Source organism: Sulfitobacter undariae, assembly GCF_014196805.1.
Lineage (GTDB): Bacteria > Pseudomonadota > Alphaproteobacteria > Rhodobacterales > Rhodobacteraceae > Sulfitobacter > Sulfitobacter undariae.
The window spans coordinates 1-57671 of sequence record NZ_JACIEI010000012.1 but is presented as its reverse complement, the minus strand read 5'-3'; the positions used below and the strand labels follow the sequence as shown (position 1 = coordinate 57671).

General features: G+C 53.7%; 59 protein-coding genes and 2 tRNA genes (1 of these 61 running past the window's edge). 16 read left to right on the top strand and 45 right to left on the bottom strand.

All coding sequences use genetic code 11. The features are described from left to right. The 4 genes in view from GGR95_RS14240 to GGR95_RS14225 are tightly spaced (at most 10 nt apart) and all read left to right on the top strand, a layout consistent with a single transcriptional unit that may run on beyond the window. A protein-coding gene (locus GGR95_RS14240; RefSeq protein WP_184566993.1) for an amino acid ABC transporter ATP-binding protein crosses the window boundary here: on the top strand, positions 1-697 show its 3' portion. It extends 62 nt beyond the left edge of the window; 697 of the gene's 759 nt are visible here — the last part of the coding sequence; the start codon falls outside the window, past its left edge; the stop codon is at positions 695-697. Positions 698-705: 8 nt separating this feature from the next. Further along, entirely contained in the window at positions 706-1464 is a 759-nt protein-coding gene (locus tag GGR95_RS14235) for an amino acid ABC transporter permease (protein ID WP_184566991.1), read from the top strand. A 10-nt stretch (positions 1465-1474) separates the two neighbouring features. Continuing rightward, positions 1475-1813 carry a carboxymuconolactone decarboxylase family protein gene (locus GGR95_RS14230; protein WP_184566989.1) on the top strand — a complete coding sequence of 113 codons (339 nt, stop codon included), beginning with the start codon at positions 1475-1477 and terminating at the stop codon, positions 1811-1813. Continuing rightward, a complete protein-coding gene (locus GGR95_RS14225; protein WP_184566987.1) occupies positions 1810-2481 on the top strand; it encodes a DUF1045 domain-containing protein in 672 nt (223 codons plus the stop codon). Before GGR95_RS14230 ends, GGR95_RS14225 begins: the two co-directional genes overlap by 4 nt. Positions 2482-2489: 8 nt before the next feature. Here the strand turns inward: GGR95_RS14225 and GGR95_RS14220 are convergent, their stop codons facing one another. After that, the gene (locus GGR95_RS14220) at positions 2490-3305 is read right to left on the bottom strand and encodes an IclR family transcriptional regulator (RefSeq protein WP_184566985.1); all 816 of its coding nucleotides are present in this window, start codon (positions 3303-3305) and stop codon (positions 2490-2492) included. A gap of 227 nt (positions 3306-3532) precedes the next feature. On the opposite strand from GGR95_RS14220, the gene GGR95_RS14215 reads away from it, so the two are divergent. After that, complete coding sequence (locus GGR95_RS14215; protein WP_246423397.1) at positions 3533-4549, top strand: Fe(3+) ABC transporter substrate-binding protein; 1017 nt, start codon at positions 3533-3535, stop codon at positions 4547-4549. An 80-nt stretch (positions 4550-4629) separates the two neighbouring features. Beyond that, positions 4630-4941, top strand: coding sequence for a heme-degrading protein HmuQ (gene hmuQ, locus GGR95_RS14210; RefSeq protein WP_184566981.1), 312 nt, complete (start codon positions 4630-4632; stop codon positions 4939-4941). Here hmuQ and gph read toward each other — a convergent pair. The 7 genes from gph to GGR95_RS14175 form a co-directional block, all read right to left on the bottom strand. After that, a complete protein-coding gene (gene gph, locus GGR95_RS14205; RefSeq protein ID WP_184566979.1) occupies positions 4916-5569 on the bottom strand; it encodes a phosphoglycolate phosphatase in 654 nt (217 codons plus the stop codon). The genes hmuQ and gph overlap by 26 nt on opposite strands. A 115-nt stretch (positions 5570-5684) precedes the next feature. After that, entirely contained in the window at positions 5685-6605 is a 921-nt protein-coding gene (locus tag GGR95_RS14200) for a nickel/cobalt transporter (protein WP_184566977.1), read from the bottom strand. Further along, complete coding sequence (locus GGR95_RS14195; protein ID WP_246423396.1) at positions 6590-7237, bottom strand: DUF1007 family protein; 648 nt, start codon at positions 7235-7237, stop codon at positions 6590-6592. Before GGR95_RS14195 ends, GGR95_RS14200 begins: the two co-directional genes overlap by 16 nt. Positions 7238-7284: 47 nt before the next feature. Continuing rightward, entirely contained in the window at positions 7285-8490 is a 1206-nt protein-coding gene (locus GGR95_RS14190; RefSeq protein ID WP_184566975.1) for an aminotransferase-like domain-containing protein, read from the bottom strand. Positions 8491-8587: 97 nt separating this feature from the next. Beyond that, entirely contained in the window at positions 8588-9373 is a 786-nt protein-coding gene (locus tag GGR95_RS14185) for an ABC transporter permease (RefSeq protein ID WP_184566973.1), read from the bottom strand. After that, positions 9366-10127 carry an ABC transporter ATP-binding protein gene (locus tag GGR95_RS14180; protein WP_184566971.1) on the bottom strand — a complete coding sequence of 254 codons (762 nt, stop codon included), beginning with the start codon at positions 10125-10127 and terminating at the stop codon, positions 9366-9368. Before GGR95_RS14180 ends, GGR95_RS14185 begins: the two co-directional genes overlap by 8 nt. Positions 10128-10190: 63 nt before the next feature. Further along, on the bottom strand, positions 10191-11213 hold the full coding sequence (locus GGR95_RS14175) for an ABC transporter substrate-binding protein (protein ID WP_184566968.1): 1023 nt from the start codon (positions 11211-11213) through the stop codon (positions 10191-10193). A 160-nt stretch (positions 11214-11373) separates the two neighbouring features. Between GGR95_RS14175 and rpe the strand changes: the two genes are divergently transcribed. Then, a complete protein-coding gene (rpe, locus tag GGR95_RS14170) occupies positions 11374-12063 on the top strand; it encodes a ribulose-phosphate 3-epimerase (protein ID WP_184566966.1) in 690 nt (229 codons plus the stop codon). Positions 12064-12102: 39 nt separating this feature from the next. Here rpe and GGR95_RS14165 read toward each other — a convergent pair whose 3' ends face one another. From GGR95_RS14165 to lepA, 11 genes are all read right to left on the bottom strand, one after another. After that, a complete protein-coding gene (locus GGR95_RS14165) occupies positions 12103-13596 on the bottom strand; it encodes a class I adenylate-forming enzyme family protein (protein WP_184566964.1) in 1494 nt (497 codons plus the stop codon). A gap of 15 nt (positions 13597-13611) precedes the next feature. Further along, entirely contained in the window at positions 13612-14382 is a 771-nt protein-coding gene (locus GGR95_RS14160; RefSeq protein ID WP_184566962.1) for an oxepin-CoA hydrolase, alternative type, read from the bottom strand. A 15-nt stretch (positions 14383-14397) separates the two neighbouring features. Continuing rightward, complete coding sequence (locus GGR95_RS14155) at positions 14398-14829, bottom strand: PaaI family thioesterase (protein ID WP_246423395.1); 432 nt, start codon at positions 14827-14829, stop codon at positions 14398-14400. Further along, positions 14810-15943 carry an acyl-CoA dehydrogenase family protein gene (locus tag GGR95_RS14150; protein ID WP_184566960.1) on the bottom strand — a complete coding sequence of 378 codons (1134 nt, stop codon included), beginning with the start codon at positions 15941-15943 and terminating at the stop codon, positions 14810-14812. Before GGR95_RS14150 ends, GGR95_RS14155 begins: the two co-directional genes overlap by 20 nt. A 5-nt stretch (positions 15944-15948) precedes the next feature. Beyond that, positions 15949-17148 carry an acyl-CoA dehydrogenase family protein gene (locus GGR95_RS14145; protein ID WP_184566958.1) on the bottom strand — a complete coding sequence of 400 codons (1200 nt, stop codon included), beginning with the start codon at positions 17146-17148 and terminating at the stop codon, positions 15949-15951. A gap of 41 nt (positions 17149-17189) precedes the next feature. Beyond that, positions 17190-19286 carry a 3-hydroxyacyl-CoA dehydrogenase NAD-binding domain-containing protein gene (locus GGR95_RS14140; protein ID WP_184566956.1) on the bottom strand — a complete coding sequence of 699 codons (2097 nt, stop codon included), beginning with the start codon at positions 19284-19286 and terminating at the stop codon, positions 17190-17192. 17 nt (positions 19287-19303) lie between these two features. Continuing rightward, positions 19304-20077, bottom strand: coding sequence for an IclR family transcriptional regulator (locus GGR95_RS14135; RefSeq protein ID WP_184566954.1), 774 nt, complete (start codon positions 20075-20077; stop codon positions 19304-19306). A 352-nt stretch (positions 20078-20429) separates the two neighbouring features. Beyond that, entirely contained in the window at positions 20430-21215 is a 786-nt protein-coding gene (locus tag GGR95_RS14130; protein ID WP_184566952.1) for an MBL fold metallo-hydrolase, read from the bottom strand. 174 nt (positions 21216-21389) lie between these two features. After that, the gene (locus tag GGR95_RS14125) at positions 21390-21887 is read right to left on the bottom strand and encodes an alkylphosphonate utilization protein (RefSeq protein WP_184566950.1); all 498 of its coding nucleotides are present in this window, start codon (positions 21885-21887) and stop codon (positions 21390-21392) included. A 193-nt stretch (positions 21888-22080) separates the two neighbouring features. Then, on the bottom strand, positions 22081-22617 hold the full coding sequence (locus GGR95_RS14120) for a hypothetical protein (RefSeq protein ID WP_184566947.1): 537 nt from the start codon (positions 22615-22617) through the stop codon (positions 22081-22083). A 201-nt stretch (positions 22618-22818) separates the two neighbouring features. After that, on the bottom strand, positions 22819-24618 hold the full coding sequence (lepA, locus tag GGR95_RS14115; protein ID WP_184566945.1) for a translation elongation factor 4: 1800 nt from the start codon (positions 24616-24618) through the stop codon (positions 22819-22821). Positions 24619-24869: 251 nt separating this feature from the next. On the opposite strand from lepA, the gene GGR95_RS14110 reads away from it, so the two are divergent. From GGR95_RS14110 to GGR95_RS14100, 3 genes are all read left to right on the top strand, one after another. Further along, complete coding sequence (locus GGR95_RS14110; RefSeq protein ID WP_184566943.1) at positions 24870-25952, top strand: porin; 1083 nt, start codon at positions 24870-24872, stop codon at positions 25950-25952. Positions 25953-26120: 168 nt separating this feature from the next. Continuing rightward, positions 26121-26483: a hypothetical protein gene (locus tag GGR95_RS14105; RefSeq protein ID WP_184566941.1), complete on the top strand. Its 363-nt coding sequence runs from the start codon at positions 26121-26123 to the stop codon at positions 26481-26483. A 225-nt stretch (positions 26484-26708) separates the two neighbouring features. Then, positions 26709-27251 carry an NUDIX domain-containing protein gene (locus GGR95_RS14100; protein WP_184566939.1) on the top strand — a complete coding sequence of 181 codons (543 nt, stop codon included), beginning with the start codon at positions 26709-26711 and terminating at the stop codon, positions 27249-27251. 11 nt (positions 27252-27262) lie between these two features. Here the strand turns inward: GGR95_RS14100 and GGR95_RS14095 are convergent, their stop codons facing one another. From GGR95_RS14095 to GGR95_RS14060, 8 genes are all read right to left on the bottom strand, one after another. Further along, on the bottom strand, positions 27263-27463 hold the full coding sequence (locus tag GGR95_RS14095; RefSeq protein ID WP_184566937.1) for a hypothetical protein: 201 nt from the start codon (positions 27461-27463) through the stop codon (positions 27263-27265). A gap of 222 nt (positions 27464-27685) precedes the next feature. After that, complete coding sequence (locus GGR95_RS14090; RefSeq protein WP_184566935.1) at positions 27686-28231, bottom strand: hypothetical protein; 546 nt, start codon at positions 28229-28231, stop codon at positions 27686-27688. A gap of 238 nt (positions 28232-28469) precedes the next feature. Next, positions 28470-28934 carry an arsenate reductase/protein-tyrosine-phosphatase family protein gene (locus tag GGR95_RS14085; RefSeq protein ID WP_184566933.1) on the bottom strand — a complete coding sequence of 155 codons (465 nt, stop codon included), beginning with the start codon at positions 28932-28934 and terminating at the stop codon, positions 28470-28472. 1 nt (position 28935) lies between these two features. Further along, a complete protein-coding gene (locus GGR95_RS14080) occupies positions 28936-29415 on the bottom strand; it encodes a UPF0262 family protein (RefSeq protein WP_184566932.1) in 480 nt (159 codons plus the stop codon). A 92-nt stretch (positions 29416-29507) separates the two neighbouring features. After that, a complete protein-coding gene (gene hisD / locus GGR95_RS14075; protein WP_184566930.1) occupies positions 29508-30809 on the bottom strand; it encodes a histidinol dehydrogenase in 1302 nt (433 codons plus the stop codon). 144 nt (positions 30810-30953) lie between these two features. Continuing rightward, positions 30954-31424, bottom strand: coding sequence for a DUF2948 family protein (locus GGR95_RS14070; protein WP_184566928.1), 471 nt, complete (start codon positions 31422-31424; stop codon positions 30954-30956). Next, positions 31421-32692 carry a UDP-N-acetylglucosamine 1-carboxyvinyltransferase gene (gene murA / locus GGR95_RS14065; RefSeq protein ID WP_184566926.1) on the bottom strand — a complete coding sequence of 424 codons (1272 nt, stop codon included), beginning with the start codon at positions 32690-32692 and terminating at the stop codon, positions 31421-31423. Before murA ends, GGR95_RS14070 begins: the two co-directional genes overlap by 4 nt. A 3-nt stretch (positions 32693-32695) precedes the next feature. Then, positions 32696-32893: a hypothetical protein gene (locus GGR95_RS14060; RefSeq protein ID WP_184566923.1), complete on the bottom strand. Its 198-nt coding sequence runs from the start codon at positions 32891-32893 to the stop codon at positions 32696-32698. 97 nt (positions 32894-32990) lie between these two features. Here GGR95_RS14060 and GGR95_RS14055 point away from each other — a divergent pair. After that, positions 32991-33065: transfer RNA gene (locus GGR95_RS14055), tRNA-Thr, on the top strand. Positions 33066-33120: 55 nt separating this feature from the next. Here GGR95_RS14055 and GGR95_RS14050 read toward each other — a convergent pair. Together GGR95_RS14050 and GGR95_RS14045 are read right to left on the bottom strand one after the other, a co-directional pair. Beyond that, positions 33121-33825 carry a hypothetical protein gene (locus GGR95_RS14050; RefSeq protein ID WP_184566922.1) on the bottom strand — a complete coding sequence of 235 codons (705 nt, stop codon included), beginning with the start codon at positions 33823-33825 and terminating at the stop codon, positions 33121-33123. A gap of 289 nt (positions 33826-34114) precedes the next feature. Next, positions 34115-35260, bottom strand: coding sequence for a lytic murein transglycosylase (locus GGR95_RS14045; RefSeq protein WP_184566920.1), 1146 nt, complete (start codon positions 35258-35260; stop codon positions 34115-34117). Positions 35261-35520: 260 nt separating this feature from the next. Here GGR95_RS14045 and GGR95_RS14040 point away from each other — a divergent pair. Beyond that, positions 35521-35597, top strand: a tRNA-Met gene (locus tag GGR95_RS14040). Here GGR95_RS14040 and GGR95_RS19175 read toward each other — a convergent pair. From GGR95_RS19175 to GGR95_RS13995, 8 genes are all read right to left on the bottom strand, one after another. Further along, positions 35554-37137, bottom strand: a complete 1584-nt coding sequence (locus GGR95_RS19175) for a recombinase family protein (protein ID WP_425506408.1) — start codon at positions 37135-37137, stop codon at positions 35554-35556. The two genes, GGR95_RS14040 and GGR95_RS19175, sit on opposite strands and share 44 nt — an antisense overlap. 445 nt (positions 37138-37582) lie before the next feature. Next, positions 37583-38314: a M48 family metallopeptidase gene (locus GGR95_RS14025; RefSeq protein WP_184566918.1), complete on the bottom strand. Its 732-nt coding sequence runs from the start codon at positions 38312-38314 to the stop codon at positions 37583-37585. After that, complete coding sequence (locus GGR95_RS14020) at positions 38311-41592, bottom strand: type I restriction endonuclease subunit R (RefSeq protein ID WP_184566916.1); 3282 nt, start codon at positions 41590-41592, stop codon at positions 38311-38313. Before GGR95_RS14020 ends, GGR95_RS14025 begins: the two co-directional genes overlap by 4 nt. A 2-nt stretch (positions 41593-41594) precedes the next feature. Beyond that, positions 41595-42464: a hypothetical protein gene (locus GGR95_RS14015; protein ID WP_184566914.1), complete on the bottom strand. Its 870-nt coding sequence runs from the start codon at positions 42462-42464 to the stop codon at positions 41595-41597. A 3-nt stretch (positions 42465-42467) separates the two neighbouring features. After that, complete coding sequence (locus GGR95_RS14010) at positions 42468-42989, bottom strand: hypothetical protein (protein ID WP_221384924.1); 522 nt, start codon at positions 42987-42989, stop codon at positions 42468-42470. Continuing rightward, positions 42982-44166: a restriction endonuclease subunit S gene (locus GGR95_RS14005; protein ID WP_184566912.1), complete on the bottom strand. Its 1185-nt coding sequence runs from the start codon at positions 44164-44166 to the stop codon at positions 42982-42984. Before GGR95_RS14005 ends, GGR95_RS14010 begins: the two co-directional genes overlap by 8 nt. Next, entirely contained in the window at positions 44156-45664 is a 1509-nt protein-coding gene (locus GGR95_RS14000; protein WP_184566910.1) for a type I restriction-modification system subunit M, read from the bottom strand. Before GGR95_RS14000 ends, GGR95_RS14005 begins: the two co-directional genes overlap by 11 nt. A 4-nt stretch (positions 45665-45668) precedes the next feature. Beyond that, entirely contained in the window at positions 45669-46064 is a 396-nt protein-coding gene (locus GGR95_RS13995) for a helix-turn-helix domain-containing protein (protein ID WP_184566908.1), read from the bottom strand. A 463-nt stretch (positions 46065-46527) separates the two neighbouring features. Between GGR95_RS13995 and GGR95_RS13990 the strand changes: the two genes are divergently transcribed. Next, positions 46528-46854, top strand: coding sequence for a hypothetical protein (locus GGR95_RS13990; protein ID WP_184566906.1), 327 nt, complete (start codon positions 46528-46530; stop codon positions 46852-46854). Positions 46855-47524: 670 nt separating this feature from the next. On the opposite strand, the gene GGR95_RS13985 is transcribed toward GGR95_RS13990, so the two are convergent. After that, on the bottom strand, positions 47525-47704 hold the full coding sequence (locus GGR95_RS13985; protein ID WP_184566904.1) for a hypothetical protein: 180 nt from the start codon (positions 47702-47704) through the stop codon (positions 47525-47527). Positions 47705-47831: 127 nt separating this feature from the next. On the opposite strand from GGR95_RS13985, the gene GGR95_RS13980 reads away from it, so the two are divergent. Further along, positions 47832-50810, top strand: coding sequence for a hypothetical protein (locus GGR95_RS13980; RefSeq protein ID WP_184566903.1), 2979 nt, complete (start codon positions 47832-47834; stop codon positions 50808-50810). A gap of 409 nt (positions 50811-51219) precedes the next feature. Here GGR95_RS13980 and GGR95_RS13975 read toward each other — a convergent pair whose 3' ends face one another. The 6 genes from GGR95_RS13975 to GGR95_RS13950 form a co-directional block, all read right to left on the bottom strand. Continuing rightward, positions 51220-51378 (bottom strand): hypothetical protein, encoded by a 159-nt coding sequence (locus GGR95_RS13975; protein WP_184566901.1) that lies wholly within the window; start codon positions 51376-51378, stop codon positions 51220-51222. Between the two features lie 364 nt (positions 51379-51742). Continuing rightward, entirely contained in the window at positions 51743-52480 is a 738-nt protein-coding gene (locus GGR95_RS13970; protein WP_184566899.1) for an ABC transporter permease, read from the bottom strand. Positions 52481-52551: 71 nt separating this feature from the next. Then, a complete protein-coding gene (locus GGR95_RS13965; protein WP_184566897.1) occupies positions 52552-52965 on the bottom strand; it encodes a thermonuclease family protein in 414 nt (137 codons plus the stop codon). Positions 52966-53000: 35 nt separating this feature from the next. Beyond that, positions 53001-53840, bottom strand: a complete 840-nt coding sequence (locus tag GGR95_RS13960) for a hypothetical protein (RefSeq protein WP_184566895.1) — start codon at positions 53838-53840, stop codon at positions 53001-53003. A gap of 1 nt (position 53841) precedes the next feature. Continuing rightward, positions 53842-54114 carry a hypothetical protein gene (locus tag GGR95_RS13955; RefSeq protein ID WP_184566893.1) on the bottom strand — a complete coding sequence of 91 codons (273 nt, stop codon included), beginning with the start codon at positions 54112-54114 and terminating at the stop codon, positions 53842-53844. Further along, positions 54114-54527, bottom strand: a complete 414-nt coding sequence (locus tag GGR95_RS13950; RefSeq protein WP_184566891.1) for a hypothetical protein — start codon at positions 54525-54527, stop codon at positions 54114-54116. Before GGR95_RS13950 ends, GGR95_RS13955 begins: the two co-directional genes overlap by 1 nt. Positions 54528-54732: 205 nt before the next feature. Between GGR95_RS13950 and GGR95_RS13945 the strand changes: the two genes are divergently transcribed. Further along, positions 54733-55104 carry a hypothetical protein gene (locus GGR95_RS13945; protein ID WP_184566889.1) on the top strand — a complete coding sequence of 124 codons (372 nt, stop codon included), beginning with the start codon at positions 54733-54735 and terminating at the stop codon, positions 55102-55104. A gap of 92 nt (positions 55105-55196) precedes the next feature. Here GGR95_RS13945 and GGR95_RS13940 read toward each other — a convergent pair whose 3' ends face one another. Further along, entirely contained in the window at positions 55197-55757 is a 561-nt protein-coding gene (locus GGR95_RS13940) for a recombinase family protein (RefSeq protein ID WP_184566887.1), read from the bottom strand. Between the two features lie 295 nt (positions 55758-56052). Here GGR95_RS13940 and GGR95_RS13935 point away from each other — a divergent pair, with 295 nt between their 5' ends. Beyond that, a complete protein-coding gene (locus GGR95_RS13935) occupies positions 56053-57435 on the top strand; it encodes a PIN-like domain-containing protein (RefSeq protein WP_184566885.1) in 1383 nt (460 codons plus the stop codon). Positions 57436-57671: the final 236 nt, after the last annotated feature.

The following is a 57671-nucleotide window of genomic DNA, read 5'->3' as shown; positions in this document are numbered from 1 at the left end:
GTATGACACGTACCACGCTCTCAAAGACGTGAACCTTACCGTCGCACATGGAGAGCGGATTGTGGTCTGTGGCCCGTCTGGTTCTGGCAAATCCACCTTGATCCGCTGTGTGAACTCGCTTGAGGCGCATGACAGCGGCACAATCACTGTGGACGGAACACGCATGGGCGATGCCGCTTCTATCGAGGCCATCCGCGCCGAAGTGGGGATGGTATTTCAACAGTTCAATCTGTTCCCGCACCTGACCATTTTGCAAAATCTGACGCTTGGCCCGATGAAAGCACGTGGACTATCACGTGCAGATGCCGAAGACCGCGCGATGAAATATCTGGAACGTGTGCAAATCCCCGAACAGGCAAACAAGAAACCGGGCGCATTGTCGGGCGGCCAGCAACAGCGTGTGGCGATTGCGCGTTCCTTGTGTATGGAACCCAAAATCATGCTCTTTGACGAACCCACATCGGCGCTGGACCCCGAAATGATCGCGGAGGTTTTAGATGTGATTGTCGATTTGGCCGAAAGCGGCATGACGATGATTGTTGTCACCCATGAAATGGGATTTGCCCGCCGCGCTGCAGATCGGATGGTCTTTATGGATCACGGGGCCATCGTTGAGACAGGCACACCGCAAGAGTTCTTTGAGAACCCCAAGTCCGAGCGCTGCCGCACTTTCCTTAACCAGATCCTGAAACATTGAGCGCCCGCATGAAAAATATCGCCGCCCTCGCCAGTATCGCATTTCTGGCAGGTTGTGGCGGTTCGGGCAATTGGGGCTGGTATGTCATTGACCCGACAACGCACCAAGGTATGTCGCACATCAAATTCTTGATGAACGGCTTTGGCGCGACGATTTTACTGTCAGTTTTCGCAGCCGTCATGTCGATGCTGATCGGTCTGTTGGTCGCCCTGCCCGGCATGTCCTCAAACCGCTGGGTCAGATTACCCAGCCGCATCTACGTCGAATTTGTCCGCGCCATTCCGCTGCTGCCCATGCTGTTTTGGGTGTTCTATGGCTTGCCAGTGGTTCTGAAATCCATGGGCATATCCCTCAGCATTGATGCGTTTTGGGGGGCTGTGATCACACTGGCGATCTCGGATTCCGCCTTTACCGCAGAAATCTACCGCTCGGGCATCCAAAGTATCGCACGCGGCCAGACAGAGGCCGCCAAGACCATCGGTCTGACATACACCCAGACCATGCGGTATGTGATCCTCCCCCAAGCGATCCGCCGCATCCTGCCGCCACTCGCAAATCAGTTTATCTATATTGTGAAAATGAGCGCCTTTGCCTCGGTCATCGGGATGCAGGAACTCACCCGCCGCGCAAATGAACTGGTGGTGACGGAATATCGCCCACTGGAAATATACACCCTGCTCATCCTTGAATACCTCGTGCTGGTGCTGGTTATCAGTTTCTTTGTGCGCTGGTTGGAGCGTAAGATGGGCGCAGATGAAAGCCGCTAAAGGAGAGATCATGAACTGGACCGAATTTCTGGATGATACGATGGGCCGCATCGGCACCTTACAAAAGCAAACACCAGACATGTTTGCGGGATTTAACGCCATGGGCAAAGCGGCCAAGAAATTCGGCGCATTGGACGAAAAAACCAAAGAGTTCATCGCTCTGGGCATCGGTATCTCAACCCGTTGTGACAGCTGCATCGGCTTTCATGTGAAGTCACTGGTTCGTCTTGGCACCACCCGCGATGAGCTCTGCGAGGCGCTGGAAATGGTGGGTTATATGGGCGGCGGGCCGTCAATTGCTTATGGCGCAAAGGCGCTGGAAGCTTATGATGAGTTTTCGGCAAAATGATCTTTCAACGCTATGCCCTCTATTTCACGCCCGAAGCTGATCTGGCAGAGCGCGGTGCCGCTTGGTTGGGGTGGGATATGGCCGCAGGGGCAGTCGTACCGCATCCGAAGATTGACGGGATCGACGTTGCCGCCCTCACTAAAACGCCACGCAAATACGGGCTGCATGCAACCATCAAGCCACCGATGGTCTTGGCTAAAGGCACCACCCGCGACGCGCTAGAGGCCGCAACTAGTGCACTCGCCAAGAGCACTGCGGCGGTCACGCTTGACGGTCTGCACCTCTCACGTATCGGGCGCTTCCTTGCTCTAACGCCCCTTGGCGACACCAACGAATTAAACGCGCTTGCCGCGCATGTTGTGAAAACCCTTGATCCGTTTCGCGCGCCAGCGTCCGATCAGGAACTGGCCCGCCGCCGCGCCCGCCCGCTGAGTGCGTCGCAAGAGCAAAACCTGATCCAATGGGGTTATCCCCATGTCATGCAGGATTTTCACTTCCACATTACTCTCACGGGGTCGCTGAATAACGCCGAGGCAATAGCACCTGTCGTTGCTGCGCATTTCAACCCCGTCTTGCCGACACCTTTCACCCTCAACAGCCTGACTCTTGCAGGCGAAGATTCAGAGGGCATGTTCCACGCCATAACGCGGTTTGCGTTGGAGGGTTGAACAGCGGCTCAAATGTCGAGGTAATGAATGCTGTTCTGACCCGCCTCGCGGGAGATCGCCTGCGCAGTATCGCGCAGGTCACTGGCCATCGCGCTGTCAGGGTCATCATCCACTGCCGATAGCGGCGCCATCAGCGTCACCCCTGCAACGATCTTGCCGCGATAATCAAACACAGGGGCCGACAGGCTGGTGTGGTCGGACAACATCCCGCCACGGCAGCGGCTGATCCCTTGCTCCAGAATGGCCGCATTGCGCGCTGCTATTTCCGCATCACTCTGCGGCACGTCATCCAAACGCGGCATGTTGACCCCCGCTTTCAGTTCTTGGATGATATGATCCTTTGTAATCCGCTCTGGCAAATGCGCCAGAAATAACTGCCCCAAGGCCGAACGCAAGACAGGCAAAACCGCGCCCAGTCGTAACTCCATAAGGCTGCCACCTTGTTGACCACGGGCGCGATAAATTACCGTTGGCCCCTCATTGCCCCACACCCCCAAGAACATACTATGTCCGTGACGCGCGGCAAAAGCATCCAAATGGGTGCGTGTGGCTTCAAAAATATCAAATTGCTGCAGCCCTGCGATGCCCAGTTGCAGCGTATAGGACCCCAACCCGTAGAACCCAGTTGCCGGGTCTTGGTGAACCACGCGCACCTCAACCAGACTGACCAGATAAAATTGCAGCTTGCTGGGGGACAGGCCCGTCCCTGTGGCAATTTCACGCAGCGGCACAGGGCGGCCCGCACGGACCAGAAAATCAATCACCTCGAAACCAGTCACAAGTGACTGAATACCTTTACGTGCGGGTTTGGTGGTTTGCGTCATGCGTTGCGGCCTTTTATGGGTATCTACGAAGACATATCACGCAAAACCGCACATCGGAACAACCACCTCACTATACCCGTGCCATGTCCGAACGGCGCATCGTGTGGCAACCACACGCCTCTCCTACTAAAACAGTAAAGATTATTGCTTTTTGCCAAAAAGCAGGTATTCAGTTGGCCGAGTAAAACACTCAAGAATTAGTATCTGAAGGATTCGTTATGTCTCGCATGTCACTTTCACCATTCGTTATTGCCGCCGTTGCAGTTGTCGCAGGCACAAGCATGGCCTCCGCTGACGGCGAGGTGAACCTATACTCCTCACGTCACTATGACACAGATGAACGCCTCTATTCCGACTTCACCGAAGCCACAGGCATCAAGGTGAACCGCATTGAAGGCAAAGGCGACGAATTGATCGCACGGATGCAAGCCGAAGGCGCGAACTCTCCTGCTGACGTATTGATCACCGTTGATACATCCCGCCTTGCACGCGCCAAAGCCGCAGGCGTCCTTCAAAGCATCGACAGCGATGTTCTGGAAACTCGTATTCCTGCAAACCTGCAAGACAGCGACAACCAGTGGTTTGGTTTCTCCCAGCGCGCGCGTATCTTCTTTTACGACAAGAAGGACGTGACAGAACCGCCAATGGACTACATGTCGCTTGCAGATCCAAAGTACAAAGGCATGGTTTGCCACCGCTCGTCCTCCAACGCTTATACACAAACGCTGGTTGCTTCGGTCATTGAGAACCACGGCGAAGAAGCTGCAACCGCTTGGGCACAAGGCGTTGTTGATAACTTTGCCCGTGATCCACAAGGTGGCGACACGGACCAAATTCGCGGCGTTGTATCCGGCGAATGTGATATTGCAATTGCCAACACGTATTACTTTGCTCGCGCCATGCGCATTGACGTGTCTGGCGTCACAGAAAGCCTTGATCAGATCGGTTGGTTGTTCCCTGCGCAAGATGCAGAAGGTGCACATATGAACCTGTCCGGTGCTGGTGTGGCTGCAAATGCGCCGAACCGCGAGAACGCGATTGCCTTCCTTGAGTACCTGTCTTCCGACCAAGCACAGCAGTATTTCTCAGCGGGCAACGATGAATTCCCCACCGTAGAAAGCGCAGAGCTGAGCGAAAGCGTTGCAAAGCTGGGCGAATTCAAAGCAGATAAAGTTGATCTGTCCGCAGTTGCAGAAAACATCCCGACAGCACAAAAAATCCTGAACGCTGTCGGCTGGAAGTAATCCCCTTTACCCCGCCGCCTTGAATATCTGGTGGCGGGGTATCCCTCTTACAAACACGTCCCATCCTAGAAAGAACTCCCATGTATCTGGCAATGAACCGCTTTACCGTCACAACCCAGAATGCACAGGCGTTTGAAGATCTCTGGCTGAACCGCGAAAGCAACCTGAAAAACATGGACGGCTTTGTCGCGTTTCACATGCTCAAAGGCCCAGAGGTGGATGGCAAGATTGTCTATGCGTCCCATACCGAGTGGGCCTCGGAAGACGCCTTTCGCAGTTGGACCACAAGCGATGCTTTCCGCAACTCGCACAAAGGCGCGAAACAGACGGCCAAGCTACATGAAGGCACGCCTGTGTTCGAAGGCTTTACCGCAATCCAGCATATTTCTTGACCAAGGCAGGTAGCTGCGCGAAATCATTGAACGCGGCGGTATGCGGAATTTGGCTAACATCAATGTTCCGATACCCTTCGGTATAAAGTAGAAACGCCACGCCCGCCCGTTGGGCCGTTTCTGCGTCGACCTCGCTATCGCCGACAAAAATGCACGGGCCATCACCAAGCGCATCAAAGGCTGCATGCAACGGCGCGGGATCGGGCTTGTGCACAGGCAACGTGTCACCGCCCCAGATCGTATCAAAATAATGCGTCAGCCCAAGGTGATCCAGCACCGCCATTGTCGGCGCTATCGGCTTGTTGGTGCAGACACCCAACAGATACCCCGCCTCTTTCAAAGCGTCCAACGTATCGCGCACCCCATCATAAGGGTGGGTTTTGTGAACCGCCGTGAGGTATGCCTCTTTGAACGCGGGTAACATTTGTGCGTGTAACGTATCGGGCAAGTTCACCGCAGCAAGCATGCGTGTGATCAGCACAGATACCCCGTTGCCGATTAAATCACGTGTTTGTTCCAGCGTAATCTGCGCGCCATGCGGCGCAAGCTGGCTATTAGCAACGCCGTGAATATCAGGCGCGGCATCAATCAGTGTACCATCCAGATCAAAGACAACCCGTACACTCATGCCAGCACCTCTACCGCGTGATTAAAACAGCAATCCATTGTCATCCCGAACCTTTTGTGCTGCGATTTACCCTGACCATCCTCTGCCCTGCCGTGCAGGTCAATCGGATTTGCGATCACAGCGCCCGCAACAGCAAGGTCAGCGACAGCGCGACCACAACCAGCCCCGCTGCGATTTCTATCACAGGCATCATCCACACCAGCGCCCCCGCCTGTGCCACAAACCGCATCAACCCACCCCGAAAACCCGAGGCAGCAATGCCGACCGCAATCGTGACCGAAGCCGTGCCCAGCGCCATAACAAACGCCCCTGCAATTCCCGCCATGGGGATGCCCATCTGCCACGTGATCAACAGCACAAACAGCGCGCCCGTACAGGGGCGGATCGCAATGCCGCCAATCAGGATCAGTGCATCGCGCAACCCCGACACTTGTTCCGTTTCCGCCAGCGACGGGCCGTGTTTATGACCGCAACTGCCACATACTTCCTCATCGCCGTGATGTGCGTGGTCATGATCGTGGTCCCCTCCCAGCGGGGCTGCTTGTGCTTGGGTCAAATGCCGCAGGCCGCGTGTGACCAACCACAGACCAATTAACACGATCAACCCATAGCTCAGGGGCGCCAGCCAGCTTTCAGCCGTATCTACCATCCGTTCGCGGGTGAGGCCCAGCAGCCAAACACCGCTATACGCCAGCACCACCGCCATCACGGCCTGCCCCAAGCTTGAGATCAGCGCAATCAGCGACAGGCGTAGCATCGGCACCTTACGCGCGACACCATAGCCGCCAACCAGCAGCTTGCCATGACCGGGCCCAATTGCGTGAAAGAACCCGTAAGCAAAGCAACTGCCCAGCAGCAATGCATAAGCGCCTGAATCGCCCCGGCGCAGAGCGCGTAGAGTGCGCGCAATACCGTTTTGAAACTCGCGTTGTTCGCCCGCCGCCCAAGCGGTGATCTGACTGCCACCGCCACTCATCCAGAGCCAAACCAAAACAGCCGAGGCCAAGAGAAGTGCAAAAGCTAAAGCGCGCTGCATGTAACCTGAATCTCACTTGCAAAACGTTCGCCAATATCGCCCAGACCAGCCGCTTCCATATCCATATCAACGGGCATTTGTGACAGCTCGGCCTTGGTCATCGCCAGTGCAGCATCCAGATCAGGAGTATCAACGGTGACACCACAGCCGCTCCCCCCTTCTAGGGTGACGGGCAGTGTTACGTCATAGGCGGTATAATAAGTGCCGTCATAGGGTTTGAAAATCACTGGCTCCGTGATCTGCGGCGTGCCGATAACGCTGCGCATATGGGTTGTGATGATCTTGCCATCCACCAGCTCTGCGGTGGGTGCTGTCGGGCCCGAAAGCTCTAATGCCGCATCGCCCAACGTCCCCACCAGATCGCCGTTATACCCGTCAATCCAATGCGCATCAAAACCGGTCAGCTTCGCGACATCCTCGGGGGTGGACATGCCATCATAGTCGCTGTCCACCTCCATGTCTTCGGTCACCAGCAAGGAATACAGTTCGTCATACTCCCAAGTGACTTTCACATGGGTCAGGCGGTTCTGTTCATCGACAAGAATGCTTAGCCCCGTATTGATAAAGATATGCGGATGCGCCTGCAAAGGCGCAGCAAACAACATCAGGGACAAGGCGGGGAATATCTTCATTTGGCCAACCTATGCATCCCGATGCGCCTAATCAATCACCAACACCCTCAAAAGGCAGCTGAAATCAGCCGACCCAAGCGTTTGATGCCCTCTTCAATGCCGTCCTCATTTGCATTGCTGAAACTCAACCGCATTGTGTTGGTTCCAGAGCCATCTGCAAAAAACGCATGACCAGGCACAAACGCGACCCGTTCGGTTTTCAGCGATTGTGCCAACAACGCAGCGCAATCAATGCCTTTCGGCAGTTCCAGCCAGACAAACATCCCGCCTTCAGGGCGTGTCCATGTCACACCAGCGGGCATATGCGTCTCTAGCGCCTGTAACATCCAATCGCGCCGCTCAAGATAGGCTGCTTTGATCTTGGAGACATGGCTGTCAAATTGCGCTGTGGCCACTGTGGCAATCGCCATTTGGTTGATCGTTGAGCTGTGCAAATCCGCTGCTTGCTTGAGCAGAACCATCTGGTTGATCACATCTTGCGCGCCACAGACCCAGCCCACCCGCAAACCGGGGGCCAGCGTTTTAGAGAAACTACCGCAATAGAGCGTGCGACACGCGTTGATATCGCCTTTGCGCTCGATCTCACGCGCCAGAACAGGCGACAACGCCTCACCTTCATAACGCAGCGATTGATAGGCCGCGTCTTCGATCACAGCAATGTCCAGCGCGTCAGCCAGATCAATAACCCGTTCCCGCATGGCAGCATCCAGCGTGCGGCCTGTAGGGTTTGCGAAATCAACAGACATATAGGCAAACTTTACACGGCCCTCGCCTGCCGCTTCGGCGTAATCCTCGGCGCTACGGTTTGTTTCGGGGTCCAAACGATCATAGCGGGGTTCATAAGCGTTGAACGCGCCCAATGCGCCCAGATATGTTGGCCACCCCACCAGCGCCGTATCACCGGGGCTGAGCAACAGCTTGCCGAGATAATCCAACGCTTGCTGCGAGCCAGAGGTAATCAGGATGTTGTCGCGGCTACAGGGAATGCCCAGACGCGCCATTTCGCCAACGATCCAGTCGCGCAGCGGCGCATAGCCTTCTGATACGGAGTATTGCAGCGCGGTTGCCTGTGTCTCAGGCCCAAGCGCATCTGAGAACGCCTCTTTGAACGCCTCGGCGGGAAAAAGATTGGGGTCAGGTATACCTCCCGCGAAGGAGATAATATCAGGCTGGTCCAGCAACTTGAGAAGCTCGCGAATTTCGCTGGCTTTCATGCGGTCATTACGTGTTGCGAATATTTGGTGCCAGTCCATTTCGGCCTCCCTGAACTTTGAGTCTGCACACAAAGCATGAAATCTTAATTTAGGTCAATGGATATGCCCTACGGGTCCGAAACGGTCCTATTGCCAATCACACACGCCAACGCAGCAATCGCCGCTCTACCATGCCGATCACCGATGACACGGCCACCCCCAGCACAGACAGGATCACCACCCCTGCAAACAGACGCTCAAGATCATAGAGGCTACCTGCTTCCAAGATATAAGCCCCCACACCATATTGCGCACCCAGCATTTCGGCGGCCACCAGTAAGATGATCGCGATATTCAAAGATATCCGCAGCCCCGACAATATGCCGGGCATCGCCCCTGGCAGCACAATTTTACGCACGATAGACCACCACGTCAGGCCAAAGCTCTGCCCCATACGAATGAGCGTTCGGTCCACGTTATCGACGGCGGCATAGGTGGCCACAACTGTGGGTGTGAACGTCCCGAAAGCGATCAGCGCGTATTTGGATGCCTCGTCAATCCCGAACCAGATCACAAATAGCGGTAGCAAAGCAATTTTAGGGATCGGGAATATCGCCGCCACCAGCGGCACCAGCCCTGCCCGCGCATAAGCAAACAGGCCTATCATCACCCCTACAGAGACACCTGCAATCACCCCTAGCGTGGCCCCCACCGCCAACCGGCTGAGCGAAGGAAGTAGGTGTTTAAACAAGCCACCACTTTGCCAGAGTTCAACAAAAGTGCCCAAAACATCCGAGGGTCTGGGCAACGTCAACGCCGAAATCATGCCACTGCGGGTGCCCCATTCAGCAAAGGCGATCAGCAGCACAAAAACCAAAACCCCAAGGCCGCGTACGCGTTTGGGGGCGAAACCGCCCCCGCGAAAAGTCACTTGATCAGACATTCATCAACTCCGCATCTGCTGCTGCCGCTTCTTCCCGCATCAACCCCCAGAGGTATTGCTGCTGCGCCTCCAAGCCCGCATCACCGTGGGCGCGTTCATCAAGGGCGGTGTCAATCTCAACGATCTCACGCACCTCGCCGGGACGGCGCGAGAGCACCACAATTCGGTGGCCCAACCGCACGGCCTCAGCCAAATTATGGGTCACATAAACGGCAGTGAACGGTTGCTTCGTCCACAGACCCACCAGATCGTCCATCAACAATTCGCGTGTCTGGCTGTCCAACGCACTGAGCGGTTCATCCATCAACATCACCGCAGGGTTCACGGCCAGCGCGCGTGCAATCGCAACACGTTGCTTCATGCCACCAGACAGCTGTTTGGGCAGCGCCCCTGCAAAATCAGTCAGGCGGGTGCGCGCCAGTACATCCGCAATGATCGCGGCCTGATCCGGCAGCTTATGATCCTCTAGCACCAATGCCACATTGCCCTCCACCGTGCGCCACGGCAGCAGAGCGAAATCTTGGAACACATAGGTCAGCGCGTTCAGGCAGCCTTCTGGCGGGCTTCCCACTTGGCGAACAGCGCCTTCGGTGGGTTTTTCTAGCCCCCCTAGCAAACGCAGCAGCGTGGATTTCCCGCACCCTGACGGACCCACAATGCAGGTGATCTTTCCAGACGGGATATCCAGTGAAATATCGCGTAAAACATCCACATCGCTATAGCGATGTGTCACCGCATCCAGTTTCAGGTCCATCAACTTCTCCCAAATAAAAAGGCCGGACGCAGACGCCCGACCCTTCGTATTCATGTGCCTTTATCAGGCACCGCTGGTCTCTACAAAAGAGGTGTCAATCAGCGCATCCAGCGGGATGTCTTTGCCCACCAGATCCTCGGACTGGAACCACTCCAACTGGTCACGCACAGAGGCGACGTTCATCTTTGCCCCTTCATTAAGGCGCATAGTGCCGTTGATGATCGAGGGCGCAGCTTTTTCCAGCGGACGATCAGTGTAGACGTATTTATGCAGCAATTCGACCATCGCCGCTTCGCCTGCATCGCCGCCTGTGCGCTCAATCATGGCGGCGTTATAATCCGCGGCACCTTTGGAATAGGCGGCCAAATAATCCTGTGTCATCTGCTTTTCATCGCTTGCGTTTTTGGCCGAGGTGAAAAGAGTTGTGACTTGGTAATCAGGCAAATAGGTCGACACGTCACCGATAATATGAACCGCGCCAGACCCTGCCAAAGGCTTGGCGATATGCGGTACGATGGACCATGCATCAATCTGGCCTGTCTTCAGCGCACCAATGATCGCGCCTACCTTTTGCAGCGGTTTGAATTGCAGCGTGATGCCTTCGGCGGCAGCCATTTTCGCGCCCATATAGTGGAAGGACGATCCCGCCGTGCTGATGCCGTAGGATTTACCGTCCAGCATGCTTGGTGCCGTGATACCCGCCTTAAACGCGGCGTCCGAGGCAAGGAACTTTTGCCCGTCAATACCCGGCTCTTCTTGCAATGCGCCGCCGATAACCTTAATCGCGCCCTTGTCGGCCAGCGACACAAGCCCACCGGAAATCGAGGTAACCGCGTAATCCACATCACCCGAAGCAATGGCAACCGCCATAGGCTGGGCAGCTTGGAAGAAACGCAGTTCAACGTCCATACCTGCCTGTTTGAAATAATCGTTTTCAACAGCAACAAAGGTGCCTGCGTGGCTGGTAAAGCTAAGCGCGCCCAATACAATCTTGCGCCCCTGCGCGATTGCTGGTGCCGCCAACCCCAAAGCCGCAGCTGATGCGGCCAATCCGCCAAGTGTCTGGCGACGTGTCAAAATTGTCATGATAAATCCTCCCAAAAATCTGGCGCAAGAGTGCGCTTAGCCGCTTTGAAGAGTCAAGCGAGCAGCACCGCTGCCCCGATATATTTACACACCACCGATTGCCTCATCTGCACGCAGTGGTTATCTGGGACACAACCCCACTTATCAAAGGCTGCTGCCCATGTCCTTCGACCGTTCGCTCAAAATCGCCCCGTCTATCCTTGCCGCCGACTTTGCCAATTTTGGCGCAGAATGTGCCGCCGTTGAGGCCCAAGGCGCAGATTGGATTCACGTGGATGTCATGGACGGGCATTTTGTGCCTAACATCACCTTCGGTGCCGCCACCTGTGCTGCGATCCGCCCGCATATCAAAGGCGTGATGGACGTGCATTTGATGATCGCACCTGTGGATGCCTATATTGAGGACTTCGCCAATGCGGGTGCCGATTTCATCACCGCCCACGTCGAAGCCACGCCGCATATCCACCGCACGCTGCAAGCGATCCGCGCCACAGGTGCCAAAGCAGGTGTTGCCCTGAACCCCGGCACCCCAGCCGAAGCGGTAGCGCATTTACTGGACCTCACCGATCTTGTCTGTGTAATGACAGTGAACCCCGGTTTTGGCGGGCAAAAATTCATCGACATGAGCGCCAAGGTCAAAACATTGCGCGACATGATCGGTGACCGCCCCATTCACATCGAAATAGACGGCGGCGTTGATCCGAAAACCGCGCCCATCGTTGCCGGCGCAGGCGCGGATGTGCTGGTGGCAGGTTCTGCCGTATTCAAAGGTGGTTCGGTCAGCAATCCTGCGCCTTATGGCGAAAACATCCGCGCCATTCGCCAAGCCGTTTCGGGCGTCTACGTCTAAACCGACGCGCGCCCGAAAGGAAATTAAGATCGCGCGGCCTTAGGGGAGTTCATCCGCAAAGGTCGCAATCATCTTATGCTTGAGCAACTTGCCCGTTGGTGCGGCGGGCAAGGCCGTGGTCAGGACGATGTGCTTGGGCCGTTTGTACCCTGTCAGGCGTTCTTTGATAAACGCACGCAATTCCTCAACTGTTGGCCTGTCGTTGTCAGAGACTTGCACAAAAGCCAGCACTTCCTCATCGCCCTCCTTGGTGCGCCCGACCACGGCGGATTGGATCACCTGTGGATGGTCATTCAGCGCCGCCTCGACTTCAGGCGGATAGACGTTGAAACCGCCATGAATGATCAACTCTTTCGAGCGGCCCAGAATATACAGACGCCCTTCATCATCGATCTTGCCCAGATCACCTGTATGCAGCCAACCATCCGCATCGAGCGCTTTGGCCGTCTCGGCCTCGTTGCGGTAATAGCCCTTCATCACATGCGGACCACGCACCAGCACTTCGCCTTCGTCCACGCCGTTACCGCCCGTTGCATCAACGTCAATCCGCGCTTCTGTATCGGGGGTGAGCGGACCTACGGAAACATCGGGGGACCCGATAGTGTTCATCGTCCCTGACGCGCCCGAACTGGTTTCGGTCATGCCAAACCCGTTTTGCAGCGGCAATTCATAAAACGCCTCCGCCTTACGTTTCCACGCAGGGTCCAGAGGCGCACCGCCCGAAGAGACATAGCGCAAGGTCGGTGAATTCAGTTTCTCCATGCCTTGCTCTTTGGTGTATTGCATCACCAGCGCATGCATTTGAGGCACAGCGGGAATAATCGTCACGCCGTTCATCGCCGCATCATACAGCTTTTGTGCAGTAAACCGTGGCTCAATGAGAACATGTGTGCCCGCGTGGCAAGCCGCTGTAAGCACCGAAATAAGGCCGAAAACATGGCTGATCGGCAGCGCACCGTAAACGATATCTTCGGGGCTCATTTTGCGAATGTCGCTGGAGGCAGCAGCCCCAAAGCGAATGCCACTATGTGTCAGCATCACGCCTTTTGGATCGCCCGTGGTGCCCGTGGTATAGAGCAGCACCGCAACATCATGCAAAATCGGGTCTGGATCAGATGTGCCTTTGGCCAGCAAAAGCGAGCCGAAAGCGCCAGTGATCTCTTTTGCGCCCATCCGCGTTCCGTGGGCCGCCGCATCAGCCGAGACATGCGCCGTCATCAAAACAACGGCAGGGGTTGCATGTTTCACCACACGCGCAACTTCCGCTTCGGTCTGGCGGGCGTTGAACGGAATAACCACCGCGCCGACCTTCCAGCTTGCATGCAATGCCGCGACAGCAGCGGCGCAGTTTTCAACCAACAGCAACACGCGGTCATTGGGCTGCACACCCGCATCCCGCAGGCAGTCCGCCAGATCGTCGCTGGCGCTGTCCAGCTCGGCAAAGCTCCAACGCGCACCGCTGGAGTCGCTGACAGCCGTACTGTCAGGCGCTGCGGCAACGCGGTCTTTCAATAAATCTTCGACCCGTTTCATATGATGTATTCCTTCTTACCCGTAGTTCGGGCTGCGTTTTTCTAAAAATGCGGCGATGCCTTCGGCCGCTTCGGGTGCGCCTGTGGCATAGCCCATTGCATCGCGTTCATGGTCCAACTGCTCGGCCTCGCTCGCGTCATACGCTGCGGCAACCATCTTGCGAATTGCGGCCTGCGCATCGCGTGGACCTGCAGCAAAGCGATCCGCATAGGCGCGGGCAACATCCATTGCACCGCCCACTTCCGTCAGGGTATTGACCACACCCAAAGCGTGCATCCGGTCAGCCAGAACAGGCTGCGCCAACATGCACATTTCCATCGACAACTGGCGCGGCAAAGCACGCGACAGATGCGCTGTCAGACCGCCATCAGGCACCAGACCCGCTTTGACATAAGCTGCGACAAACTTTGCGCCTTTTGCAGCCACGATGATATCACAGACCAGCGCAAAGCTCAGGCCTGCACCAGCAGCGCCCCCTTCAACGGCGGCGATAAACGGCACAGGGCAAGCGCGAATGGCGCGAATGACATCGTGCAGCCCCTCAATACCAGCGCGGCGCTGATCCTCAGGCATTCCCTGACGTGAGATGAGGACAGTTAGATCGCCCCCCGCACAAAAAAACGGCCCCTCTGATGTAAGGATGATTGACCGGATACGGCGCTCCTGCGCCATTTCGCAGGCCTGCATAATGCAGTCATAAAGCTCAGGCGAAAGTGCGCCGCGCTTTTCTGTGTTTCCGTTCCAAATAATCAGGCGATCGCCTGCATCCTCAAGCCGTGCGCTCATCTCGGTCTTCTCCCGTTAAGTCAGTTTTTCCACTGGGACGCGTTTGAACACGCCCGATGTTGTGGCAATCAATGTGCCGTCCTCATGGCGCAATTCAGCTTCGATAAACAACAAACTGCGCCCTCCTCCCTTAATCGTTCCCGTGGCAGTGACCCGCCCCGGACGTCCCGCACCCAGAAAATTGGTATTCATAGAAACGGTCAAAAACGGTGCCTTGCCCGTTGGATCAACGCTCAGCGACCCTGTAGTGCCACAGGAATTATCCAACAGGGTCACCGCAATCCCGCCATGCAATACGCCGTGGCGGTTCAAGTGATCTTCAGTGACATCCAGATAGCAGCGGGCATGCGCAGGGTCGCGCACATCCACCACATATCCGACAAGACGTTGTGTGCCGGTCTCATTACGAATGAGACCGGCTTCTTCTTCAGGCTGCTGCGAGGGCAATGAAACGCTCCAGATGGAAATCAACATCACCAAAGCGGTGATCGGCCATGATGATACGCTTGGCGATATGGGCCAGTTCGTATTCTTGCGTCATGGCGATACCACCGTGCAACTGGATCGCTTCTTCACCCACCAAACGGCCTACGCGGCCAATCAGGTTTTTGGTGGCTGAAACGTAACGCTCACGCGTGCCACGGTCGGCTTCCAGATTGCCCGCAATCAGGATCACGGCAGAGCGCGCCTGCTCCATCTCGATCAGCAGATCGGAATAGCGATGCGCCAAAGCTTGGAACGTGCCAATCGGGCGGCCAAACTGCTTGCGTGTACCAAGGTATTCTTTGGTCAATGCGCAGGCCGTTTCCATCGCGCCCAATGTCTCGGCGGTTTGGGCCACATTTGCGGCCGCAACACGTGCCTCAATGGCAGGTGATGCTTTGCCAGCTTCGCCCAGACGCGCAGAGGCAGGAACCGCCACATCGTCCAACGTGACTTCGGCGGCACGGCCACCAGCCAGCAAGGCATAGCCTTGAACTGTAAGACCTTTGGCGTCTTTGGGTACCAGGAACAGCGAAATACCATCCGCGTCCCCTTCTCCACCGCTTTCGCGGGCAGAAACAACCAGCATGTCAGCGGCTTCAGCATTCACAACCACAGCTTTGCGGCCATTGAGGATGATATCGCCACCCTTTTCGGTTGCAGTTGTGCCAACACGGGTCAGGTCATAGCGGCTGGTCGGCTCACCGTGCGCAAAGGCCAATTGCAGGCTGCCACCGATGATTTCTTCCACATGCGCTTGCTGGTCGTCGTTGCCCAGATCAGCGATCAAACCGCCAGCAAGGACAGCCGTATCGAGGAAGGGCTCAACAACGCCTGCGCGGCCCAGTTCTTCAAACACAACTGAGATGTCAAAGCCCTTGCCGCCAAAGCCGCCCTGCTCTTCTGTGAACAACGCGCCGATCACACCCAGTTCGGCCAATTCGGCCCAAATCTCGGTGGACAGGCCTGTGTCGCTTTCCAAAATCTTGTTGCGGGTTGCGGTGTCATAACGCTCGCGTAGAAAACGGCGGAGCGTGTCTTGCAGCATTTGCCGCTCTTCTGTCAGATCAAAGTTCATGTGCCTTAGCTCCCCATCGTTACTTTTGCGATAATCCCGCGCTGGATCTCGTTTGATCCGCCGAAGATCGACAATTTTCTGTTGTTGAAATATTTAGCTGCGACTGGCCCAGCGCCCAACGGATCAGGCAGTGCTTCATTCGCGCCTTCAACTGCTTCAGATGCAAACGGCATCGCGTAGACGCCCGCGGCCCGGCGTGCCAGATCGTTGATTTCCTGACGGATGATCGTGCCTTTGACCTTGAGCATGGACGATTCAACGCCCGGTGCTTGGCCTGCTGCCGCTTTGGAAACGATACGCATGTTGGTGGTCGCCATGGCCATCAGGTCAATCTCAACTTGTGCGATACGTGCCAAAAAGTGCGGGTTTTCGATCAGCGGCTTGCCATTCGACATCTCGGAACGCGCAAGACGTTTTACCGAAGCCAGACCAGCCTGAGATGCGCCAACGCCTGCAATGTTTGTGCGCTCATGAGTCAGCAGATACTTGGCGTAGGTCCAGCCTTTGTTCTCTTCCCCGACAAGGTTTTCAACAGGGACTTCAACATCTGTGAACCAGACTTCGTTCACCTCTGGTGTGCCATCCAGCAGGATGATCGGGCGCACTTCGATGCCCGGTGTGGCCATGTCGATCAGCAAGAAGGAAATGCCCTCTTGTTGCTTCACGTCTTTGTCTGTCCGCACCAGACAGAAGATCATGTTGGCGTGCTGACCCAGTGTCGTCCACGTTTTTTGACCGTTGACGATGTAATGCGTGCCCGCTTCGTTTTTGACAGCGCTTGTTTTCAAAGACGCCAGATCGGAGCCAGCACCCGGTTCGGAATACCCCTGACACCACCAGTCTTCGCCCTTGAGCAAACGTGGCAGCCAGTAATCATTCTGCTCTTGGCTGCCGAATTTCTGCAACACAGGAGCCAACATGCTCAGGCCAAATGGCACAATGCGCGGGGCAGAGGCGGCTTCGGCTTCTTCATCAAAAATGTGCTTTTGAACGGCGTTCCATTCGGCACCGCCAAATTTCTTGGGCCAGTTCGGGGCCAGCCAGCCGCGTGCGTTCAACGTCGCGTGCCAGCCTTCCATGTCGTCTTTTGTCAGCTCACCCATGCCGCGCACTTTGTCGCGCAGTTCAGGAGTGACTTTTTCTTGCATAAACGCGCGGACTTCGTCGCGAAATGTCTTGTCTTCATCAGAATAACTCAGGTCCATATTGTGTTCCTCCTCAATATTCGGTCGGTTGCGCAGCAGCGTTATTTACCTGCGGCACGGTTCAAATCATCAAAATTACGGCCATCAGCCACCAGTGTTTTGAGCAATGTAGCAGGTTTCCAGAACCATGCGTCCTCCTGCGCATATCGCTCAATATCAGCCAGCACCGTATCCAAGCCCTGCAAGTCAGCCCATTTCAAAGGCCCGCCACGATAGCGCGGGAAGCCATAGCCAAACAGCAGCACCATATCCACGTCAGCGGGGCGGCGGGCGATGCCCTCTTCCACCACTTTCGCAGCTTCATTCACCATCGCACACATGTAGCGCCTGACAATCTCTTCATCGCTGAAATCACGTGGCGTAATTCTCAAATCAGCCTGTTCGGCGGCGATCAGCGCAGGAATTTTCGGGTTCGGTACAGAGGCGCGTTGGCCCTTTTCATAAAGGTAGTAACCCTCGCCGGTTTTCTGCCCAAAATGCCCTTCTTCGCAAAGTTTATCGATATAGGTGGGCACACGTTCGTCAGCATGGCGATCAGGCGCTTTGCGTTTGCGAGTCATCCAACCGATATCAAGACCTGCAAGGTCAGCCACGGCAAATGGGCCCATGGCAAAACCAAAGTCCGTCAATGCGCGGTCAATCTGGTAGGGCGACGCGCCATCCAGCACCATGTGATCCGCCGCCGTGCGGTAAACAGCCAGAATACGGTTGCCAATGAACCCGTCACAAACGCCCGCACGAACCGATATTTTGCCAAACGCCTTACCCAAGGCAAAACTCGTCGCGACAACATCCAGCGCGGTTTTATCTGCCACAACAATTTCGAGCAGCTTCATCACATGCGCAGGCGAGAAAAAGTGCAAGCCGATCACATCTGAGCGGCGCGACGTGGCGGCGGCGATCTCGTCCACATCCAGATAGGAAGTGTTGGACGCCAAAATCGCCCCCTGTTTGCAAACTGCATCCAGCTTGCCAAAGACTTCTTTCTTCACATCCATGTTCTCGAACACGGCTTCAATCACCAGATCAACATCACTTAGGCTGGCGTAATCTATGGCAACAACCAACGCATCTTGGGTCAGGGCGTCATATTGCTCCTGACTGATTTTGCCGCGCTTTAATGCGCCTTGCAGGTTGCCTTCAATGCGGCCCCGCGCTGCGCTGGCTTGGGCTTCGCCTGTTTCGATCAGCACTACCTGCATTTTGGCCAACAGGGCAGCAGTCGCAATACCAGCGCCCATTGTCCCGCCGCCAATCACACCAATGGCATTCAATGCGCGTGGCGTGACACCTTTCAGCTCAGGCAGGTTACTCACAGCGCGCTCATTAAAGAAGGCGTGGATCATGCCTTTGCTTTGGTCGCCTTGCAGCAGCTCGGTGAACAGCGCTCGCTCGCGCGCCAATCCCTGCGCAAAAGGAAGTTCGGAGGCCGCCTGAACTGCGCGTACAATGGCGCCGGGGCTGTTTTGTCCACGCGCCTTGCTGACCGCACCTGAATAGGCCGCATCCCAATCCATCGCCTCAGGGCCTGCCAATTCAGAAACGGCGCGGCGCGGCGCGGCTGAATTCACCAATTCCGTGGCATAAGCCAACCCGACCTCCTGAGGGTCACCTGTTTCGATTTTATCAATGATCCCCATCTCAAGGGCGGCAGCGGCTTTTACCTGCCCGCCCGAGGTCATAATCTCAATCCCTTTTGCCGCCCCTGTCAGACGCGGCAGGCGCTGCGTACCGCCCGCCCCCGGCAACAAGCCAAGATGTACTTCGGGCAGGCCAACACGCGCATCGGGTTGCGCGATGCGGTAATGTGCGCTCAGCGCGACCTCTAGCCCGCCTCCCAATGACACACCGTGCATAGAGGCGATAACCAACAGCGGCGATGCTTCAATGCGGCTGCATAGGTCGGGCAGGTTCGGCTCCATCGGGGGTTTACCGAATTCCGTAATGTCAGCCCCTGCGATGAAAGCCCTCCCATCGCCCACGATCACAACAGCCTTGATGTCCGCATCCGCCTCGGCACGGTCCATCGCTTCACTCAGCCCTTGGCGCACAGCCTGTGACAGCGCATTCACTGGCGGGTTTTGAATGCGCAAAACGGCAACTGGACCGTGGGCATTATATGATACGGGGTTAGACATCAGGTCTCTCCTTAAAATTATCCACGACGGCTCAACGCGGGCATGCGTCCGGTGCGGTGTTCGAGTGCTTGTACAAGTCTGTGTAAAGCTGGGCCAACTTCGTTTTGCATACGTGCTCGGGGTAAATCGGCGGGTGTGGCGCCACAGGTAAAGGCCACGCATTCACCGAATTCATCTGAAAAATACGGAACGCTCACGGCGTTCACTGTACCCGAATAACGCGTCGCCTCAGGCGCAATCGCGAAACCGTGCGCAACCAATTGATCGTAACCCTCTTGTCGGAATTCGGCCATGTCGTCACTTGGCTCCAGCGCATCAAAGCGCTCGCTATCCAGCGCGGCTAGAAACGCCATCCCTGAGGAAGACCCGTGAAGCGGAATACGGTGCCCCGGCTCCAGCCAAATAGTGGAGGCCGAAACAGGACGCCACGTGCGCACCAACATCATTCTGTCACCATCACGCACCGAGATTAGCGCCAATGTGCCAGTCTCATCGGCCAACCGCTGCATGTCATCACTGACACGATCAACAAAACCGACGGCAACTTGCGCAACAGACCCCAGAACAATCGCCGCAGGCCCTAAACGGAAACGATCATTGCGACCGCCATGAGAGAGATACCCAAGCTCACACAAAGTATAGGTCAAACGCGAAATTGTCGGCTTGGGTAGCCCTGTCCGTTCGGCGATCTGGGCATGTGTTAGCCCATTGTCGCTGGCATGAAAGGCACGCAAAACGCCCAATCCCCGCGCCAAAGTATTGGCAAACTTACGATCCGCGCTGGCATCCATCAAAAGACAGCCACAGCCGCAAGGCTATTTGTGGCCCAATCTGCCCCTGCAACATTCATGCGGCGCATAACTTCTTACGGTCAGAGATATTTCGAAAACACATGACACCCCTCCCAAGGACATTTGTTCCACCAAGCGAAATCGCGTTTCACTTTCGTCACAAGATACCTAAATTGAGTCGCGGACACGCGCAAGCAGAAGTTACCGCCGGCCCTACTCGCCGCGCTGTTCCTCTTACCAAGGATCGTCTCACAATGTTTGGAAAAGCGCAGGGGCCCAGCAGAGGCAGAGCCTCTTACATTTGCCGGGCAGGCAGATCACCCACCCGACAAATCTGTTAGTCTAGCGGAGGTCAGCTATACCAGCCGCCCATTTTCACCTGAATCCCAGTGCCAACCATTTTGGCGAACTCTGCTGGGTCTTGCGTACCATTATCGCGGCCGCGGTAGTGATAGGGGTACACATACGTCGGCTTGAAGTCCGCAACAGCGGAAGCCGCCGCATTTGCATCCATTGTGAACGGCAGGTTCATGCAAACAAATGCCAGATCAATATTCACCAAGGCGCGCATTTCCGGCGTGTCTTCGGTGTCACCCGAAATATACATCCGGAAACCCTCGAAGTTAAGAACATAGCCATTGTCACGCCCCTGTGGGTGGAACTTCAGGCGGTCTTTTGTCGTGTTATAGGCAGGGATCGCATCGATGCTGAGATCATTAAACAAGGCAGCGCCACCATTCTCTACAGCGCTGGCATTGGCCTGCATTGCCTCGGGCAACATGGCAAAGACGGCAGGGTTGGCGATGATTTGCGTACCTTCAACCACAATACCATCCAGCGTTTCCTGATTATAGTGATCGCCGTGCTCATGCGTGATCAAAACCAAATCCGGCGCAGGAAACGCGCCATATTTATCAGCGCCATCCACTGGATCGACATAAATCACCCCTACAGGGGTCAGCGCTACAAACGAAGCATGTGCAACGGGTGTGATCGTGATTGGTCCTGATGGCGTCTCGAAAACATCGCCAACATGATCATCAGCGCGGGCGGCAAACGGCAGGATTGTAACCGCACCAACGGCGGCGGCAGTGGTGAGCATAAAGCGACGGCGCGAGGGCGTGGCGAATTCTGACATGTAAATCTCCTTGGCATGACAATTTTACTTGCAAATAGCTAAGGCAAAGGAAGGAAGTATCAAGTTTTTTTGGCAGCAATCACAAGCTTGCGTCACAGGGATTTGAAAATCTGCACGTCAGTAAGGCGCTTTATTGCCAAGGAGAGCGCCGCCCTCCTTGGGCAAATCGTAATATCAGCGTTTTTTCACAAACTCGGTCAGGATCACAATGCGCTGGCCCTCAACACGGCCCTCGATATGCGCATCATTATCCGCAACAAGGGATATCCGGTGTACAGCCGTGCCACGTTTGGCAGTAAATCCCCCGCCTTTGACGTTGAGGTCTTTGATCAACACAACCGTGTCGCCATTAGCTAATGCCACGCCATTGCTGTCTTTGTGGTTGGTCTGCGCTGCAACGTTATCGGCCCAAGCTTGGGTTTCCTCGTCAAGGTAAAGCTGCTCCAGCAAATCACGGGACCAGTCGGTATCGAGACGTTTAAGCGTGCGCGCCGCATAGACCTGCAAGGCAGGGTCTTCGGTCCACATTGTTGAAGCGATAGGACGGAAATGATCCGGCGGCGTACCAGCATCCGCGCAGGCCGCGCAGATTTCGATGGAAGCGTCAGCAGGACCGCCAGAAACAGCGGTTGTTATAAGCGGGGCATCTGTTGTGCAGAGGGGACATATCATAGGGTTGGTGTAGGGGGGGTAAAACCCGCACGCAACTATTTGTTAACCAAGCCGCGCCACAATTTGTGGATGAGCAGATATCGTCCCATGTATGTGGATTATTGCCCTTGGAATCCAGTGAAACATGGATTGGTCGATGACGCGGAAGATTGGCCGTATTCAACAGTTCATCGCGCGATGAAAGCAGGCCGGCTTACGCGCGGTACAACAAATCAAGCAAACCAGAGTGAAGTTTTCGATACGCATTAAATTTTAGTTCAAAACGAGTTTCGTAGTTTCCAACTAGTGCTGGGTGCTCCGAAAATGGGGCGATCGTCTGAAAGAGCAAAAGCGCGGTTTCCTTACAGAAGGCCAATACATCACCATTTTTAACACCGAATCTACGTTTACCGACTGGACCCAAGTTTACCAACTCATCCGATTTTCTCCGCTTGCCGGAGTCGATTAAATTGTGCCCAAATTCTTCATCCCGCAGAATAAGCAGTTTAGGTTGGGTCGCTGAGTTTGATGCTGATTTATTTCTCGCCTGCCACTCTTCCAGAAACCCTGTTTGTAAATCGGGATTAACTTTCCAGAGTTCCGCTATCAACTTCTCAACATTTGGAAGTGAAACTACATCAGAATTCATGTCCCAGAGCCTTGCAGTCGCAGAAATCGCACACTCTTCGCAGGATTTAAAAACGATATAAATTGATTGAACTTCTGCACGACTAACATCGACGTCTGGCATCAGAAGTTCTTTACGGCCCAGCAGCTCATAACAAAATGATAGATCACTTATCAGTCGATAAAACTCCCGCTCTAACCGTTCACGGTATTGCTCTATGGTCGGTTTGTCTTTTTGCCACTCAACGTGTTCCGTTTTCGCTTTACGCCAGCACCGGATGTTTCTTACGCGTGGGTTTCACCCACCCCACAGCCGATTAAAGGGTCACCCGTCCATCTTCAGCGCAGAGATAAACGCTTCTTGCGGGATGTTCACTGACCCGAATTGGCGCATCTTCTTCTTACCCGCTTTCTGCTTGTCCAGCAGCTTGCGCTTACGCGAGGCGTCACCACCATAACATTTGGCCGTCACGTCTTTGCGCATGGCGCTCAAAGTTTCGCGTGCAATTACCTTGCCGCCAATTGCCGCTTGGATCGGGATTTTGAACATGTGGCGCGGGATCAGGTCTTTGAGCTTTTCAACCATGGCGCGGCCCCGCATTTCGGCGCGGTCGCGGTGAACCATGGTGGACAAGGCATCGACGGGTTCATCGTTGACAAGGATGGACATCTTGACCAGCGCGTCTTCTCGGTAGCCGATCATCTGATAGTCAAACGATGCATAGCCTTTGGTCACTGATTTCAGACGGTCGTAAAAATCAAACACAACCTCGTTCAACGGCAGGTCATAGACAACCATCGCACGCGAACCGGCATAGGTCAGATCCATCTGGATACCGCGACGGTCTTGGCAAAGCTTAAGTACGTCACCGAGGTATTCATCAGGCACAAGGATTGTCGCCTTGATCCGTGGCTCCTCAAGATGCTCGACAAAGGTCAGATCAGGCATGTCAGCGGGGTTGTGCAATTGCTGCATCGTCCCGTCTTTCATGTGGATATTATAGATAACGCTCGGCGCTGTAGTGATCAGATCAATATCGTATTCACGCTCGATCCGGTCACGGATCACTTCGAGGTGCAGCAGACCAAGAAAGCCACAGCGGAAACCAAAGCCAAGTGCAGCGGATGTTTCCATCTCATAGCTAAAGCTCGCGTCGTTCAACGCCAGTTTTTCGATGCTATCGCGCAGGTCTTCGAACAGCGCTGCATCAACGGGGAACAGGCCACAGAAAACCACAGGCTGCGATGGCTTAAAGCCCGGCAGCGCAGTTTCACAGCCTTTTTTATCATGGGTGATCGTATCCCCCACACGGGTATCACGCACCTGCTTGATCGACGCGGTGAGGAACCCGATTTCGCCGGGTCCCAGCACGTCTATCTCTGTCATCGCGGGGCGGAAAACACCGATGCGGTCTACGTGGTGAATAGAGCCGTTTTGCATCATCGTGATGCGGTCGCCCTTTTTCAACTGGCCATCCATGATCCGCACCAGAACGATCACGCCCAGATAGCTGTCGTACCATGAATCAACCAGCATTGCTTTTAGCGGCGCATCCAATGTGCCTGTCGGCGCTGGTAGCCTATGCACCACGGCTTCCAGTGTCTCAACAATGCCTTCGCCCGTCTTGGCAGACACGCGGATCGCCTGAGAGGCGTCAATGCCGATCACGTCTTCGATCTGTTCCGCAACACGGTCACAGTCTGTCGCAGGCAGGTCAATCTTGTTCAGGACGGGCACGATCTCATGATCTGCATCCAGAGCATGGTAAACGTTGGCAAGCGTCTGCGCCTCAACGCCCTGCGTGCTGTCCACCACCAACAATGACCCCTCAACCGCACGCATCGAGCGGGAGACTTCATAGGCAAAATCGACGTGACCGGGGGTGTCGATCAAGTTGAGGACATATTCCTCACCATTGAGCGCCTGATAGTTGATCCGCACTGTCTGTGCTTTGATCGTAATTCCGCGCTCGCGCTCGATGTCCATGCTGTCCAGCATCTGCGCTTTCATATCGCGCACAGCGACCGTCTTCGTCTCTTGGATGAGACGATCAGCGAGGGTGGATTTGCCATGGTCAATGTGAGCGACGATGGAGAAATTGCGGATGTGTGAAAGTGGTGTCATATATGAGGATATGGTGTGGATTTAAGGGGCGGTCAAGGTGGATGATGCAGCCCGCGCGCTTTCAAATCAGCCTTTACTGATCAGCGACATTTTTCACCACTTATACGGGCTTGCAGCAACATAGGCCCTGTAACGCCCCCGCCTCACAATTTTGTGTACAACCCTAGGGTTTAACTCTGCCTCATAAAGCGTAGTCCGTGAATAACCGGAGGTAGAAATCCGGTTAACGAACTCCTACACCAGAGAAACTCATGAAAAATATTACACGCTTTGCGCTGCCTGCGCTTCTTGCCGCTCCGACTTTTGCTGCGGCTCAAGACATTGATCCTGTTTGGGATTTTTACGGACAACTGAACCTTGGTGTGATCAGCGTCGACAATGGCGAAGACCGCAACACAACTCTGACCGACAATGACAACTCCAACTCACGGGTCGGCGTCAGCTTTACCCAAGGGCTGGCAAACGGCGGTGAATTCCGCCTCAACTTTGAAACCGCGATTGGCCTGACAGGCTCGAGCAGCCTTAACGGCACAGACGACAGCTTTGATGCCGAATACCGTCGCAACGAATTGCGCAAGCTGGAAATCGTCTACAAAACAGCCACCATCGGTACATTCTCCTTCGGTCAAGGCTCAACCGCAACAGATGGTTCTGCTGAAACAGACTTCTCCGGCACGGGTGTTGCAGCCTATTCTGGCATCTCGGATCTGGCAGGATCGCAGAGCTTGCTGCTGGCCGACGGCACAGATTCGGGCGTCGCTATTGGTGATGCATTCTCGGCATTTGACGGCAGCCGCCGTTTCCGCGTGCGGTATGACACCCCAACTTACCAAGGTTTCGGCATCGCGCTTTCGGCAGGGCAAGAAGTAATTTCCAGCGGCAATGACAACGAATACTATGATTTCGCAGTCAAATATGCCCGCACCTATGGCGACTACAAATTCGGCGCCAGCCTTGGTCACTCGATCCGTGACAGCGCAGAAGCCTACACACTCGGCTCTGCCGCAATCATGCACAACCCCACAGGCATCAACCTTGCAGTGGCAGCAGGCCGTGCGCGTGAAAGCGACGCATCTTACGTCTATGCAAAAGCAGGTATTCAGCGTGATTGGCTGCCTTACGGCAGCACCAGCCTGTCCTTGGATTATTACAGCGGTGAAGACTTTGATTCTCTGGGCAGCGACTCAGAATCCCTTTCCATTGCTGTGGTTCAAAAACTGGATGCCCAGAATCTGGAAATATACGGTGTATACCGTACCTATGATTTTGACACAGCCAGTGCAGCAACCCAAGGTGTCGACGTGGCATTTGTAGGCGCACGCTTTAAGTTCTGATACAAAACAAGACGTTGCCAAAAACAGGCCGCTGCGAACACACGCGCAGCGGCCAATTTTTTGTGAATTGAAAAATGGCGGGTTCTTCGTCATACTCTGTCCAGAGCAAATAACGCTGCATCCAAAGGGGAAAACCCCGCTTGCGGCAATGAGACAAAGGCAGAAGACATGAAAACCACAGTTCTGGCGCTGCTTGCGCTATCGACATTGGCCGCCTGTGGTGGCGGCAAAGCCAGCAACTATACGACACGTGGTGCGTTTACGCCCACACAGTTGTTTGCAACAGGTCCGCTGCAACGCGCCTGTATGGCGCAAGGCCGCAAAGCCGCAAATGCACAGCGATGTGGCTGCATTCAAGCTGTTGCGGATCAAAGCTTGTCCTCCGCTGAACAGCGCCGCGGCGTTAAAGTATTCAAAGACCCGCACAAGCTTCAGGACTGGCGCCAGTCGGACCGCACAGGCGACAATGATTTCTGGAGCGTTTGGAAAGCCTTTGGACAGAATGCCGAGCGCAGCTGCTCAAGCCTCTGACACCCCTCAAAGTACACAACACTTCCTCTTTGGCGGCCCCCGCCAGAGAGGTTAACCGTCGAACGATAGATGGTTTTGACCGTCACGCCACAAACTGACCCAGAAATGAAAACTGGGCCTTCGCGCAGATTGCAACGAACGGCAGGAACGAGGGTTTCTTGCATAGTTTATGCAACGCAGCCAAAGTCAGCTTCGAGAAAACCGTGAATTTCAGGGAGCGTTTTAATGGGCGATATTAAGCGAATTGGTCGGCGCACAGTTTACGAAAATCGGTGGATGAAAGTTCATGAAGACGATGTGCGGTTCCCCGATGGGTCCGAAGGCATTTATGGGATAGTGGACAAAGAAGACTTTGTGCTGATCATCCCCCGACATCATGATGGTCGCTATCAGCTTGTGCAGCAATTTCGGTATCCAGTCGCAAACCGCTATTGGGAGTTTCCACAAGGCTCATGGGAGACAAGACCCGGATCAAACCCTGAGATAGTTGCTTTGGGCGAGCTGGAAGAAGAGACTGGATTTCGTGCCGAATCTCTTCAAAAGCTGGGTCATCTGTTCGAAGCCTACGGATTTTCAAACCAAGGCTTCCATGTCTTCTTAGCTGATAAACTGGTGCAAGGAGAGGCTGCTCGAGGTCATGAGGAGCAAGACATGCTTACGGCATCGTTCAGCCCTAAAGAAGTAGCCGATTTAATTTGCACCGGTCAAATTAAGGACGCGCCAACGATCGCAGCTCTCGGATTGCTAAATATCTCTGAAAGCGAATAGCTGCCGTTCGTTCATTTGTAGCGAAGGTCGGTGAAGAGCTCAATTTGACGGATGCTGCTCTTAGCCCCAATGGCCGCTTCTGCAAGAAAGAGCGGGGCAATCTTCCTTCGCTTGGAAATAGCGTTGAACTTAATTTTGTCATCCCGACTCAACTTAAAGCAGCCCAGCACTGCGCATGAGTTCTGCTGGATCAACGCGGTATGAAGGCTCAAGACTGACAGTATTTGTGATTTGAGGAAACGAAAATTTACGGTCTTCTGCGAATTTATAGCTTCTGCCAGATTGGCCTATTACCCCCTCGGGAAAGTTTTTGGCGAAAATGCCTATTCGCTCCATCAACAAAGCGGAAACGGCATTCAATCTCAAGATCACCCCCCTTCAAAACAGCAACTGGTGCAACGATACCATCGAGACTTTCGAGATCGAAAGCCATCTCAGAATATGACCAAGCCGTCTCTGCTTGCGGGTATTGTCTCCCAAATCGGTGTGCTGTTGAGGGCACTTTCACCATTCCAGTAAGCCCGCGCTTTTGCTTGCCAATCACTTGCGAGCGTACCGTCGCGACAGACGAGCATCGACATCCAGTTTGCGTCCAACTTGCTTGTGGCAGTGGCTTGAACGCCGACATCCGCGAGATTTTTATCTTCAAAGTGAGCGCCCCATCCTTTCGTTTTCCAAAGGGCGGCCACGTCTTCAATGCAAGCAAACAGGAGAATGCCTGATAGGCGCGAAACCTCTTTCGGAAAGTGCTCTCTGCGCATAACTTCGAGTTTAAACTCGACTACCAGTTTCGATTCATTTCCTGCTCTAAAAAGAGCTTCTGACCAAGGGGATAGTGGAATGCTGGTTTCGGAGAAGCCTCTATTCGTGAGCAAAACATCAGCAGAAGCAAAACCACCCCTAGACACGTTCCACGCAACGAAGGGGTTCCAAATGTCCAAATAGACATGCTTCGCTGAGTCTTTGTCGCCTTGTTGCATTCGTCTCTCATTGATGTGCGTTTCTGGATTAAGTTATGCAAAAAGGTTCTCTCGCATCAAGATCGAAAGCAGACCTTGAGCATCTAAACGCGAATGGCAGCTTTGTCCGCACATCGGTCCTTGCCCCCACCCAACGTCCTGTTCGGGTCAAAAATGCGTGACGCCACTACTAAACTGGGCTTAGAACATCAGCCGTATCGAGCCAAAGATGTGCGACATTCCACGCGAACGCCAGCTTTTAGACATCAGCTTGCGTGGGCTGGCCAAAGCGACCGTGCAAACGGGTGACGATCTGATCACGCGCGGCACGAAATTGCGCCAGCTTGGCCTCGCGCCCCTCGCCCAATCCGGTGGGGTCTAGGATGGGCCAGTATTCTACATCCAGATGGAAATACCGCGTCAGTTCCAGTGCTCTACGCTGAGACGCAGGGGAGAGGGCGATCACCAGATCAAAAGAACTCAGATCATCGCCCCATTCTTGCATTTCATCAAAGCTGCGCGACCGGTGGCGCGACAACTCAACCCCCATTTCCTGACAGACGGCGATAGAAAAGCCGTCAATCTCAAGGTCATTTTTGACCCCTACGGATTGAACATAAACCTCCATCCCGTAGAGTTTTTTCATCAACCCTTCCGCCATCGGCGAGCGAACGGCGTTGTGATCGCAACAAAACAAAACTGATTGTGGCAGCTCTTGCGTCACCTCAGCCCCCGAAATGTAGAACACAAATGAGAGTAAACAGGCGGCGAGCCGTATCGATGTCGATCTCGGCTTTGCCCTCCAGGCGTTCTTGCAGCACGCGGCTGCCTTCCATGTGAATACCGCGCCGCGCCATATCAATTGTCTCGATCTGGGCGGGGGGCAGTTTTTTCACAGCGTCAAAATAGGATTCGCAAATCTGGAAGTAGTCTTTGACCACCTGCCGGAATGGTCCCAGCGACAGATGGAATTCAGCGGCTTTTTCACCTGCTTCTGTCGCCACATCAAACACCAACCGCTTGTCGCGGATAGAGAGGCCCAAGTGATACGGGCCAATTGGGACAGCGCGGTCGTCGCGGGCCGGTAAAACAAATGAATTGTCTTCCAACAGGTCAAACATCGCGACGTGGCGCTCTTGCTCGATCTCGGCTGTCGGCGGCGGCAGGCCTGCGTCATCAAGGTTGATATGGCTGATGCGGGACATGGGGCGCATCCTTCTATTGTCAGGTTTCTAAAAAAGGATACGCCAGCACAAAGCGCGAGGCAATGCGCAGGCGATCAGGCGCAGAGAAGAGCTTAGTCGTTCAGTTTCTTGAGACGTGCCGTGACTGACAGCCCATGCGCCTCAAGGCTCTCCGAGGTGGCAAGGCGTTCTGCGGCAGGGCCAATCGCACGAAGGGCCTCAGGTGTCATACGCGCAATGGTCGTACGCTTCATGAAATCGAGAACAGATAGCCCAGACGAGAACCGCGCGGAGCGGGCCGTAGGCAGAACATGGTTCGGACCGCCGACATAATCACCGATGGCTTCGGGCGTCCACTGCCCCAAGAATATCGCCCCCGCGTGGGAGATGTTCTTGCTCAGCGCCTCGGGATCACCCACGCAAAGCTCAAGATGCTCGGGCGCAATACGGTCCGTAAGAGCCGCCGCAGTCGCAAGATCAGGCACAGTGATGATTGCCCCGAAATCGCGCCACGACGGGCCAGCGATATGTGCACGTTGCAATGTTTCCAGTTGTTTTTCCACAGCATCGGCCACGGCCTGCCCAAAAGCAGCATCGGTGGTGATCAACAACGACTGGGCGCTTTCGTCATGTTCAGCCTGTGACAGCAAATCGAGCGCAATCCATTCAGGATCATTATCGCCATCCGCGACCACCAATATCTCGGACGGGCCGGCGATCATATCAATGCCGACCTTGCCAAACACACGACGTTTAGCAGCGGCAACAAAGGCATTGCCCGGACCTGTGATTTTATCGACGGGCGCAATTGTATCCGTTCCATAGGCCAAAGCCGCCACCGCCTGTGCGCCACCAATGCGGTAGACCTCATCCACACCAGAGATCTGTGCAGCCAGCAGAACCAGCGGGTTCAGGACGCCGTCAGGCGTAGGCACAACCATGGCCAAGCGCCCTACCCCTGCAACCTTGGCTGGAATCGCATTCATCAAAACAGAACTGGGATAGCTGGCCAATCCACCCGGTACATAAAGCCCCGCAGCAGACACCGCCCCCCAGCGCCAACCAAGTGTCGCCCCTGCTTCGTCTGTCCATTGCTCATCCTGAGGAAGCTGCCGTGCGTGGTAGGCGCGAATGCGGGCGGCGGCCAGTTCCAGTGCGGTTCTGTCTTCTGTGCTGACTTGGGCAATAGCTGCCGCGATTTCATCATCAGTGATCCGCAATGTGTCAGCCGTGAGAGTAAGACGGTCAAACTTGGCAGTCAGGTCTATCACCGCCTGATCGCCGCGCGCACGCACATCCGCAATAATGTCAGCCACCACCGCATCCACATCGGGGCTATCTTCGCGCTTGGCATTCAAAAGCTTGGTGAATTCGACTTCGAAATCGGCGGAGGTAGCGTCAAGGAATACGGGCATAAAAGAAGGCTCCTGTGTTGGCCATCAGGTAGAAAAAAAGACTATTGGGGCGCTGGCGGCTGGACAGTATAGACATGGATGTCCGGCAGGCGCAGCAAGCATGCGCCAGCACTTCCATGCTGACGCTTACTTTCTACGAGGGTATCAATCGGGATGGCTGGGGCGCTTTTTAGACGGCGCTACATAGGGGCGTGTGACGTCTTTGAGTGTCACATCAAGCGCCTCCACGTTCAGGCGAATTGCACCATCCCCCGCCAATGTCAGGATAACGTTCCCAGACGGGGCATCCGTTTCCTCGAAGCCGATATGAAGCAAGGACAGAACGGTATCCGCATCGCCTTTTTCCACACCTTGCGAAGAGACGCTCTGCACATTTGCAAACATCAGCACAGATTGCACACGTTCGGGCGCATGACGATCCGCGCCTTCGTCTTCCCAACGCATGCGGTTAAGCAACAAGGCAAATCGCCCGTCACGCTTGTGCCAACTCATTTCCGAAGCGGGAAAAACTGCGTCTTGCGCCAGCGAAGAAAGAACCGACAGATCATCCCCATCTAACGCACCAAGGTTTAACGGTGTTTCGCCGCCGTCTTCAAAACGTGCATCATTACTCATTCGTCTTTAATCCGTTCAATATTGGCGCCTACACCGCGCAGCTTTGCGACAACATGCTCATATCCACGGTCAAGATGGTAGACGCGGCTCACTTTTGTTTCGCCCTCAGCGGCCATACCAGCAAGGATCAACGAGATCGACGCCCGCAAATCGGTTGCCATCACCTGCGCACCTTTGAGTTTCTCTACACCTGTGACGACCGCCTTACCGCCATGTACATCAACTTTGGCTCCCATGCGGATCAACTCGGGCGCATGCATAAACCGATTTTCAAAGATGTTTTCTTCAAGTGTTGAGGTGCCTTCCGCCGTGCACAGCAACGCCATCATCTGCGCCTGTAGATCGGTCGGGAAGCCCGGAAAGGGCTCAGTCGTGACATCCACGGCCTTAATACGATCACCGCGGCGTTTGACCTTAAGACCTTTATCCGTCTCGGTCACTTCGATGCCTGCCAAATCCAGCTTTTCACAAAAAGCGCCGATCAGGTCGATCCGCCCGCCCAGCAACTCAATCTCGCCGCCACAGATCGCGGGGGCCAGCATATAGGTGCCCAATTCAATACGGTCTGCGACAACAGGGTGGGTTGCCGCACCAAGGCGGTCAACACCTTGAATTGTCACTGTGGATGTCCCGTCCCCGTCAATCTGCGCACCCATGCTGCGCAGGCAATCGGCAAGATCAACAATCTCTGGTTCGCGAGCGGCGTTATTGATAACAGTAGTGCCTTTGGCCAAAGTCGCCGCCAGCATGATGTTTTCCGTGGCACCCACAGACGCGAAAGGGAAATCAATCACTGCACCTTTGAGGCGACCACCGGCTGCTTTAGCATAGAGATATCCGTCACGCAGATCAATTTCGGCCCCCATCTTCGCCAGACCATCCGTGTGAATATCCATCGGGCGTGCACCAATCGCACAGCCCCCCGGCAGGGATACCTCGGCATAGCCTTCACGCGCCAAAAGCGGGCCAAGCACCAGATTGGAAGCGCGCATCTTGCGTACAATGTCATATTCCGCACGGGTGTTGATTGCACCGTGACACGACATGGAGATCACACGCCCCTCTTGCAAGGTAGTGATTTCCGCGCCCAAAGACTGCAAAAGCTGCGTCATCGTGCGAATATCACTCAGCCGCGGCGCGTTGGTCAATGTCAGCGGTTCTTCACTCAGTAAGGTTGCAGGCATCAAGGGAAGGCAGGCGTTTTTTGCCCCCGCGATAGGAATTGAGCCACTCAGCGGGCCACCGCCGCGTACTAAAATTGCGTCCATGCGTTAGGAATCCTTTTGTTGCGCTATTTGCGCTTTACCTGTGTGTGCACCCTCTTCTGCATCGGCGGCGCGCGCACGCGCCTGCCCTTTGCGCCTTGCCATGTTGGCTTTGAGCGCTTGCGAGAGCCTTGCCTGCTTACGCGCAGCTTCTTCTGCCTTGGGCGTTTGGGCTGGTTTTTGAGGGTGTTGATTATCTGCCATGGCGTCTGTCTAACCCAGCAGTTAAGCGGGGTCTAGATTAGGCGCAGAATTTGGGTTGCATGGGGACGCAATAGGCGCTAATCAGCGCGCTATCGGCGCTGTTGTAGCTCAGTGGTAGAGCGCGTCATTGGTAATGACGAGGTCGGGAGTTCAATCCTCCCCAACAGCACCATGATACCCCCCAGACACCACTCCTTATTGCATGGGGCACAGCCCGCCGAAATGCGTCACAGCAAGCTAATACGAGAGCGGGCTGAGCTGGCCTCTGCTGCCAACTTTTTCGTGGCGCCGATATGCCAATGCAAATCAGTTTGACCTTGGCTCTGCGCAGCAAGCAAGTTTTGCGTTGCCTCTTCGGCGTGTCGCTCGGTCTGGATCAAAGCCGCCGCCATCGCTTGCCGTTCGGCAGCGATATCTGCGCGGCTACGCGCATATTTTTTAGGACTGATTTCGCCTGTCGCATATAGAAGCTCGAGCTGTGCCAGCGATTCTTCATGCGCTGCAAGCCGTGCCGGCAAAGATGACTGCACCAGTTCCATTTGGTCATTCGCTTCACGTAGCGTACGCACAACCGCACTAGGAGAAACCTTTTCTATCCGGCGCGCGACGTCCTGCTGTCCTGCTACGCGACCAACAATCGCTCCCCCTACAGCACCAGCAGCCACAGCCGTCACACAATTCTGCACGTTACCACCTGATGCAACAGCGATGCCGCACCCGAGCGCGCTACCAATGCCAGCGCCCTTAATTGTTGTTTGCACAACGATCCTACGCGACAAATCGCTCAACGCTTGTGTTTGCGCCCCTTCTTCTGTCAGCTCGGCGACAAAATTCAAGGGTGCCACGTCAGAGCGGCTCGAAACCCCCGAGGGGGACGGCCCGCAAGACGCCAAGGCGACAAATATTAGCGGGGAAATGATGTAACTGCGCATGTCCACTGTAACGCTCCTGTTATTCTGTTGCATTGTTCATAAATGCGAAACGGGGCGGAATTGTGACGAAACAGTTAAAATTCATATTTTCCAGCACTCTACACTTTTAAAGTGTGTACATACCCAACAACGCCGCCGCGCAAGGACACCAAACTGTTGCGGCGGGCGCTACAGTTTAGGACCTCAATTCATAAAATAGGATGGGTAACGTAGACGTCGCACAGCTCCCGCACAGGAACGGCGCGAGAGCTGGCTAGAGCGATTAAAGCTAATGAAAGTTGTTCAGAATTTAGCGTAAACCCTGCAACAATGCTGGCGACGGCTGTCCGGTAACGGCCATCCCTTTACTTGCTTGATAGGCGCTGATCGCCTTTTGGCTGTTCGGCCCAATAACGCCATCGCTGCCTTGGGTATCAAAACCCCGTGCAGTCAGACGTTGCTGCAAGGCAACGCGGTCATCTTTGGTCAAACCGTTGGCATCCGGCGGGAAGCTGGCACGCAACGGGCCCGCACCACCGATACGGTCTGCCAGATGCCCCACGCCAATAGCGTAGGCGTCCGAATTGTTATACCGCTTGATCGCACGGAAATTTCCAGTGACCGCAAAACGGGGTCCGCCTGCTTGCGGCTGGATGATGCTACCTTGCGCACCAGCGCCAGCCTCACTGCCCCACTTAGTGCCACGCGCCCAACCGTTTCGTTGCAGGTAAGCCGCGGTAGAAGCGAGTGAATCGGTCGGATCGTCTGACCAAATATCGCGACGCCCGTCACCCGTGAAATCAACAGCAAAGGCCTGATAGGATGTCGGGATGAACTGTGTATGCCCCATGGCGCCTGCCCACGACCCCGTTAATTGCGATGCCGGAATATCCCCGTTTTGAATAATTTTAAGCGCAGCGACGAGTTGCTTTTCAAAAAACGCACCACGCCGGCCGTCAAACGCAAGGGTAGAAGTAGCCGAGATCACAGGGACATCACCGCGACGTTCCCCAAAGAAGCTTTCAAGCCCCCAAATTGCACAGATGATTTCTGCATCTACACCATATCGCCCCTCAAGGGTCTGCAAAGTGCTCCGGTGACGGGCAAAAGCCGCACGACCCTTGCTGATCCGCTCATCCGACGCGGCAATAGCGAGATAGTCCTCTAGACTGCGTTTGAATTCAGTCTGGTTGCGGTCGCGGGTCACACAGCCAGGAAGATATCCAGCGCCACGGAAGCCAGAAGCAAGCGTTGCCTGCGAAATCCCCTGCCCCGCTGCACGGCCCCTAAAATTTGCAACCCATGTATCGTAGGCCGCGTTCGGCGCAGGTAGCAAATCAGACGACAATCCGCCAGACCACCCCTCGCTGCCTCCAACCGAAGATGCACCGCCGCACGCCGAAAGCGCCGTCAGAGCACCCAAGCTCAATCCAAAATTCCGCCGTGAAAGTCGCATACTGCTGCCCCGTTTATGTTGTGTGGGTTTTGGAGCATCGTATCTGATTACAGGCCCAAGACAACAGGTCACACGCATACATGCGCGGGGCTTTGCCAATCGCAGATCCCGAATAGCCAAGAGCGTCACGGCATTGATCGCGCGCACCTCTACCCCCCTTATTTGCCGAAAAATCTTCAGCCGGTAAAAAAATTCACTCATTCCATTATTTTCCGCTTGCGCTCATTGGCAGGCAACCTTAGGAAGACCAAACGAATTGGCGCGGGATGGAGCAGCCCGGTAGCTCGTCAGGCTCATAACCTGAAGGTCGTAGGTTCAAATCCTACTCCCGCAACCACCGTCAACGAACGCCCCGCAGTTTGCTCTGCGGGGCGTCGTTCGTTTTGGTCTACCATTTCCATTACAGCACCCAATTCACCATGTAGCTCCACGTCAAACCCAGTGTTTGTTGGAGTTATCTTGATGTGGTCAATCAAGCTCTGGATGGTTTCAATGGCCTTCAAACGAATTGCAGGGTCGCTGAGGCCATCAGTCAACTGCCTGATCTTCATTCGATACACTTGACCTATGTTGTGCATCGGGATCACTGCGATGCTCTGTTCGTTCCGTTCGATGTCTGCTTCAAGCGATTCTTGCTCCACTTCGAGCCCAGTCAGCTTGTCGGTAATGCTTCTATTTCCCGTACCATTGACAACATGGTCCACGATGCGTTCGATCTGTTTGTTCACAGCAATCAGCCGCTGCTTCTTGTTGGCGAGTTCTGAACTGTTTGTGTTGCGTAACCTTTCCACCTCACGCTGGAACTCTTCAGCAAATGCATCCAGATACTTGGAGTTCAGCAGACCTGTGCGAAGTCCTTCAAAGACACGCTCCTCAACATCAAGTCGAGGAATGGTTCTGCTGTTAGTGCAAGCGCGTGATGCGCGGTACTTTGAACACCCATACCGGTTCTTGGCTGTGATCACCATCTGGCCACCACAGCATCCGCAGATCAGTACCCCTGAAAGTGGATGTATCTTTCGATGGACCCGGTTCAGGGCTCGGTTGTCGCCATCCCTTGGCATGACGATTGTGTTCGCTTGCTGGCGGTCTTTCACCCTTGCCCAAAGCACGTCATCAACAATCCTGAGATCAGGCACTTCCGTGATAGTCCAATTTTCTTCAGGCTGCGGTTGAGATACACGGCGACCAGTCTTCGGGTTCTTCTTGTATTGGGTTCTACCATAGATTAGCCGCCCCACGTATGCCTCGTTGTTCAGAATACCGGTGCCGCGATCTCGTTGACCACGAATTGTGGTATCTTTCCAGTTGCTTCCACCAGGGCCGGGGATCATATCCTCATTCAAGCTTCTGGCTATCGCTCTTGGGCTAACTCCATCTGCATAAGCATTGAGGATACGATGGATCACTAGGGCTTGTTCTGGATTGATTGTACGTTCGCCAGGCTCTCCAACGGAATACCCATAGCCAACGCCACCTGCGGCTTTTCCATCGATCACACGCCCCTTCTGACCGCGTTTAACCTTTTCACGCAGGTCGCTGACAAACTGCTCTGCAACCATTCCCATCATTGCAACGAGCATTTTGTTCACTTCACCATGATGAATGGTGAAAAGCTTGATGCCATAGAAGCTCAGTTCTTCATGCAGTTGCGCGGTTACTGCTAAGTTGCGAGACAACCGATCTATGGATTCCGACAATACGATGTCAAACATTTGTGCCTCAGCATCGGCTTTGAGGCGCTCGAATTGCGGACGGTTTGATGATCCACCACTCAACGCGGCGTCAGCATAGACGTTTTTAACCGTCCAGCCCATCTTCTGGGCATAATCACGCGCCTCGCGCTCCTGGTCGACCAGAGATGAATCTTTTTGCATGTCGGTTGAATATCGACAGTAGATTACGCACCGAGTCATTCTGATCCTCCTTTAAACAGAATGTCAGCATCTCGGATAAAGTCCAATGCTGTTTGCCGCCCGAACAAGCGTGTTAACAGAAGTAGAGCATCATCTAATGCCTTGAGTTGGGAAGTGTCGCTATTGTTAGCCGGGAGCATTTCCGACTTTGGTAGGTGGGAATCCATGTTCAGACCCATATACTTGGGGCTGAGTTTTCCACCCTCAGGACCAGTTAAAGAAGCGCACAAATAGGCTCAGCGCAAATGCGTTGAATATACGATATTTGACCTATCTGTGGTTCGGCTCTGACTGGTCGTCTAAGCAAGGGAACATCACAGTTTACGAGTTTTAGGTGGGGGAGCTTGTGGCAAGTTTCAAGGGTCGAAACCAAAGTTTCGCCATTTTCATTAATGCTCACTACCCATCAATCATTCACCAAAACCTCGACCATACCATCCAGCAGCTTCTTGGGCTTCTCCCAACCAGGAGCATGCCGCCCCACCAAATCAAAGAATTCAGGACTATGGTCGTGGTGCTTCAGGTGGGCCAATTCATGAATGATAACGTATTCGATGCAGGCCCGGGGCGCTTTGATCAGGTGCGGGTTAAGGATCACCTGCCCCTGTGGTGAGCAGCTACCCCATTGTCGTGTCATCTCCAGCATCCTGAACGGTGGTGCCTGGGCAATCCATGGGAGCGCAGCAGACTGCTTATCGATGAGCTTGGCGAAGTAGTCACGTGCCCGCAGACGATACCAAGCCCTAACAATACCTCTGACCTTGCCAGCGTCAGTAAATTTGGTTGAAATCTCCAGGCGGTTTCCTCGCAGCCGTGCAGTGCCGGTTGCGGCGTCATCCTGGACCACCTTCAACATATACCGCCGCCCCAGATAGAGGACTTCCTCACCGGATACGTATGCCTTTGGCCGGACGTGACTGAAACGATCCCGCGCTTCAGCGACATGATCCATGATCCAGCGTGAACGTTTGTGAACCGCCTTCTGGATCATCTCGTCGGGCTGGTCACTTGGGGCATCCACGATGACGCTGCCATCGGGTTCAACATGGATGGCGATGCGGGTCTTTCTGCTTGGGTCAAACTTGACCTCGTAGGGTATCCGCTCATCACCATAGGCCAGGATGTGCTTGGGGCTCATGAATTCCGCCTTGTGTCACCGGCACGGACGATAGAGACAACGTGTTCGATAACGGCATTCGCCGGGTTCAGCCCACCTAACAGATTGAACAGCCGTGGTAACAGAGCCTTCCGGATTTCAGCTTCGATGCTGGCTGGACTGATCGAATGGGATCGTACAGCACCTTGTACCACGCTATCCGTGAACAAAGCTTCTTCAACCAGTTTGGTGTCACCAAGTTCGTCAAGCTGTCCCTGATCCAGTGACATCGCGAAGGCTCCGTAGAAAGCCTGGGCCAACTTATTGTCACCAAACCCATTCGGCACTGTCGGTGTGGCCCTCTCCCCGACCATGGCCTCCAGGTCTTTGAACATGGTGTATTGCTTATCAGGGTGATCGAACAGGGACTCGGCCTCCCGGATGGCTTCTTTCAACATCTCCGAAAACACCCGTTGGGCGTACGGATCATCGATCAATTCCTGTTCGATAGATTTGCGTATCCGGGTTTTTATAAGGTCGGCTTCGGTGCGTTTCTTCTCATCTGTCCAATCATTCACATCGTCGCTCTGACCCAATTCACCGATCATGATCACGCCCTCAGGGTCAACAATCTCCTGACCGATCACCTGCTTGTCCACAAGGTTCCTGATCTGGGTTTCATAGGCTGAAAAATCTACGGTTTCCTGTGCATCGCGCTTTGCCTGAATACGCAGTTCGGTGAAGAACTTGAGGTCACGCTTGTATCCTTGAATGGTGGCTTCAGAGAATGCCCCATCCTCAAAGAATGACCGCGATGACAACGCCAACTTCAAGCACATGCCGAAGGAAGTCAGCGCGTCGTAGAAGTCATCCCGCACCTTCTGACGAAGGTCATGAGCTACACCCGTGTCATTCTCAACAAAATCCGGCATCAGCACCCGTCTAAACTGTTCACGGTCTTGTTTGTTCACAACATCGCGGAAGATGGCCCAAACAGCATCATGCAGGGATGGCAAACGTTTGTACTCCATGGAGACATTGGTGACGGTCCCCACCAAGTCACCGATGTCATAGCCGCCTTGGGTCTGGTCCGCCAAATCCTGATAGTTCTGAATGGATGTATCAAGCTCTGCAAGGATACCTCTGTAATCGATTAGGAACCCATGCTTCTTGGCTTCATGCAGCCGGTTCACCCGAGCGATGGCCTGAAGCAGATTGTGCCCCTTCAGATACTTGTCGATGTAGAGCACCGCATTGCGGGGTTCATCAAAGCCCGTCAGAAGCTTATCCACCACAATCAATATATCTGGTGGCCCATCAGTTCCGAAATCCTCGATCACACCATTTTCATAAGCATCGGGATCATTGCCAACGGCAGCCTTCCACCAAGCTTGAACTTCCGGGTCTTTGGTCTCGTCCGTATCATCATGGCCTTCCCGGGTGTCCGGAGGTGAGATGATAACGGCGCTGGTTACCAAACCAGTGGCATCCAACGCGGCCTTGTACCGGATCGCAGAGTTTTTGCTGTCAGTAGCTAGTTGAGCCTTCAACCCAAGGTCAAGCTTGGCGAAGTTCTCATTGAAGTGAACCGCTATGTCATATGCGATCAACTCGATCCGGTTGTTTGCACCATAGATTTGTCCTCGGGTCGCAAACTTCTTCTTCAGATCGGACCGCTGCTTGTCTGACAATCCAGCAGTGATTTTGTCAAACCAGGCATCAATCGCAGCCTCATTGATATCCACCACCGGCCTTCGTTCTTCATAAACCAAAGGTGTGACAGCGCCATCTTCGACTGCCCTCTGCATTGTATAGGCATGCAGGATGGGGCCAAACTTGTTGCGGGTTTTGTCATCTTTCAGCAGCGGGGTGCCTGTGAAAGCGACGTAAGCCGCATTGGGCAGCGCCTTACGCATCCGTTCATGGTTCTCACCGCCCTGGCTCCGGTGGCCTTCATCAATCAACACGATGAGCTTGTTAGTGGTGTTTTGGCATTCCGGCAGCTTGGTGGCCGAGTTGAATTTTTGCAGGAGCGTGAAGATGATCCGCTCATTGCCCGACCCGATACGTTCGGCCAGATCACGGCCCGACTGCACCTTGGCCTTCTCACCGTCCTTCTTGGTGGCAACGTCTGAACCAAACGCACCGCCGGTCAGGAAGGTCGATGACAACTGCTTTTCCAGATCAACCCGATCCGTCACCACAATCACCCGGCAATCGGCCAGATCAGGATCAAGCAGCAAAGCCTTGTACAGGAAGACCATCAAATTGCTCTTGCCGCTACCGGTGGTGTGCCAGATCACGCCACCCTCACGGCCCCCATCAGGGCGCACTTGTGATACCCGATCCAGCAGCGACTTGATGCCAAACGCTTGTTGGTAACGGGCTGCGATTTTGCCAGTCTTTCGGTCATACAGAATGAATAGTTTGATGAATTCCAGCAGCCGGTCTGGCCGCAGCAGCGATATGATCAACCAATCTTGCTCTGTGGGCAGCACATCGCCCCTGTGGAGGGCCTCATAGCCCTTCCGTGCCCACGTGGGCCTATCTTTAAACAGAGCCTCTATCTGGGCCGCTGTGAGCGGCGTCGCCCTGATCCCAGCGACCTCGGCATCGCCTATCTGCTCTTCCCGCCATTTGGACCAGAACTTCTTGGGTGTATCTGTGGTGCCATAGCGTCCCTCCACACCAGAGATCGACAGCAACAATTGGGAATAGGCATACAAATCCTGGATGCCATCACCTTTCTGGTTGCGTAAGTGTTGTGATATCCCCTCATCCACCATCGCGGTGGTCTTGGTTGATGACACCGGGCGTTTGGCTTCGATCACCACCAGCGGCAGACCGTTGACGTAACACACGATGTCCGGCCTGAAGCGACCAAGCCCTGCGGGACGCTCAACGCTCAATTCTTCGGTCACCTGGAACCGGTTGCCCGTAACATCCTGCCAGTCGATTAGCGGCACGGTCACATAGTGCTGCTTACCATCGATCACCTCCCGCACGGTGATACCTTGGGTCAGATGCTGATAGACCGCTTTGTTCGCGGCCAGCAGACCCTCTGACAGTCCCGTTGACGTAATATCGCGAACCACCTGATCCATCCCACTGGGAGATAGCGCCAAGCTCTTACCTTTGTATTCGAACCGATGCCGCCCCAAGTATACCCGCAGCACATCTTCCAGCACCACAGACCGCTCTGATCCTCGCAGGGTAAGACAGGCGGCAGGCGACACATACTCCCATCCCATCACCATCAACACATGTAGTGCAGGAAGCTTTGCAGCGGCTTCCTCGTTGGTATCAGGGGAGCGCCGCATCCCTACTGCACCGCACGTTTAGAATTGGTTTCAAAGGTTTCATCGGTGAACACACCTTTGTAGACGCTCTGTTCCAAGAAACTCAGGATAATCTTCAATCTTCTTTTCTCTCCTGGCAGAACCAGTTTCCCTTCCTGAAGACCTATATCCAAACCAACACTGAGGGCCTTTTCGCGAATTGATGTGACATCATGTTGATTCAAAACGTCGGACAGCGCGATCCCCCGGATGAGCTTGCGTGACCTTTCATCCATCGCAGCATCAAACAAGGCCGCGTTTTCTATATGGAAGTTCACGTGTTCCGAAAAGTCTATCACCTGCTGTTCGGTCGCTTCGTGATAATGCTCTTGGACCGTAAGGATCGTTCTCAGGCTGGCGAAGCTGTGGAACTTCACTGTATCGCCTTCAACGATAGCTGTAAGACGTGCATCGAGGGCAAAACCTTGCTTGGCCAGCTTTCCAAATCGATTGTTGTTGAACACCAGGGTGACACCGCTTTTTTGAAGGTACTGGGATGTTCTGAATCGCTGAATGAGGACACGACCCTCAAGAGCCTCTGAATGGGAAAAGACCGCCTTGATCCCTGCCTGACCATACTGGCTTATATCCAAAACCTCATATGCCGCCGGACCATCGGCCAGCGTTTCAAGAAAGGGCTGAACCAATCCCGCATCTTGGAGAGTCATGATCTGATTCCTGTCAGGCTTCCAGTCGCCATCAAACACGACCTCTTCATCGCGACCATTCAGAAATGCAGCCTCTTGTGCATCAAAAAGTTGTTCAAGCTCTGCCTGCACTCCGGCCTGGAGAGGTATCCGGCGGACGACGTTTTCTTCACCAACGCGACATAACGCGAAAAAGCTTCTGGGCATCAATTACTCCGTATCTAAAATTACATAATCACCGAGATCGATCCCAGTGATTTCGCAGTTACCTTTGCGTATAGTTCTCTTGGAAATCAAAACCCTTGTGACCGCCTCAGGTGTTCCCACTTTGTAGAAATGCCATCCAAAGAGCCCAAGTAGTGGATTGAAAAAATAGCTGTGGCTGGTGAAGGCAATCACAGCAAATATCAGCAATGTTGGTATCCAGATCATCCAGTTCAGATCGTCAAAATCAGCGGTAAATAAGGGCATCAGGTACAGCAGGATGATAGCTGTGTTTTCACGGTCGGCTGGCTCAACCGTTGTGATCTTGTGGCGTTCAGATGCTGGTGCACTCTTGCCTTTGGTGGCATTCAGAACCCAGACGCAAACCCTGACAAGTAACAGAGACCCAGCCAGCAGAAAGAACATGATGTCGTATCGGTCGTTCAACGCAGCGACAGCAGCATAGGTGAACCCGACAGGAGCAATCGCCGTGGCGGTTAGTGAAATTCTTGCCAACCCACTAAGCATCTACGTTCACCCGCCGCTTGCCCGTAAGTAACTGCTGCATCAGGGCCTTTTTTTCAGCATGGAGGTTTTTAATATCACCGACATAGCTGTCGATCTCATCGTCCGCATCAGCCAGAACAAGCCCAATTCTTTTCTGTGCTTCGTAGGTAGGGATGTGTACCTGAAGCGCGTTCAACGACTTTTTGTCTATGTTTGGGAACGTCGATCCGGCGGCCCGGCTGAGCACCAACTCTACAAGAGAATGGAGCAATTGCTGAAGATACACGGTATCTGTCAAACCATTCCGTTTGCGGACAGCAGCAATACCACGTCCGATACAATATGCACCATCTGCGACATTCATGCGTCCAGTCGAGCTTCCTCGCACACAAACTAGAACATCCCCGTCTTTGCACATCTTGGTCGGCTTTGTTGTCCATTGCCGTGCAACAGGGTGGCGGTCAGTAAACTCCGTGGGTCCGTTCAATAACGGCGATCCAATGCCATCCGAGTTGTAAGTGCTACCAGCCGGGCTTTGCCCCATGTGAATTTCTGCCAATAAATCTAACCCGCCGATTTTCCACTCCTGCTCTTCGAACTCCGGGAAGCGGCGTTTACCCGTGAGCAGGCTCTGCATGAGGGCGCGTTTCTGGGTGCGGGCTGTGGCCAGCAGCGCCTCACTGGTCTCGATGGCACGGTCCCAGGTTGAGAGGATATCCGCGATCTTGCGTTGTTCGGGAAGTGGCGGGATATCTATCGGCAATGCCTTTAATAGATTTGTGTCAAGCCTACCTGTGCCATGGTTTGCCGTATTAACCAGCCCCATCATCACACGCTTTTTTTCAACCAGCAGATACGACAGAAATAGCGGGTTAACATTCTCATTGGCGACCAGCGCCTTTAAGTCCTGGTTGAACGCCACGGGTTTGGTTACAAACCCTATGGGAACATCCTTCAAAAGCGTCATACCCCTTACCAGCATCAGAATATGATCCGGCTGAGCCATTTTAGCTCCACGAGCACCAACTTCTGTGAGTCGATCTATTGCTGTACAGATGAGGTGTGTCTTCAAATCTTTTGCCGAGACCCAAGGCACATCACCACCCCAAAACTCTGGTCGTTGCTTACTGGGCGTTCCTCCCGAACGGAATGTTGCACACTCCCCAAGAGACGATGCTTCCCACCCGTTAGGAACCATAACCAAGCTCCTGGAGGTACCCCTCCATGCGGGTCTCCAACTCGGCCAGATCGATCTTCAATCGGCTTCGTTCGTCACGAACGGCCATCAGATCGATCTCATCTTCCTCTTCAAACGTATCCACATATCGGGAGATATTCAGGTTGAAATCATTCTCTGCTATCTCTTCCCATGTGGCACGGTAGGCGTATTTGTCCACCGTCTCCCGTTCGCGGTAAGTCGCCACGATCTTCTCCAGATGGGTATCGTCCAGCACGTTCTGGTTGGTGCCCGAGATGAACTCCCGTGAGGCATCAATGAACATCACCGATGTGTCAGCCTTGGATTTGCGGAACACCATGATCGCCGCTGGAATACCCGTCCCAAAGAATAGCTTCTCCGGTAGGCCGATCACCGCATCCAGCAGGTTCTCCTCAATCAGCTTCTGCCGGATTTTACCCTCGGTCGATCCCCGGAACAGCACACCATTGGGCACCACCACCGCCATACGGCCCGTCTTGGGCTTCATGGTCTCGATCATGTGCAGGATGAAGGCATAGTCGCCCTTGGTCTTGGGCGGCATGCCACGGCGGAACCGTGCAAACTTGTCTGTCTCCGCAGCTTCCGTGCCCCACTTGTCCAGACTGAACGGTGGATTGGCCACAACCACATCATAGTGCCGCAGCATATCATCACTGGTCCGTAGCTTGGGGTTCCGAATTGTATCTCCCCATTCTATTTGATGGTTCTCTTCTCCGTGCAGAAACAGGTTCATCTTGGCCAGTGCCCAGGTGGAGCCAATAGCCTCCTGCCCGAACAGCGCGTAGCGTTTGGTGCCCGTATTCTGCCGGATCAGCCTGCCACACTTCATTAGCAGCGATGCAGAGCCGCATGTGGGGTCACAGATGTCATCCCCCTCCTGGGGATCAACCAGACGTGCCATCAGCGACGACACCTCTGCCGGTGTATAGAATTCTCCTGCCTTCTTACCCGCCGTGGCCGCAAACCGGCTAATCAGGTATTCATAGGCACCGCCGATGATATCCAACTGGCCCACGCGCGTGGGCCGTAGGTCCAATGCATCCGTGGCGAAGTCCTCGATCAGGTGCCGCAGGATATCGTTCTTCTGTTCCTCATCCCCAAGCTTGTTGCTGTTGAAGCTGATGTCCTGGAACACATCCCGCAGCTTGGTAATGTTGGCCTCTTCGATGGCATGCAGCGCCTTATCGATCCGCTCCCCGTTGCCAGGCTCATGGCGGCGTTTGTGCAGAGCGGTGAAGCTGGCACCATCGGGGAGAACAAACGCCTCCTGCTGCATCATAGCCTCTACCAATTCTGGGGCATTGGGGTGCTCAGTTTGATACCGTGTCATGTGGTCCTGCCACACGTCACTGAGGTACTTCAGGAACAACATCGTCAGGACGTAATCCTTGTAGATCGAAGGATCGACGACACCCCGGAAGGTATCACATGCACCCCATGCGGCCTTGTTGATCTCGGATTGGGTGACGGGCGTCATATATTCACTTTCGGAACATGGCCTCGATGAGGCTGTTATATCGGGTTGGATCAAATTCGGCTTTGGGATCATTCACAATACGCTCGATCTCCATGCGGTATACCTCTGCCACGGCAATACCCATCTTCTCTGATGAGGGCCTTACACGGAGCTTGTATACCCCCCTCTGAACGGCCTCAACGACCGCCCGCATCCTATCAAGATCAACAGTGGAGGGCATGGTTATGATACTGCCCTCGATAAGGGCTGACGCAGATACCTGATACAGACTGGCAAGCATTTCCAGCCTGTCAGTCGAAACCTTGCTGAGGCCATTCTCCATTCGCGAGAAGCTGGCCCCACTGATGCCAATACACTCCGCCGCCTTCTCAAGGGAAAGCCCAGCCTGCTCACGTGCCATACGAAGGGTCTGATAGATTGCCAATGGTTCGATCTCATTGCTTCATACTTCCCTTTTACAAAAAATGTAACGCTTTGGAACCCCTGTTCATGAAGATCGGGACTAGCGAATCACTTACATAAACCGTAAGATGTAAGTCAGATGAGGCTCAATGAATTTCTCGAACAGAACAACATATCGATGTCACGGTTCGCTGCATTAGCGGGCACTACAGCGGCAACCATCAGCAGAATATCTGACGGTTCTGTCGTGCCACGCAGGGAGCTTATGAAGCGTATTCACCAGGAGACACGGGGTCAGGTGACGCCGAATGATATCTTCGGTTTGTTTTGCGTACAGCCGTGTGGAGCGGTGGCTTCGATCTGCCGGGGAGATGATCAATTTGATGTCACCAATACTTGCTGCCCAGCACAGTCGAGCAGCACCGTCCTACACCAAGCGACACCACACAAAGGAACCCATGATGTTTAAGTACGCGCTTTCAATCGCATCGCTCTTGATTGCAGCCCCAGTCTGGGCGGACAGCGATCCAAAATACCTCGATCCCAAAGTCATCTTGGCTGACCTGTTGGAGCTTCAAGAAACCTGCCAAAATATGACACTTGGCCAAACAAACGAAGAGGTGTTTGGCATACTCTTTACACGGAGCCCCGATGGCGGCACCTGCCAATTCCAGAACGGCGAATTGGACGATCATGTCCGTGACTTCCTCCAGGAGCAGAATTTGGCTTGGGCAGGTGTCGAGGGACAGGACGGGCTTTGGGTCAAAGCGGCTAATGTGTCTGACTGAAACCGGACTCCGGCGTCCGGGACATAAGTCTGACTAACCTGAAGAATTTTCGTTCAATGCCAAGATGGCGGTCGGGAAGATCGTACCAAAACTGAGAAGGGAAATTTGTGGAAGCATCAGCCGATCAACGTCAACGTCTTGTTGAAGCGATCTTCAAACGGAACCACATACGTCACCATTGTGGAATTTCGCCCCTGAATATCAAGTTGGCCTCTGCTAAGGGATTGAACCGACTGCTTCGTGCCAACCTGAAACAAGCGGCAGTGGTCCCTGTCCTGGCTCAAAGTGCGACCTCACCTGAAACCGCTGAAGTCATTCCATTCATCATGCGATAGCTCCTACCACCAATGACTATGTATAGCTGAATGAAGCCATGTTTGATGGTTAATCCGAATTATCTTGATCACGATCTTGATTTCCAAGGGAACTGATCGAAATTAGAGAGTGCCCGGTTCGGAAAGCATGTTTGTCCGCATGTCGCTCCGCCCTGTCGTGTTGTCTATTAGGGTGTTGAGCATCTGAACCGGGTCATTTCGCGGCACCTGTAACAACCGGTCCCTTGGACATAAGGGATAGTGGATAGTCTATGCACAAGCCCATGCTATTTCTTGTTGGCACTTTGAAATTGAGAAAACACTTATGAAGCAATGCTGGCGTTTCACCAAAGCAATCAGTCAATGGTATCAATGAAGTAGTCGTCAGCCTCATATGGTAACGACATGATATATGCTTCCAGGGCAGACGACATGAACGCCCCCATGGTTTCCTGAGCATTATACCGCACGATAGCTCTGGCCTCAGCCAGAATGGCATCGTCAATGTTTCTGATCGTGATCCTGTTTTGTTGCATGACATCACTCCTATGGTTGTACAGTATTTAGGCAACACAGCACGACAGGGCAGACCATCCGCATTGTTTGTGTCAGACAAGATGTCTGACAGGCTAAATAGATTACAAACACACTGACGGGCATCTCATGAAAAAACCATCTGACTTAGCCATAAGTCCAAAGCATCAAAGGCAAATCGAACGTGCCAGCAACAGGCATCTCAACAGGATGTTCAAGGAATTCATTTCACCAATCCTTTATTTGCCAAAGGAAGACCTGCATGTCCCACATTTCTATCACAAGATGGGCAACTTTAGTCAGAGCGCGTTGGAGGAGTTAAAACAAGAATTTGGCGACGACAACGATAGCATTCAGAAGGAAGCGGAATTGTTCAGCAATCCGCTTCGTTTCGCTCAATACGATCCATCAAAAAAGAAGCGCGGTGTGGCATCCGGCTACACACCGCCCGGACAGCGCATCACCAATGGTGGGTGGATGGTTTTTACGTTTGAACACGATGGCCCTGATGCCGCATCTTTGGAAACGCAGTTGGATTGGTTTGCTGGCAAACGTGATATTTGTGATTTTCACAAAGTACACACAGCACTGTCCCGATACCAAGATTATAGAGGGTACTCCACTGTTTTCAGCGGTAACAAGAGCCTTCACATACACCTGGTATTCGACACCCGGCACCTATCAAATGAATTAGCAAAGAAATCGGCATGGGCCAATGCCACGTGGCAAGGCGACGTACCGGACCAGGTGCTGCATGAGCTATACCGGTCAACTTGGGTGCATTTGGCCACAACCGTTCAACAGTCACTTGGTGTGCCCATCAAGTTTGATGAACGCCTATCATCATATATCCAAAAGCGCCGATCTCCTTGGGGAACCAGAATGTTCCAGGATGGTGAAAAGCCAAACGTCCATGGGTTCCAGCCAGGCGATTTCATTGAGCAGACCGTCATCCAAGAGCATATGTTGTCACGTGCCCCTACCGGCTCAACGAACACGCTGATGCTGGCCAAGTCAGCGAAAGCGATCATGGAGGTAGAACGACATTCTCAGAGTAGACCGAGCAAACGGGCGGTATCGCTGAAGGGTGGGGATGCATTCATCAATGAGTTGAAAAGGTATCTGCACGAATGTGGATGGGCCCAATACCCTGAGCCGACCAGGATCGAATATCTTGAGCCTTACAATTACCTGTTCTTCAAGAACCATGCTAATGATGGCAATCCGACCACCTTTGTGCGTGGCGACTACCGAATGGTTGCCCCGTCAGGTATCGGCGCTCACAGCGGCCCGTTGTTCCTACCGAATGGATACACGCTGGATGAAACACTGAACATTGTTGAGCAGCGCCTGGCCGTACAACAGGTTAGCCCCATTGCGTCGGAAAAATCAAAATCCAACCGACCTCGAAAATACTCAGCATCGTTTGGTGAAAAGGCTTTAAGTCGTGACACGGCCAGAGCGAACCTTAGCGGCATCTTACGTAATGTCGCTGACGCACCTGGTACCACTTTGGTCCAGGCACCAGAGGGTATCGGCAAGACCTATGCACTGATGCAACACGTACAGGAACGGCGCTGGGATCGGGAAGCTGATAGCCAACACCGAACCACGCAACGGGATGGAGACACGTGGTCGCCAATACCAGGCTTTATATGTTTCGCCTGCAAATCATATGAACAGGCAAATGCAAAACGCAATGAATTCATAGGAATTGAAAATGGCAACACCTGTGCGGTAGTCATCAAGTCATTGAGCAAGCTCTACCAAGAAGCCGCAGATGAGTTTGGCGTCAAACCGATAGAGCGACGACAGGCAGGGGCCAATGGTAGTGTCAGCTTCCTCCATGCAGTCAAATCAATGCAGCCTGCTGTCTACACCCGTATGACGGAACTCCGCGATGAAATGTGGATGATTAACGGGCATTCAATGTTTGATCCGACCCACACGGTGGTATTTTGCGTTCATAGCCTGCTGAAAAACTGGCCCCATTCACAGATCAGCAAAGCGTTCCTGCATCCAGGCTTCCCGGATGACTTTAACCAAGATGGGGTAAAACATTGCATACGTGAGATGGGCCTCTACCAAGTCATATACGATGAAGTGGGGTGGGAAGATTTGGTCGGCATCGACACCAAGGAAGATGTTAAACTGGCGAAAAAGGTGGCAAAAGTGGCCAAGAAGTCCACAGGGTGTTCGTGGAAGGATGCTGGTCTGCCAGCCCAAGTACAGGCATTCGACGCGGTTGTTGGGGGGTACATGTCACCACCTATGGGGTTCGATGAGTGTAACCGGATCAACCAGATCGGATACCAGAAATCGGACAAGCTGAAAGTCGATGCGAAGCGGTTCCCATTTGGGAAAGGTGTAGATGAAATCAATATCTACGCGCAGCGTATCGGTACGTACTACAGCAAAGAACACCGCTGGTGGTCAAACCTTGGTTGTCCCGTGGTCATACTGACGACTGAAGACCTACCACGCTGCATCGCAAGCTCCATTACATTGGCCCATCGAGCAGAAGATCAACTCAAGCTGGCTGCTGGCCAAAAACCTCATAGGGAAGAGTCGCAATACCTGAGGACAATGAACCTCACGAACACCCCACATCTGTTCAATGAGCTTGTACCTATCTATTTCGATGAAGATGCACGTGCACCAGACAAGAAGGGCCGCACCAGCGTAATCGACATGGCTCAGGACTTGCTGGAGTCCGGAATCGATTTTGTGATCAGCAACAATCTGAAGAACATCGACAAGAAATACGAAGACCAAGTTTGTTCACATCAGGCAGCACGTGGTCGAAATGACCTGACGGGCATGACCATCGCTACTATCATCACATATCCCAGCTTGGGTGAATATGATCAGCTTTGTATCCTTGGTCAAAAATTCGATCTTGATGATCCTGTTGCAATGGCGATGAGGGATACCTTGTTTCAGGATTTAGGGAGAAACCTTGGGCTCAGATCAACACCAGAGCAGAAACAAGATATGCACATGGTATTCATCAAATCATCTCTCTACCGCGATCTGAAACTGTTCACGGGCGCGACCCATGACCGATATCGCCTGTATCATGATGATCTACCTGACGGGAACCATTGACCCGCATCGTGCCTCCGGCACTCATCGGATCAACAGGGCCCCGGTTAAGCCGCCGCTCTGCGGCGTCCCCCAACATGAATGGATTCGTAGTTAGGCTTGGTCAAACAGATTTAGGGGAACGAAGAGCAACCACTAAGGTATACTATTAGCATCCCCCCTTCCCCCCCCTTCACCATTGGCCGCGCCCACGTACCCGAACATCACTTGGCTGTCCGTACCGCACCCTGTACCACCGTCAACCATTTCTGCCATATTATGTGTGGCAGACTACACCGGTTCGCGGTATGTTCACGCTAACCCCAATACACAACTAAGAGGCAAAAAGCATGCCCAAGGACGATGGAGACAGAGAAACCAAGCCCGCACCACAAGTGAGCGAACGCCCCCCTAACGACCCATACCTCTCTATTCACTCACAACAACCACACGCCAGCGCACCGACCACGCCACCACCACCGAAACCAAAAAGGTAAAAGCCGATGGCTAAGACGCCCACGCCACCATCAAAATCCACCGTCAGGATCGTACCGACTGCAAAACCCGCGTCACGTGATTCAACACGGCACACAGGGTCGCAACAGCCAACAGCAAGCGCACCGACTGCACCGCCGCCCCCGAAGCCTAAGAGGTAAGATCATATGTCACAGAAATCAGCACCGATTGCCAAACCCGCATCCCGGCCTTCGACACCGCTAACTCGTTCGCAGCAACCGACTGCCAGCGCCCCAGCATCTGCGCCACCACCAAAACCTAAGAGGTAACATCATGGCCAAGTCACCCGCACCGATGCCAACACCCCGCACAATTCCCGGTGGCGGTAGAAGCATACCTGAAACAAACACCCGTCCGACGCCCAGTGCCCCGACAGCACCGCCGCCACCCAAGAGGTAGATCACTTGACTATGAATACCGAAACAGCAACTGAACCAGCGTTAGCTGGTGGAGTCTTCATCCCGGACAACGCCAGGCCCATCCCCAGCGCCCCGTCTGCGCCGCCACCGCCTAAGAAGTGATGGGTTGTGTCGGATACGCACCTCTGAAACTTCCCCAGCGGGGATGATTGTTATCTCTGGCCCCCAATCTGCATAGTTTGGGTCAGCGTCAATCCAGTTTTCTGACCCCGCAGCCCGTGATGATGTTACATACAAGGCGATTGAGCCATCCTGACCTTGGATCATTGGGCCAAAAGGCGCATTTTTGAAAGCGTCCAATCGTTCACATGCGACTGCTGACCCGTCTTTCCTAATCACTGCTATAGATGATGGCCCGGAGTCTTCTTTGTTAATGATGGTTTCCCATGCGGCCATATGCCTGTCTGATGAGGAAATCCGCGTTTTGCGTAGAAACCATGCAAAGCCTGAGACGCTGGTGCGCCGCCACACGGCAGCGGAAATCAACGCGAATATGATCCCGGCGATGCTTGCACTATATCCAAACCATAAAGGCACTTCGTTGGCCTTAGACGGGTAACTGGTACCGTAGGTAACCAGCGCCCACGCAGACGCCGCCTGAGCAATAAACGCAAACACCAACGCAATCGCCGCCGTGTCAATCGTCCTATGGGTACTGTCCCGCCCAGTGTAGGCTAAACGATACGCAAGATAGCCACCGACCAGAATAGCAAGCGTCTGGTAGGGTAGTTTTAAAAGCTGTTCGAGATTTTCCATCATGGGCTTATGTGGTCCAGGGGCGGTAGGATTGACAAAGATCACCAAAGGACCGGATGCGCAATGTTAGGCGCTCACGTACCATCACACCACCCTTGCCGCGTTCCGCCATGATAAGGCCGTGCCAGCCCTTCCTCAATCAACAACGCACCCACGTCGCGCCCATCTACATAAAGACCACCCAAACCCCGCCCGAACTTATCACGGCGTCCTGTAAGGCGCACATCAAGCGTGTTCGCGCCATTCACGAGGTTACGCAGACGCTTCGTTGCGGCGTCCCCTCTGTTCCGCTCAAATGTGCATTTCGCCCTGTACGTTTCCGGCGTATCAAACCCCATCAAGCGGATGTTGTGAGCGCCCAGCGCAATAGTGTCCCCGTCAACCACCCTTATATCCTGCGCCCGTATGGTGGACGGAACAGTGGACATGGAAGGGACCACCCGGTTTGCCTTCTGATCGGTGGCCACCCAGCCGACCATTAGCAGCATTGCCGGGACAAACAGCCATGCAACCCGCTTTTGAATCACTGTGTAAACAGGAAGTAGAGGACCGCCCCGCCAATCCCCAGCCACACCAGCCATCCGTAGTCACTATCCGCCTTGGGCGGTTCACGCCCTCCACGCTCAAATGTCATTGGGTCAACGACCTTGGGGGCTTCAATTGTGTCTGTCCGCTTGATCCGCACTTCGTGCTGACGCAGACGAATAGTAGACACCACCTCTGTGATGGTATCGGCGTGGTTTTCCCGTTCGCGGTCAAACTGGTCCATGATCGCCGAAAATGCCGCCTTCTTGGCATCGAACGTGACCTGCAAGGAATGGTTCAACAGCTTTTCAGACACCGCTGCATCGTCGCCTGCCAGCCACTTGAACTGACGCTTCAACCCAGCGTCTATGCCCTCCTCACTCAAGTCTGAGAACAACGTCTGGTCCACGAAAGCCACGACCTGTGCGGCGGGCATCGTCAACGGTGCCAAGACATGATCGGTGCGCTTCTTACCCGCCTTATCAAACAAACCTTCCACAATACGTAGTTTTAAGTCCATTGGCATGATCGGTGGTAACAGGTCGAACAATCGCCCTGCCACAAGGCCGCTCATTTTCCGTTCTCCACCCTTCCACTTGGTGAAGGTCTGTTCTGCATAGTCCTGTTTATCGAACCCGAACTGGCGTCCGTATGCAACGAACACGTCTTTGAGCCGGGATGAATCGAGACCAAAGAAAAAGTCCTTCACCTCGTTGTCCATACCACCAAGACGTTCGGACAATTCCGCCGCCTCTGCGATGTGCCGCCGTGCCGCCTCTTGACCATAGTTTGTAGGATAGCTGCCTTTGTAGCCTGAACGCCTGCGCCGTGCCGCCATGCTACGCCCTCAACTTCAACAAGAGTCGATCCCATAGATTTACCGCCCCAAACCGGGCATCCAACACGACCTGCGCGTCAGTCAATTCAACCGTCCGCTTGCTCTTGAACGATGCACCATGATCGCTCAGTAACTTCCCATGCGTCACCAGATCGGTGACATCATTGCGCAGCCGCCGTGCATCTTGTTCGTTCAGCTTGGACGCCCAGCGCCCGTGTCGATCCAATACTGCGTCAGCGGTGGACCCGTTGCCCAAGAAAATGGTTTTTGGCATTAGCTGCTAAGGACCGATGCAACAATCATCAAGACTACTATGCCGCCGACGATATACATCCATGTGTCATTTTTCTTGTCCACATTGCCGCGTTTGGCTTCGTCGGTGTTGCCCATGATCACTTCTGTTTTTCCGGCACTGTTTTCGAGTGTGATCCGTGTGGTGTTGGCATCGCCTGACTCTGTCATGCGTCTGGTAACATCCGCCATGTTGTTCACGGCAGAGGACGTTCCCTGCAGATCAATGCTCAACTTCTGTGCAGCGGATTGCAGGTCGATTTGCTTCCGGGCCGCATACATTGTCAATTCCTGTTGCGCCTCTTCCGACAGTCCGGAGATATCAATTTGACCTTTCGACGTGTCCAACGACAGAGATTTGCCACCATCCGCCTTTGCTACCTCATTTCCTGCCATTATCGCGCCTTCCTACAATTAGTACTGTCATTACAATCATCAACATCCTGCACGTGCATCGTCGGAGGCGCAACTGAGATCATGCCAGTGAGACTGCAACGGCATGAACCTTGGCCCGATCCAGGAGTGTTTGGCTAAATATTCTTGAGCATCATTTTTAATGAATTGATGCATGCAAAGTAGCTGATCAAAGGACTGATACCAAATGCAACCACCCCAAGAATTGTCCCTGAACGACATCGACGACATTCCCAACACCCAGAGTTACTTGGAGATCGCTTGTGATAGAGATGTCCTAGACCTCATGAGACAGTTGCCAATGATCGCTGGAAACGATGGTGGGCAATTCACTATGACTGATTTGATCTATGAAATAAAACTGTGGCCCTTTGTTAAACAGGCGTGGTCAGAGATTGATGGTGGCCCTGGTATTGCTGGCCGAGTTCTTCAGATGGCTAAGGTGTACAAGAAAGCTGAAGCCGATCTCGAAGACCTGACCGGCGATACGCGGCGACTCCCCCGCGTTATTGACCTCCCCTCGTTCATTGAAGTCTATTCAACCAAAGGCTTACCATAAATTCTAGATTGGATCGCCGTGAGTTTGTCACCGCAATCGAACCATACCTGCGTCGTGCAAAACCGAAGTCGATCAGTATCCGCTTTAGCTGCCTAACGCGAAGCACCAGGTAGCCATCTGTACAACGTTGGTACAGACACCCCAACAGCCGTGGCAGCGTCCTTCACTGGCGTTCCACTGGCCAGTAGTTCACGCACGGCGTTGATCTTGTCGTCGGTCATACGACGTGGACGCCCGCCGACACGTCCTTTGGCTCTTGCCGCCTTGAGGCCAGCTTGTGTGCGTTCGATTACGAGGTCTCTTTCGAAGGCAGAAATTGCCCCCATCACGTGAAAGAGCAAACGACCACCAGGAGTCTTTGTGTCGATAGCTTCGGTAAGGCTTTGGAACTCGATACCGTCAGCATTCAGCGTCTCCATAATCTCGATCAAGTGCGGAAGGCTGCGGGCCACACGGTCCAGCTTGTAGACAACCAGTTTATCATCAGAGTTTGGACGAAGGTACGCCAGTGCTTCAGCTAGAATAGGTCGATCCTTCTTTGCACCAGAAGCGGTCTCGGTGAAAATCTTGGCACATCCCGCAGCCTCCAATGCGTTGATCTGTGCAGCATGGGTTTGACCGTCAGTGCTGATCCTTGCGTAGCCGATGTTCATTGTGCCTCCTTCTCGAAACTCATCACCTTCATAGCTGGGTTTGCGATTCGTTACGATAGGGGGTATTGATAATTTTGGAATCTGATTTGTAAGGGCAACAGTGGCTGTATCATACATTGGTATCGAGAACTCGGATAACGACCGTTTTTAAGAATTCAAAAATATCAAGTTCTCAACAGATTGAGGTCGCGTAGAATTTAACAAGACCATCGCATTCATTAAAATCGCATATGGTCAAAGTATAAGGCAACCGCTTAGGATGTATAAGAGATAAGCCATTGGAGCAACGTAAGCTATGAAGGGACAATTCCCTCAGTTCGACCCTGGAGCAGCCGTTGATTATAAGGCAATCTGGGAAACGGCGCTATTCGTCTTCGACACTAACGTGCTGCTGAACCTTTATCGCTACCAAGCTTCGACGCGTGATCAGCTTTTGGATATTCTGGGTAAGCTGTCCGAACGGATTTGGATACCGCATCATGTGGCATTAGAATTTCAGCGCAACCGATTTACCGTCCTAGCGGATCAGAACAAGCGTTTCTCTGAAGTTCAGAATGTCGTGAGTAAGGCGAAAGATGGACTGCGCATTGATCTCGAAAAGTTGCAATTGGAGCGGCGTCACTCCCTCATCGACCCCGCGCCATTGGTCGATGGTTTCGATTTACTTGCCAATACGTTCCTTGCTTCATTGGAGGAAATACAAAGGGACCAGCAAAAGCTGACAGAGCCTGATCCGCTTAAAGATAAGATCGAGACACTCTTCAGTGGTCGTGTTGGACCTGAAGTTAGCAAGCAAGCAGAGATCGATACTATCTATAGCAGTGCCGAAAAGCGGTACCAATTGGAAATTCCTCCTGGATATCTAGATGCGAATAAGGACAAAAGCGGACCAGCGGAGTACGTTCATAGCGGTGTGAATTACAAACGTAAGTACGGTGATTTCCTAATCTGGCACCAACTTCTTTCATATGCCAAGGAGCAGGGAATTCAATCAGTCGTTTTTGTAACAGACGATGCGAAAGATGACTGGTGGTGGAAAGTAAAGTCCGATGGCCCAAAGACTCTTGGGCCAAGGCCAGAACTCCGAGATGAAGCAAGCCGAGTAGGTGGAATATCTCAATTCAATATGTACAAACCTGAAGGATTTTTGAGGTATTCCAAAGAGTTTATGAAATCGGATATCTCGAATGAAGCTATCCAAGAGGTCCGTGATGTCTCAAGTGTCCGAACCGAGAATGTCCGAAGACATCGTGACATGATGAACCGTGCCCGGGGCGCTGAGAGGGCGGTCCACGCTTGGCTGATTAAGCACCACGGCCAAGTAGATGCAAACCAACGGGGGTATCCAGACTTTACGGTAAAGCTAAATGGAGGAAACATAGGCTTCGAAGTTAAATTGATTTCGCACCCAAAATTCATAGGGCAAAGGGCTCGTGAATTTGTTCATCAAGCCCACTACGAAGCTACTGAAGGTGACTTAGATGGTGTTACAATCGTTTTGGTCACTGAAAATGAATCCGATGCCACGGAACTGATAAATCGATGGCTATCTAAATGGCGTACTGAATTACCGATAACAGTGAGTCTGTTGGTAGGTGTGTTAGACATGAGTGAGTCTGGCGATGGAAGTTTTGTTCCTTTTGCAAAAATGTCGGCTGACGAGACCAACATAATGTGAGCTTAGGTTGAACTTTTGGTCGGCTGGTCAATGTTGGGTCCAATACATGGCCAACTTTATTACACTTGAAACGCAACAACTGTTCGTTTTCGGTAGTGACGCACTCCCGCAACCAATTTGTTACTGTTAAATCAGTGCATTGTAAGCGGTGCGTCGATCCCACCTATTTGACGTAATTCCACGGTAGCAGATCGTTGATCTGGCTTTGTTTGTGGCCTGCAACGATGGCTGTGAGC

Coding starts and splice junctions, on each gene's coding strand:
- GGR95_RS14090 (WP_184566935.1), bottom strand. CDS start 28,231: ATGCAACAAGGCGACAAAGACTCAGCGAAGCATGTCTATTTGGACATT.
- GGR95_RS14200 (WP_184566977.1), bottom strand. CDS start 6,605: ATGCAGCGCGCTTTAGCTTTTGCACTTCTCTTGGCCTCGGCTGTTTTG.
- gph (WP_184566979.1), bottom strand. CDS start 5,569: ATGAGTGTACGGGTTGTCTTTGATCTGGATGGTACACTGATTGATGCC.
- GGR95_RS13945 (WP_184566889.1), top strand. CDS start 54,733: ATGCAACCACCCCAAGAATTGTCCCTGAACGACATCGACGACATTCCC.
- murA (WP_184566926.1), bottom strand. CDS start 32,692: ATGGACGCAATTTTAGTACGCGGCGGTGGCCCGCTGAGTGGCTCAATT.
- GGR95_RS14050 (WP_184566922.1), bottom strand. CDS start 33,825: ATGCGCAGTTACATCATTTCCCCGCTAATATTTGTCGCCTTGGCGTCT.
- GGR95_RS14140 (WP_184566956.1), bottom strand. CDS start 19,286: ATGTCTAACCCCGTATCATATAATGCCCACGGTCCAGTTGCCGTTTTG.
- GGR95_RS13995 (WP_184566908.1), bottom strand. CDS start 46,064: ATGGCACGTGAGCAGGCTGGGCTTTCCCTTGAGAAGGCGGCGGAGTGT.
- GGR95_RS14135 (WP_184566954.1), bottom strand. CDS start 20,077: ATGGATGCCAGCGCGGATCGTAAGTTTGCCAATACTTTGGCGCGGGGA.
- GGR95_RS14070 (WP_184566928.1), bottom strand. CDS start 31,424: ATGAGTAATGATGCACGTTTTGAAGACGGCGGCGAAACACCGTTAAAC.
- GGR95_RS13990 (WP_184566906.1), top strand. CDS start 46,528: ATGTTTAAGTACGCGCTTTCAATCGCATCGCTCTTGATTGCAGCCCCA.
- GGR95_RS13965 (WP_184566897.1), bottom strand. CDS start 52,965: ATGCTGCTAATGGTCGGCTGGGTGGCCACCGATCAGAAGGCAAACCGG.
- GGR95_RS14160 (WP_184566962.1), bottom strand. CDS start 14,382: ATGAGCGCACGGCTTGAGGATGCAGGCGATCGCCTGATTATTTGGAAC.
- rpe (WP_184566966.1), top strand. CDS start 11,374: ATGTCCTTCGACCGTTCGCTCAAAATCGCCCCGTCTATCCTTGCCGCC.
- GGR95_RS14180 (WP_184566971.1), bottom strand. CDS start 10,127: ATGGACCTGAAACTGGATGCGGTGACACATCGCTATAGCGATGTGGAT.
- GGR95_RS14225 (WP_184566987.1), top strand. CDS start 1,810: ATGATCTTTCAACGCTATGCCCTCTATTTCACGCCCGAAGCTGATCTG.
- GGR95_RS14100 (WP_184566939.1), top strand. CDS start 26,709: ATGGGCGATATTAAGCGAATTGGTCGGCGCACAGTTTACGAAAATCGG.
- GGR95_RS14105 (WP_184566941.1), top strand. CDS start 26,121: ATGAAAACCACAGTTCTGGCGCTGCTTGCGCTATCGACATTGGCCGCC.
- GGR95_RS14195 (WP_246423396.1), bottom strand. CDS start 7,237: ATGAAGATATTCCCCGCCTTGTCCCTGATGTTGTTTGCTGCGCCTTTG.
- GGR95_RS14010 (WP_221384924.1), bottom strand. CDS start 42,989: ATGCTTAGTGGGTTGGCAAGAATTTCACTAACCGCCACGGCGATTGCT.
- GGR95_RS14120 (WP_184566947.1), bottom strand. CDS start 22,617: ATGCCAGACGTCGATGTTAGTCGTGCAGAAGTTCAATCAATTTATATC.
- GGR95_RS14000 (WP_184566910.1), bottom strand. CDS start 45,664: ATGACGCCCGTCACCCAATCCGAGATCAACAAGGCCGCATGGGGTGCA.
- GGR95_RS14145 (WP_184566958.1), bottom strand. CDS start 17,148: ATGGACCTGAGTTATTCTGATGAAGACAAGACATTTCGCGACGAAGTC.
- GGR95_RS19175 (WP_425506408.1), bottom strand. CDS start 37,137: ATGCAAAAAGATTCATCTCTGGTCGACCAGGAGCGCGAGGCGCGTGAT.
- GGR95_RS14130 (WP_184566952.1), bottom strand. CDS start 21,215: ATGTCAGAATTCGCCACGCCCTCGCGCCGTCGCTTTATGCTCACCACT.
- GGR95_RS14175 (WP_184566968.1), bottom strand. CDS start 11,213: ATGACAATTTTGACACGTCGCCAGACACTTGGCGGATTGGCCGCATCA.
- lepA (WP_184566945.1), bottom strand. CDS start 24,618: ATGACACCACTTTCACACATCCGCAATTTCTCCATCGTCGCTCACATT.
- GGR95_RS13935 (WP_184566885.1), top strand. CDS start 56,053: ATGAAGGGACAATTCCCTCAGTTCGACCCTGGAGCAGCCGTTGATTAT.
- GGR95_RS14110 (WP_184566943.1), top strand. CDS start 24,870: ATGAAAAATATTACACGCTTTGCGCTGCCTGCGCTTCTTGCCGCTCCG.
- GGR95_RS13960 (WP_184566895.1), bottom strand. CDS start 53,840: ATGGCGGCACGGCGCAGGCGTTCAGGCTACAAAGGCAGCTATCCTACA.
- GGR95_RS13980 (WP_184566903.1), top strand. CDS start 47,832: ATGAAAAAACCATCTGACTTAGCCATAAGTCCAAAGCATCAAAGGCAA.
- GGR95_RS14045 (WP_184566920.1), bottom strand. CDS start 35,260: ATGCGACTTTCACGGCGGAATTTTGGATTGAGCTTGGGTGCTCTGACG.
- GGR95_RS13970 (WP_184566899.1), bottom strand. CDS start 52,480: ATGATGGAAAATCTCGAACAGCTTTTAAAACTACCCTACCAGACGCTT.
- GGR95_RS14220 (WP_184566985.1), bottom strand. CDS start 3,305: ATGACGCAAACCACCAAACCCGCACGTAAAGGTATTCAGTCACTTGTG.
- GGR95_RS14150 (WP_184566960.1), bottom strand. CDS start 15,943: ATGAACTTTGATCTGACAGAAGAGCGGCAAATGCTGCAAGACACGCTC.
- GGR95_RS14060 (WP_184566923.1), bottom strand. CDS start 32,893: ATGGCAGATAATCAACACCCTCAAAAACCAGCCCAAACGCCCAAGGCA.
- GGR95_RS13985 (WP_184566904.1), bottom strand. CDS start 47,704: ATGCAACAAAACAGGATCACGATCAGAAACATTGACGATGCCATTCTG.
- GGR95_RS14165 (WP_184566964.1), bottom strand. CDS start 13,596: ATGAAACGGGTCGAAGATTTATTGAAAGACCGCGTTGCCGCAGCGCCT.
- GGR95_RS14215 (WP_246423397.1), top strand. CDS start 3,533: ATGTCACTTTCACCATTCGTTATTGCCGCCGTTGCAGTTGTCGCAGGC.
- GGR95_RS14230 (WP_184566989.1), top strand. CDS start 1,475: ATGAACTGGACCGAATTTCTGGATGATACGATGGGCCGCATCGGCACC.
- GGR95_RS14235 (WP_184566991.1), top strand. CDS start 706: ATGAAAAATATCGCCGCCCTCGCCAGTATCGCATTTCTGGCAGGTTGT.
- GGR95_RS14185 (WP_184566973.1), bottom strand. CDS start 9,373: ATGTCTGATCAAGTGACTTTTCGCGGGGGCGGTTTCGCCCCCAAACGC.
- GGR95_RS14025 (WP_184566918.1), bottom strand. CDS start 38,314: ATGAGCCCCAAGCACATCCTGGCCTATGGTGATGAGCGGATACCCTAC.
- GGR95_RS14015 (WP_184566914.1), bottom strand. CDS start 42,464: ATGCCCAGAAGCTTTTTCGCGTTATGTCGCGTTGGTGAAGAAAACGTC.
- hisD (WP_184566930.1), bottom strand. CDS start 30,809: ATGCCCGTATTCCTTGACGCTACCTCCGCCGATTTCGAAGTCGAATTC.
- GGR95_RS14005 (WP_184566912.1), bottom strand. CDS start 44,166: ATGGTTCCTAACGGGTGGGAAGCATCGTCTCTTGGGGAGTGTGCAACA.
- GGR95_RS13955 (WP_184566893.1), bottom strand. CDS start 54,114: ATGCCAAAAACCATTTTCTTGGGCAACGGGTCCACCGCTGACGCAGTA.
- GGR95_RS14020 (WP_184566916.1), bottom strand. CDS start 41,592: ATGCGGCGCTCCCCTGATACCAACGAGGAAGCCGCTGCAAAGCTTCCT.
- GGR95_RS14190 (WP_184566975.1), bottom strand. CDS start 8,490: ATGGACTGGCACCAAATATTCGCAACACGTAATGACCGCATGAAAGCC.
- hmuQ (WP_184566981.1), top strand. CDS start 4,630: ATGTATCTGGCAATGAACCGCTTTACCGTCACAACCCAGAATGCACAG.
- GGR95_RS14080 (WP_184566932.1), bottom strand. CDS start 29,415: ATGTCCCGCATCAGCCATATCAACCTTGATGACGCAGGCCTGCCGCCG.
- GGR95_RS13950 (WP_184566891.1), bottom strand. CDS start 54,527: ATGGCAGGAAATGAGGTAGCAAAGGCGGATGGTGGCAAATCTCTGTCG.
- GGR95_RS14125 (WP_184566950.1), bottom strand. CDS start 21,887: ATGATATGTCCCCTCTGCACAACAGATGCCCCGCTTATAACAACCGCT.
- GGR95_RS13940 (WP_184566887.1), bottom strand. CDS start 55,757: ATGAACATCGGCTACGCAAGGATCAGCACTGACGGTCAAACCCATGCT.